This window comes from Bacillus sp. OV322, from assembly GCF_900112495.1.
In the GTDB taxonomy this organism is placed as follows: domain Bacteria; phylum Bacillota; class Bacilli; order Bacillales; family DSM-1321; genus Peribacillus.
The window spans coordinates 1-57671 of record NZ_FOMA01000008.1; the positions used below are offsets into that span (position 1 = coordinate 1).

General features: G+C 43.2%; 57 protein-coding genes and 1 riboswitch (1 of these 58 running past the window's edge). Of the genes, 48 read left to right on the forward strand and 9 right to left on the reverse strand.

Annotation, left to right across the window (positions count from 1 at the left end):
- Positions 1-614 precede the first annotated feature (614 nt).
- The 16 genes from BM126_RS18440 to BM126_RS18510 all read left to right on the forward strand — a co-directional run bounded on the left by BM126_RS18440 (position 615) and on the right by BM126_RS18510 (position 15418).
- Positions 615-1160, forward strand: coding sequence for a DUF2179 domain-containing protein (locus BM126_RS18440; protein WP_090990901.1), 546 nt, complete (start codon positions 615-617; stop codon positions 1158-1160).
- Positions 1161-1170: 10 nt separating this feature from the next.
- Positions 1171-1353 (forward strand): NETI motif-containing protein, encoded by a 183-nt coding sequence (locus BM126_RS18445; protein WP_371261474.1) that lies wholly within the window; start codon positions 1171-1173, stop codon positions 1351-1353.
- 78 nt (positions 1354-1431) lie between these two features.
- A riboswitch (purine riboswitch) is annotated at positions 1432-1534 on the forward strand.
- A gap of 133 nt (positions 1535-1667) precedes the next feature.
- On the forward strand, positions 1668-2156 hold the full coding sequence (gene purE, locus BM126_RS18450) for a 5-(carboxyamino)imidazole ribonucleotide mutase (RefSeq protein WP_090991036.1): 489 nt from the start codon (positions 1668-1670) through the stop codon (positions 2154-2156).
- Positions 2140-3300 (forward strand): 5-(carboxyamino)imidazole ribonucleotide synthase, encoded by a 1161-nt coding sequence (gene purK, locus BM126_RS18455; protein ID WP_090990903.1) that lies wholly within the window; start codon positions 2140-2142, stop codon positions 3298-3300. The genes purE and purK overlap by 17 nt, the downstream gene beginning before the upstream one ends.
- Positions 3297-4589 carry an adenylosuccinate lyase gene (purB, locus tag BM126_RS18460; RefSeq protein WP_090990904.1) on the forward strand — a complete coding sequence of 431 codons (1293 nt, stop codon included), beginning with the start codon at positions 3297-3299 and terminating at the stop codon, positions 4587-4589. Before purK ends, purB begins: the two co-directional genes overlap by 4 nt.
- 91 nt (positions 4590-4680) lie before the next feature.
- Positions 4681-5400 carry a phosphoribosylaminoimidazolesuccinocarboxamide synthase gene (purC, locus tag BM126_RS18465; protein ID WP_090990905.1) on the forward strand — a complete coding sequence of 240 codons (720 nt, stop codon included), beginning with the start codon at positions 4681-4683 and terminating at the stop codon, positions 5398-5400.
- Positions 5393-5647, forward strand: coding sequence for a phosphoribosylformylglycinamidine synthase subunit PurS (gene purS, locus BM126_RS18470; protein ID WP_071352921.1), 255 nt, complete (start codon positions 5393-5395; stop codon positions 5645-5647). Before purC ends, purS begins: the two co-directional genes overlap by 8 nt.
- Positions 5644-6330 (forward strand): phosphoribosylformylglycinamidine synthase subunit PurQ, encoded by a 687-nt coding sequence (gene purQ / locus BM126_RS18475; RefSeq protein ID WP_090990906.1) that lies wholly within the window; start codon positions 5644-5646, stop codon positions 6328-6330. Before purS ends, purQ begins: the two co-directional genes overlap by 4 nt.
- On the forward strand, positions 6314-8536 hold the full coding sequence (purL, locus tag BM126_RS18480; RefSeq protein ID WP_090990907.1) for a phosphoribosylformylglycinamidine synthase subunit PurL: 2223 nt from the start codon (positions 6314-6316) through the stop codon (positions 8534-8536). Before purQ ends, purL begins: the two co-directional genes overlap by 17 nt.
- Positions 8521-9936: an amidophosphoribosyltransferase gene (gene purF, locus BM126_RS18485; protein ID WP_090990908.1), complete on the forward strand. Its 1416-nt coding sequence runs from the start codon at positions 8521-8523 to the stop codon at positions 9934-9936. The genes purL and purF overlap by 16 nt, the downstream gene beginning before the upstream one ends.
- Before the next feature lie 100 nt (positions 9937-10036).
- A complete protein-coding gene (gene purM, locus BM126_RS18490) occupies positions 10037-11065 on the forward strand; it encodes a phosphoribosylformylglycinamidine cyclo-ligase (RefSeq protein ID WP_090990909.1) in 1029 nt (342 codons plus the stop codon).
- A 103-nt stretch (positions 11066-11168) separates the two neighbouring features.
- The gene (gene purN, locus BM126_RS18495; RefSeq protein WP_090990910.1) at positions 11169-11735 is read left to right on the forward strand and encodes a phosphoribosylglycinamide formyltransferase; all 567 of its coding nucleotides are present in this window, start codon (positions 11169-11171) and stop codon (positions 11733-11735) included.
- 19 nt (positions 11736-11754) lie between these two features.
- A complete protein-coding gene (purH, locus tag BM126_RS18500) occupies positions 11755-13293 on the forward strand; it encodes a bifunctional phosphoribosylaminoimidazolecarboxamide formyltransferase/IMP cyclohydrolase (RefSeq protein ID WP_090990911.1) in 1539 nt (512 codons plus the stop codon).
- Between the two features lie 98 nt (positions 13294-13391).
- Positions 13392-13679 carry a hypothetical protein gene (locus BM126_RS22565; protein ID WP_177201501.1) on the forward strand — a complete coding sequence of 96 codons (288 nt, stop codon included), beginning with the start codon at positions 13392-13394 and terminating at the stop codon, positions 13677-13679.
- Positions 13618-14892 carry a phosphoribosylamine--glycine ligase gene (gene purD / locus BM126_RS18505; protein ID WP_090990912.1) on the forward strand — a complete coding sequence of 425 codons (1275 nt, stop codon included), beginning with the start codon at positions 13618-13620 and terminating at the stop codon, positions 14890-14892. The genes BM126_RS22565 and purD overlap by 62 nt, the downstream gene beginning before the upstream one ends.
- Positions 14893-15148: 256 nt before the next feature.
- The gene (locus BM126_RS18510) at positions 15149-15418 is read left to right on the forward strand and encodes an excalibur calcium-binding domain-containing protein (RefSeq protein ID WP_090990913.1); all 270 of its coding nucleotides are present in this window, start codon (positions 15149-15151) and stop codon (positions 15416-15418) included.
- A 34-nt stretch (positions 15419-15452) separates the two neighbouring features.
- On the opposite strand, the gene BM126_RS18515 is transcribed toward BM126_RS18510, so the two are convergent.
- Positions 15453-16073 (reverse strand): NAD(P)-dependent oxidoreductase, encoded by a 621-nt coding sequence (locus tag BM126_RS18515; protein WP_090990914.1) that lies wholly within the window; start codon positions 16071-16073, stop codon positions 15453-15455.
- A gap of 262 nt (positions 16074-16335) precedes the next feature.
- Between BM126_RS18515 and BM126_RS18520 the strand changes: the two genes are divergently transcribed.
- A complete protein-coding gene (locus tag BM126_RS18520; RefSeq protein WP_090990915.1) occupies positions 16336-17178 on the forward strand; it encodes an aldo/keto reductase in 843 nt (280 codons plus the stop codon).
- A 114-nt stretch (positions 17179-17292) separates the two neighbouring features.
- Here the strand turns inward: BM126_RS18520 and BM126_RS18525 are convergent, their stop codons facing one another.
- Positions 17293-17550, reverse strand: coding sequence for a YgaP family membrane protein (locus BM126_RS18525; RefSeq protein WP_090990916.1), 258 nt, complete (start codon positions 17548-17550; stop codon positions 17293-17295).
- 179 nt (positions 17551-17729) lie between these two features.
- On the opposite strand from BM126_RS18525, the gene BM126_RS18530 reads away from it, so the two are divergent.
- The 11 genes from BM126_RS18530 (at position 17730) to gatB (ending at position 33592) form a co-directional block, all read left to right on the forward strand.
- The gene (locus BM126_RS18530; protein ID WP_177201502.1) at positions 17730-19472 is read left to right on the forward strand and encodes an adenine deaminase C-terminal domain-containing protein; all 1743 of its coding nucleotides are present in this window, start codon (positions 17730-17732) and stop codon (positions 19470-19472) included.
- Between the two features lie 72 nt (positions 19473-19544).
- Positions 19545-20582, forward strand: a complete 1038-nt coding sequence (locus tag BM126_RS18535; RefSeq protein WP_090990917.1) for a DUF3048 domain-containing protein — start codon at positions 19545-19547, stop codon at positions 20580-20582.
- Between the two features lie 31 nt (positions 20583-20613).
- Positions 20614-20907 carry a YerC/YecD family TrpR-related protein gene (locus BM126_RS18540; RefSeq protein WP_090990918.1) on the forward strand — a complete coding sequence of 98 codons (294 nt, stop codon included), beginning with the start codon at positions 20614-20616 and terminating at the stop codon, positions 20905-20907.
- 288 nt (positions 20908-21195) lie between these two features.
- Positions 21196-21879, forward strand: a complete 684-nt coding sequence (locus BM126_RS18545; protein WP_090990919.1) for a heptaprenylglyceryl phosphate synthase — start codon at positions 21196-21198, stop codon at positions 21877-21879.
- Between the two features lie 173 nt (positions 21880-22052).
- Complete coding sequence (gene pcrA, locus BM126_RS18550; protein ID WP_090990920.1) at positions 22053-24293, forward strand: DNA helicase PcrA; 2241 nt, start codon at positions 22053-22055, stop codon at positions 24291-24293.
- Between the two features lie 102 nt (positions 24294-24395).
- A complete protein-coding gene (ligA, locus tag BM126_RS18555) occupies positions 24396-26402 on the forward strand; it encodes an NAD-dependent DNA ligase LigA (RefSeq protein WP_090990921.1) in 2007 nt (668 codons plus the stop codon).
- A gap of 13 nt (positions 26403-26415) precedes the next feature.
- Positions 26416-27585 (forward strand): CamS family sex pheromone protein, encoded by a 1170-nt coding sequence (locus BM126_RS18560; protein WP_090990922.1) that lies wholly within the window; start codon positions 26416-26418, stop codon positions 27583-27585.
- 276 nt (positions 27586-27861) lie between these two features.
- Entirely contained in the window at positions 27862-29409 is a 1548-nt protein-coding gene (gene pruA, locus BM126_RS18565; RefSeq protein ID WP_090990923.1) for an L-glutamate gamma-semialdehyde dehydrogenase, read from the forward strand.
- A 978-nt stretch (positions 29410-30387) separates the two neighbouring features.
- Entirely contained in the window at positions 30388-30678 is a 291-nt protein-coding gene (gene gatC / locus BM126_RS18575) for an Asp-tRNA(Asn)/Glu-tRNA(Gln) amidotransferase subunit GatC (protein WP_071352931.1), read from the forward strand.
- 13 nt (positions 30679-30691) lie between these two features.
- The gene (gene gatA / locus BM126_RS18580; RefSeq protein WP_090990925.1) at positions 30692-32149 is read left to right on the forward strand and encodes an Asp-tRNA(Asn)/Glu-tRNA(Gln) amidotransferase subunit GatA; all 1458 of its coding nucleotides are present in this window, start codon (positions 30692-30694) and stop codon (positions 32147-32149) included.
- 12 nt (positions 32150-32161) lie between these two features.
- Entirely contained in the window at positions 32162-33592 is a 1431-nt protein-coding gene (gene gatB / locus BM126_RS18585) for an Asp-tRNA(Asn)/Glu-tRNA(Gln) amidotransferase subunit GatB (protein WP_090990926.1), read from the forward strand.
- A gap of 59 nt (positions 33593-33651) precedes the next feature.
- Here gatB and BM126_RS18590 read toward each other — a convergent pair whose 3' ends face one another.
- Genes BM126_RS18590 through BM126_RS18600 form a run of 3 tightly spaced genes read right to left on the reverse strand, consistent with a single transcriptional unit; the run spans position 33652 to position 36880 of the window.
- A complete protein-coding gene (locus BM126_RS18590; protein WP_090990927.1) occupies positions 33652-34515 on the reverse strand; it encodes a carbohydrate ABC transporter permease in 864 nt (287 codons plus the stop codon).
- Positions 34512-35537, reverse strand: coding sequence for a carbohydrate ABC transporter permease (locus BM126_RS18595; protein WP_256213182.1), 1026 nt, complete (start codon positions 35535-35537; stop codon positions 34512-34514). The genes BM126_RS18590 and BM126_RS18595 overlap by 4 nt, the downstream gene beginning before the upstream one ends.
- Positions 35538-35596: 59 nt before the next feature.
- Positions 35597-36880, reverse strand: coding sequence for an ABC transporter substrate-binding protein (locus tag BM126_RS18600; protein WP_090991039.1), 1284 nt, complete (start codon positions 36878-36880; stop codon positions 35597-35599).
- 345 nt (positions 36881-37225) lie between these two features.
- On the opposite strand from BM126_RS18600, the gene BM126_RS18605 reads away from it, so the two are divergent.
- The 7 genes from BM126_RS18605 (at position 37226) to BM126_RS18635 (ending at position 42336) form a co-directional block, all read left to right on the forward strand.
- Complete coding sequence (locus BM126_RS18605; RefSeq protein WP_071352899.1) at positions 37226-38140, forward strand: diacylglycerol kinase; 915 nt, start codon at positions 37226-37228, stop codon at positions 38138-38140.
- A gap of 432 nt (positions 38141-38572) precedes the next feature.
- Complete coding sequence (locus BM126_RS18610; protein WP_090990928.1) at positions 38573-38896, forward strand: PadR family transcriptional regulator; 324 nt, start codon at positions 38573-38575, stop codon at positions 38894-38896.
- A complete protein-coding gene (locus tag BM126_RS18615; RefSeq protein ID WP_090990929.1) occupies positions 38889-39449 on the forward strand; it encodes an HAAS signaling domain-containing protein in 561 nt (186 codons plus the stop codon). The genes BM126_RS18610 and BM126_RS18615 overlap by 8 nt, the downstream gene beginning before the upstream one ends.
- Positions 39442-40242 (forward strand): DUF4097 family beta strand repeat-containing protein, encoded by an 801-nt coding sequence (locus tag BM126_RS18620; protein WP_177201503.1) that lies wholly within the window; start codon positions 39442-39444, stop codon positions 40240-40242. The genes BM126_RS18615 and BM126_RS18620 overlap by 8 nt, the downstream gene beginning before the upstream one ends.
- Before the next feature lie 50 nt (positions 40243-40292).
- Positions 40293-40883, forward strand: a complete 591-nt coding sequence (locus tag BM126_RS18625) for a TVP38/TMEM64 family protein (protein WP_090990931.1) — start codon at positions 40293-40295, stop codon at positions 40881-40883.
- A 169-nt stretch (positions 40884-41052) separates the two neighbouring features.
- Positions 41053-41610: a GNAT family N-acetyltransferase gene (locus BM126_RS18630; RefSeq protein WP_090990932.1), complete on the forward strand. Its 558-nt coding sequence runs from the start codon at positions 41053-41055 to the stop codon at positions 41608-41610.
- Positions 41611-41622: 12 nt separating this feature from the next.
- Positions 41623-42336 (forward strand): alpha/beta fold hydrolase, encoded by a 714-nt coding sequence (locus BM126_RS18635; protein ID WP_090990933.1) that lies wholly within the window; start codon positions 41623-41625, stop codon positions 42334-42336.
- A gap of 55 nt (positions 42337-42391) precedes the next feature.
- Here BM126_RS18635 and BM126_RS18640 read toward each other — a convergent pair whose 3' ends face one another.
- The gene (locus tag BM126_RS18640; RefSeq protein ID WP_090990934.1) at positions 42392-42607 is read right to left on the reverse strand and encodes a hypothetical protein; all 216 of its coding nucleotides are present in this window, start codon (positions 42605-42607) and stop codon (positions 42392-42394) included.
- Between the two features lie 247 nt (positions 42608-42854).
- On the opposite strand from BM126_RS18640, the gene rlmD reads away from it, so the two are divergent.
- The 4 genes from rlmD (at position 42855) to BM126_RS18660 (ending at position 47378) form a co-directional block, all read left to right on the forward strand.
- A complete protein-coding gene (gene rlmD / locus BM126_RS18645; RefSeq protein WP_090990935.1) occupies positions 42855-44234 on the forward strand; it encodes a 23S rRNA (uracil(1939)-C(5))-methyltransferase RlmD in 1380 nt (459 codons plus the stop codon).
- Between the two features lie 199 nt (positions 44235-44433).
- Positions 44434-44973 (forward strand): sigma-70 family RNA polymerase sigma factor, encoded by a 540-nt coding sequence (locus BM126_RS18650; protein ID WP_090990936.1) that lies wholly within the window; start codon positions 44434-44436, stop codon positions 44971-44973.
- A complete protein-coding gene (locus tag BM126_RS18655; RefSeq protein WP_177201504.1) occupies positions 44966-46384 on the forward strand; it encodes a DUF4179 domain-containing protein in 1419 nt (472 codons plus the stop codon). Before BM126_RS18650 ends, BM126_RS18655 begins: the two co-directional genes overlap by 8 nt.
- Positions 46385-46808: 424 nt before the next feature.
- Complete coding sequence (locus BM126_RS18660) at positions 46809-47378, forward strand: histidine phosphatase family protein (protein ID WP_090990938.1); 570 nt, start codon at positions 46809-46811, stop codon at positions 47376-47378.
- 237 nt (positions 47379-47615) lie between these two features.
- Here the strand turns inward: BM126_RS18660 and BM126_RS18665 are convergent, their stop codons facing one another.
- Entirely contained in the window at positions 47616-48053 is a 438-nt protein-coding gene (locus BM126_RS18665; protein ID WP_090990939.1) for a VOC family protein, read from the reverse strand.
- 430 nt (positions 48054-48483) lie between these two features.
- Positions 48484-49446: a helix-turn-helix transcriptional regulator gene (locus tag BM126_RS18675; protein WP_090990941.1), complete on the reverse strand. Its 963-nt coding sequence runs from the start codon at positions 49444-49446 to the stop codon at positions 48484-48486.
- A 106-nt stretch (positions 49447-49552) separates the two neighbouring features.
- On the opposite strand from BM126_RS18675, the gene BM126_RS18680 reads away from it, so the two are divergent.
- From BM126_RS18680 to BM126_RS18695, 5 genes are all read left to right on the forward strand, one after another.
- Positions 49553-50035 carry a GyrI-like domain-containing protein gene (locus BM126_RS18680; RefSeq protein ID WP_090990942.1) on the forward strand — a complete coding sequence of 161 codons (483 nt, stop codon included), beginning with the start codon at positions 49553-49555 and terminating at the stop codon, positions 50033-50035.
- A gap of 15 nt (positions 50036-50050) precedes the next feature.
- The gene (locus BM126_RS18685) at positions 50051-50515 is read left to right on the forward strand and encodes a phage tail protein (protein WP_090990943.1); all 465 of its coding nucleotides are present in this window, start codon (positions 50051-50053) and stop codon (positions 50513-50515) included.
- A 398-nt stretch (positions 50516-50913) separates the two neighbouring features.
- Positions 50914-51786 carry a Cof-type HAD-IIB family hydrolase gene (locus tag BM126_RS18690; RefSeq protein WP_090990944.1) on the forward strand — a complete coding sequence of 291 codons (873 nt, stop codon included), beginning with the start codon at positions 50914-50916 and terminating at the stop codon, positions 51784-51786.
- An 864-nt stretch (positions 51787-52650) separates the two neighbouring features.
- Positions 52651-53070 carry a PAS domain-containing protein gene (locus BM126_RS22030; protein WP_141770105.1) on the forward strand — a complete coding sequence of 140 codons (420 nt, stop codon included), beginning with the start codon at positions 52651-52653 and terminating at the stop codon, positions 53068-53070.
- On the forward strand, positions 53067-53537 hold the full coding sequence (locus BM126_RS18695; protein WP_256213188.1) for a GGDEF domain-containing protein: 471 nt from the start codon (positions 53067-53069) through the stop codon (positions 53535-53537). The genes BM126_RS22030 and BM126_RS18695 overlap by 4 nt, the downstream gene beginning before the upstream one ends.
- Before the next feature lie 25 nt (positions 53538-53562).
- Here BM126_RS18695 and BM126_RS22570 read toward each other — a convergent pair whose 3' ends face one another.
- Entirely contained in the window at positions 53563-53730 is a 168-nt protein-coding gene (locus BM126_RS22570) for a hypothetical protein (RefSeq protein ID WP_177201506.1), read from the reverse strand.
- A gap of 385 nt (positions 53731-54115) precedes the next feature.
- Between BM126_RS22570 and BM126_RS18700 the strand changes: the two genes are divergently transcribed.
- The 4 genes from BM126_RS18700 to BM126_RS18715 all read left to right on the forward strand — a co-directional run.
- Positions 54116-55468, forward strand: a complete 1353-nt coding sequence (locus BM126_RS18700; protein ID WP_090990946.1) for an MFS transporter — start codon at positions 54116-54118, stop codon at positions 55466-55468.
- Between the two features lie 2 nt (positions 55469-55470).
- Positions 55471-56244, forward strand: a complete 774-nt coding sequence (locus BM126_RS18705) for a sugar phosphate isomerase/epimerase family protein (protein ID WP_090990947.1) — start codon at positions 55471-55473, stop codon at positions 56242-56244.
- Positions 56245-56385: 141 nt separating this feature from the next.
- Complete coding sequence (locus tag BM126_RS18710) at positions 56386-57186, forward strand: HAD-IIA family hydrolase (RefSeq protein WP_090990948.1); 801 nt, start codon at positions 56386-56388, stop codon at positions 57184-57186.
- Between the two features lie 35 nt (positions 57187-57221).
- Positions 57222-57671 carry the 5' portion of an MgtC/SapB family protein gene (locus BM126_RS18715; RefSeq protein ID WP_371261473.1) on the forward strand. It continues 252 nt past the right edge of the window, so only the first 450 of its 702 coding nucleotides appear in the window; it begins with the start codon at positions 57222-57224; the stop codon falls past the right edge of the window.

Below are 57671 nucleotides of genomic sequence, written 5' to 3' on the forward strand. Positions count from 1 at the left end.
AGTCAAGTAAGCCCAAACCTGAATGGGGAGAACCAAGGAGGTCGAGGAAGCGAAGGAGTGAGCACCGGAGTGTACGGTGTACACGAGGAGCGGAAGGACTGAAGCTGACGAAGAGATCCGCCAGTTATTGCCGTACAGAAGCTCGAACACGGAAGTTAAGCTCGCGCCCGGATGAAGGTGAAGGACAGTGGACAAGGAAGTTCTGCAAATCCGCAACGTCCTGTGCAAGTCCATGCAGAGCAGGGACCACCAAAGCAAACGAAAGGTCAGCAGAATCCGTCCGGGTTAGATGTTTATCCTGATTCGCTCGAATAGACTGCAATTTGGCTCGAATGGAAGATGATTTGGCTCTAAACAGAGCAGATTTCGCTCGAATGACAGCCTATTTGGATTTATTATCCAAATAACTGGGAATTCTCACGTCTCAAATCTAAGCTTTTTGCCAATAAGGCAAAATTTTAGGCCTGAAAACTATGAATCCATATGAAACTCCCCAACAATCTTCCATTTGTAAGGAATTACCTTCCTGTTTAGCATGTGTTTTGACTGCAATGGGGTATATAATACATGAAGGCACAGCATAATTAACTACATATTGCATCGGAGTGACGGATATGCTTGAGAACGGTATTATCATGATTGGCATCATACTGGCCATTAATATTGTTTATGTTTCTTTTAATACGATTCGGATGATTCTAACCTTGAAAGGCCAAAAGTATTTGGCCGCATTCATCAGCATGATTGAGGTCATTATATATGTGATAGGCCTGAGGCTTGTGCTGGATAACCTCGATCAGATACAGAATTTGATTGCATATGCTGCGGGCTATGGAATCGGAGTGCTGGCAGGGATGAAGATTGAAGAAAAGCTGGCATTGGGGTATATTACTGTAAATGTCATTTCAACGGAACAGGATAAAAATCTGCCTAAGCTGCTCCGTGAAAAAGGTTTCGGGGTTACAAACTGGGAGGCTCAGGGACTTGAGGGGAACCGTATGGCTCTTCAGATTCTAACACCAAGAAAATATGAGCTGAAGGTGTATACCGTCATTAAGCAGATTGACCCTAAAGCATTTATTATTACTTATGAACCTAAAACGATACACGGTGGCTTTTGGGTGAAATCCGTGAAGAAAGGAAAGCTGTTTGGTGAGTAAAAAAAGTAAAATGGTTTTTGAAGTGCAGGAAGGCGAGAGTATTGATGATTGCCTGTATAGGATGAAAGAGGAAGGCTATATGCCGGTTAAGCGGACAGAAAAGCCGATCTTTGAAGAAAAAAAGATCGATGGGCTGGTAAAATATGAGCCTGTAAAGAGGAAAATCGTATTTGAAGCAAAGCTGGTTGACTAAACACGAACGATTTTAATTTATATTAAGATAATATTCGATAATTGCTTGACAGTGAAACATGGTGAGCGTTACTATGGTGATAGTGAAAATGAAATCTCTCATATAATACTTGGGGATATGGCCCAAAAGTTTCTACCCAATAACCGTAAATTATTGGACTATGAGAGAAAGTAGATGAACTTCCAGGATGTAATGTCTTGTTTCTTAATGTTGGACAGACTGCGTTCCGGACAGACTGCTTTCTCTTTATGAGGAAGGTCTGTCCGGTTTTTTTATTTGAGATAATAGAAAACCGGCAAGCTGGAGGAGAGTATATGAAACCATCTGTTGGCGTTATCATGGGAAGCATTTCGGATTGGGAAACAATGAAATATGCGTGCGAGGCATTAGATCAGCTAGAGGTGCCGTATGAAAAAAGGGTTGTATCAGCCCATAGGACACCGGATGTTATGTTCGAATATGCAGAAAGCGCAAGGGATAGGGATATTAAAGTGATTATAGCGGGTGCCGGGGGAGCTGCCCACCTCCCAGGCATGGTTGCTTCAAAAACTACATTGCCCGTCATCGGGGTTCCGGTGCAGTCTAAAGCACTGAAAGGCATTGATTCTTTGCTGTCGATTGTCCAGATGCCTGGCGGGATTCCGGTCGCGTCCGTTGCCATTGGAAAAGCAGGCGCCACAAATGCCGGGCTGCTTGCCTCACAGATGCTTGCCATCGAGGATAAGGAGCTTGCCCAAAGGCTTCAGTCCATGCGTGATGAAATCAGGGATAAGGTACTTTTGAGCAATGAACAGCTTAAATGAGAAAGTGATCCTTCCGGGGCAGACGGTAGGCATTATCGGCGGAGGGCAACTGGGAAGAATGATGGCACTGTATGCAAAGTCAGCCGGCCTGAACATTGCCGTTATCGATCCAGCTGAAAATGGACCATTAGCACAAGTGGCAGATGTTGAAATTATTGGGGCATATGATGACATGCTGGCACTTGAACAGCTAGCTGAAGCGAGTGACGTGATTACCTATGAATTTGAAAATATCAGCTCAGAAGCGCTGGATTGGCTGAAGGGGCATACATATCTTCCTCAAGGCTCCGAGCTGCTAAGAATGACACAGGACCGCATCACGGAAAAGAAAGCGATACGTGAGGCAGGGGCGATGCTTGCTCCATATTTTGAAATTAATGAGCTTCAAGATGTTTATGATAAGATAGACGAGCTGGGCTATCCAAGCGTGCTTAAAACATCACGGGGCGGCTATGACGGAAAAGGGCAGCTTGTCATCCGGAAACAGGAAGAAATCGCAATGGCTGCCCCTTTGCTGAAGCATGGAGCTTGTGTACTGGAGGCATGGGTGCCATATAAAAAAGAGATTTCTGTGATTGTGGCAAGGAAAGAAAATGGCGAAATGAGTTATTTTCCTGTTGCGGAAAACCTTCATGTTGAAAACATTTTGCATCAAACCATTGTACCGGCGCGCATTAGCGCTGAAGCGGAGAAAAAGGCGCTGGAGATGGCCGGAAAACTGGCCGAATCTGCCGGACTTGTCGGTTCGCTTGCTGTAGAAATGTTTCTGACAGAAGACGATAGCATTCTCATCAATGAGCTTGCACCGCGGCCGCATAATTCCGGGCATTATACGATAGAGGCCTGCGAAACTTCACAGTTTGAGCAGCATATACGTGCGATATGCAACTGGCCTCTTGGAAGTACTGAATTAATGAAGCCGGCCGTGATGGTGAATATACTTGGACAGCATATCGATCCGATTATGAAGGCGATTCCTGGCCTGAAGGATTGGAACATACATCTTTATGGAAAAAAAGAAGCCAAGCACAACCGGAAAATGGGGCATGTTACCCTGCTGCGGGAGTCTATCGAAGCAGCTCTTTCCGAGATACGCGAAAGCGGCATTTGGCCAAGAGAAAGAGAAACGGAGGACCAATCATGATTGAACGTTATACACGCCCGGAAATGGGTGCGATCTGGACAGAGGATAACCGCTTTAAAGCATGGCTTGAAGTGGAGATTCTGGCATGTGAGGCATGGTCAGAGCTTGGAGTGATACCAAAGGAAGATGTCAAGCTTCTGCGCGAGAATGCTTCTTTTGATGCAAAAAGGATACAGGAAATTGAAGAAGAAACCCGCCATGATGTGGTTGCTTTTACAAGAGCAGTTTCAGAAACATTGGGAGATGAGCGCAAATGGGTGCATTATGGACTTACCTCTACGGATGTTGTCGACACAGCCCTTTCTTATGTCCTGAAGCAAGCAAATGAAATTCTTGAGAAAGACCTTGACCGTTTTGTGGAAATTTTGAAAAACAAAGCCCGTGAACATAAGCATACCGTGATGATGGGGCGTACTCACGGAGTTCATGCCGAGCCTACTACCTTTGGACTTAAGCTTGCTCTTTGGTACGAAGAAATGAAGCGGAATGTAAATCGTTTCAAGGAAGCAAGGAAGAATATCGAGTTCGGCAAAATTTCCGGAGCTGTCGGAACGTACGCCAATATTGATCCTTTTGTTGAGCAATATGTATGCGAAAAGCTTGGCCTTGAGGCTGCACCGATTTCGACGCAAACTCTGCAGCGGGACCGCCATGCGCATTATCTCAGCACAATTGCTTTGATTGCTACATCAATCGAGAAGTTTGCAACAGAAATACGCGGCCTTCAGAAAAGTGAGACACGAGAGGTCGAGGAATTTTTTGCAAAAGGCCAAAAAGGGTCTTCTGCTATGCCACATAAGCGAAATCCGATCGGTTCGGAAAATATGACAGGTATGGCACGCGTCATCCGAGGTTATATGATGACGGCGTATGAAAATGTTGCCCTTTGGCACGAGCGTGATATTTCACATTCTTCAGCAGAACGGATCATTTTACCTGACGCAACCATCGCCTTGAATTATATGCTGAACAGGTTTGGAAATATTGTGAAAAACCTGACCGTATTCCCTGAGAATATGAAGCGGAACATGGACCGCACACTTGGCTTAATCTATTCACAGCGTGTGCTGCTTGCGCTGATTGACAAAGGCCTTGTTCGCGAAGAAGCGTATGATACGGTCCAGCCGCATGCCATGGCTTCCTGGGAAGAGCAAGTCCCTTTCCGCTCATTGCTTGAAAAGGATGATAAAATCACCAGCCTGTTAACGAAGGAAGAGCTCGATGACTGCTTTGACTATCATTACCACCTGAAATATGCAGATGTGATCTTTGACCGTCTGGGATTATGATAATTCCCCTGCTGCCGTCTGGCGGCAGGGACTTCCTTAACAATCGTTTTGAAAATAAAATTGCCAATATTCCGTAAATGGGGGCCTTGAAATGGAAAAGCGCGAATTGCTGTACGAAGGTAAAGCCAAGAGAATTTATGGAACAGACGATGAAAATATAGTATGGGTTTCGTATAAGAATTCTGCTACAGCTTTTAATGGTGTGAAGAAGGAAGAAATAGAAGGCAAAGGCAGGCTCAATAATGAGATTTCCAGTCTGATATTTTCAAGACTTCATGAAGCAGGGATTCCGTCTCATTTTATAAAAAAAACATCCGACAGCGAACAGCTGGTAAAAAAGGTTGCCATCATCCCGCTTGAAGTTGTGGTCCGGAATACAGCAGCAGGGACTTTGTCTAAACGCCTTGGACTTTTAGAGGGCACACCGTTAAAGAAAACATTGGTGGAATTTTATTATAAAGATGACGAGCTGGGCGATCCGCTATTAACAGAAGATCATATTAGGGAGCTTGATCTTGCTTCTAAGGAAGAATTGCTGCAGTTAAAGGAACAAGCACTCAAGGTGAATACCTTTTTATCAAGCTTTTTTAAAGAACTGGGTGTGAATCTGATTGATTTCAAACTTGAATTCGGCAAGACAGGGGACAATGAAATCCTGCTGGCTGATGAAATATCTCCAGATACATGCCGTTTATGGGATTCTGAAACAAATGAAAAGCTCGATAAAGATGTATTCCGCAGAGACCTTGGAAGCCTCACAGATGCATATGAAAAAATTTTAGCAAAGCTTGGAGGGCGTCAGCATGTATAAAGTTAAAGTCTATATCACATTAAGGGAAAGTGTACTGGATCCTCAGGGAACAGCAGTAATGCATTCACTGCACAGCTTAACGTATGAAGAGGTGAAAGATGTGCGCATCGGGAAATACATGGAGCTTATGATCGAGAAAAGCGAAAATGATGTGGACCAGCTTGTAAGAGATATGTGTGAAAGGCTTCTGGCGAATACAGTCATTGAAGATTACCGCTGCGAAATCGAGGAGGTCGTATCACAGTGAAATTCGCCGTCATTGTTTTTCCTGGGTCCAATTGTGATATAGACATGCTGCATGCCATCAGGGATGAGCTTGGAGAAGAAGCAGAATATGTGTGGCATACTGCTGACAGTTTAGATGAATATGACGCCGTTCTTTTGCCAGGGGGCTTTTCATATGGAGATTATCTGCGTTCAGGTGCCATTGCACGCTTTTCAAGGATCATGATTGAAGTCATAAAAGCAGCAGAAGCAGGAAAGCCGGTTCTGGGGGTCTGCAACGGATTCCAAATTCTCCTTGAGGCTGGCCTTTTACCTGGAGCCATGCTGCGAAATAGTGATCTGAAATTTATCTGCCGCCCTGCCAGCCTTAAGGTTGCAAACGCCGGAACATTATTCACAACAGGTTATTCAGAGGGTGAAGTTATTACAATTCCCATTGCACATGGCGAAGGCAATTATTATTGTGATCAAGAAACCCTGCAATCACTGACAGAGAATAATCAAATCGTATTCACGTACAATGGAGAAAATCCAAATGGAAGCCTCGGGAACATTGCCGGGATTGTGAATGTTGGAGGAAATGTACTCGGAATGATGCCGCATCCGGAGCGTGCTGTGGACAGCTTGCTTGGAAGTGCCGATGGAATTAAAATATTTCAGTCTATCGTGAGAAACTGGAGGGAATCATATGCAGTTAATGCTTGAGCCAAGTCCGGAAATGATCAAGGATAAACGGATTTATGCAGAAATGGGACTTAGTGATGAAGAATTTGCAATGGTTGAAAACATCCTCGGCCGAACACCGAACTATACGGAAACTGGATTGTTTTCAGTAATGTGGTCTGAGCATTGCTCGTACAAGAACTCAAAACCCGTGCTGAAAAAATTCCCGGTAACAGGCGAAAAAGTGCTCCAGGGTCCAGGTGAAGGAGCCGGGATTGTGGATATTGGCGATAATCAGGCAGTAGTCTTTAAGATTGAGAGCCATAACCATCCTTCAGCAATCGAACCCTACCAGGGAGCAGCAACAGGTGTTGGCGGGATCATCCGTGATGTATTTTCCATGGGAGCACGTCCTATCGCTCTATTAAACTCGCTTCGTTTCGGAGAGCTTGATAATCCCCGTGTGAAGTATCTATTTAAAGAGGTTGTGGCCGGCATTGCAGGATACGGAAACTGCATCGGCATTCCGACGGTTGGGGGAGAAATCCAGTTTGATCCGTGCTATGCAGGTAATCCCCTGGTCAATGCGATGTGCGTCGGATTGATCAATCATGATGAAATCCAGAAGGGCCAGGCCCGCGGAACGGGAAATACGGTTATGTATGTTGGAGCTAAAACAGGGCGTGATGGCATTCATGGAGCAACATTTGCTTCCGAAGAGCTTACAGATGCATCTGAGGAGAAGCGGCCTGCTGTACAGGTTGGGGATCCGTTCATGGAAAAGCTTTTGCTCGAAGCATGCCTTGAACTGATTAGATCAGATGCTCTCGTTGGGATCCAGGATATGGGCGCTGCAGGACTTGCAAGCTCATCAGCTGAAATGGCAAGTAAAGCGGGTTCCGGAATCGAGATGAATCTAGACCTTGTGCCACAGCGCGAAACAGGGATGACCGCTTATGAAATGATGCTTTCAGAGTCACAGGAGAGAATGCTGATCGTCGTAAAAAAAGGGCGCGAGCAGGAAATTATTGAGCTGTTCCAAAAGTACGATCTGGAAGCTGTTGCAGTAGGGAAAGTAACGGATGATAAAATGCTAAGGCTTTACCACAATGGTTCAATTGCGGCAAATGTGCCTGCTGATGCTTTGGCAGAGGAAGCGCCGGTATATCATAAACCCTCCCTGGAACCAGAATACTTCCGTGAGTTTCAGGAAATGGAAATGCCTGTTCCGCAGGTGGATGATTATAAAGAAACCCTTAAAGGCCTGCTTAAGCAGCCGACGATTGCCAGCAAGGAATGGGTGTATGACCAGTATGATTATATGGTCAGGACCTCTACGGTAGTTCCCCCTGGTTCTGACGCAGCGGTTGTCCGAATCAGGGATACCAATAAGGCGCTTGCTATGACAACCGATTGTAATTCCAGATATATCTACCTGGATCCTGAAGCAGGCGGAAGGATTGCAGTTTCTGAAGCAGCACGGAATATTGTCTGTTCCGGTGCAGAACCCCTGGCGATTACGGATTGTCTTAACTTCGGAAATCCTGAGAAGCCGGAGATTTTTTGGCAGATTGAAAAAGCAGCAGATGGAATGAGCGAGGCATGCCGCACACTGGGCACCCCGGTGATTGGCGGAAATGTATCTTTATATAACGAAACAAATGGGATGGCGATTTACCCGACCCCGGTTATCGGCATGGTTGGCCTGGTAAAGGATCTTACCCATATCACTACTCAACACTTTAAAAATGACGGTGACCTCATTTACGTAATCGGACAGGCAGAAAACGAATTCGGCGGCAGCGAGCTTCAAAAAATGATCCATGGGAAAATTTTTGGAACAGCACCGGCACTTGATCTGGACCTTGAGAAAAAGCGCCAAAATCAGCTGCTGAATGCCATCCGGGGTGGACTTGTTTCTTCTGCACATGACCTTGCAGAGGGCGGATTGGCAGTTGCACTTGCTGAATCACTGTTTGGAGGGACCGGTCTAGGGGCAAGCGTGGTGTTAAAAGGAAATACGGTTTGTGAATTATTCAGTGAAACACAATCCCGCTTCCTTATTTCCGTAAGACCGGAAAATAAAGAGTCATTTGAAGCAGGCATAAAAGATGCGATTCATATCGGTGAAGTGAATGGTTCAGGTTTCCTCAGGATTATGGACAGCGAAAACAATACAATTGTTGATGGAGATATAGAAGAACTGTTTTCAGCTTGGAGAGGAGCGATACCATGCTTGCTGAATTAAAAGGATTAAATGAAGAGTGCGGATTGTTCGGGGTCTGGGGACATGAAGATGCAGCGCAGATTACGTATTACGGCCTTCACAGCCTGCAGCACCGCGGCCAGGAAGGTGCAGGAATTGTCTTAACAGATGGCGGGCGCCTCAGCGGCATTAAGGGAGAAGGACTTGTTACCGAGGTGTTTACAGCTGACAAGATGCAAAGTCTTTCCGGCAAAGCGGCAATCGGCCATGTGAGATATGCAACATCTGGCGGCGGAGGATATGAAAATGTACAGCCGCTGCTGTTTAATTCCCAGAGCGGGGGAATGGCCCTGGCCCATAACGGAAACTTGGTTAATGCCGTCCAGCTTAAAGCGCAGCTTGAAGCACAGGGAAGCATCTTCCAGACTACTTCTGACACCGAGGTTCTTGCGCACTTGATAAAAAAAGGCGGCTTTTCCGACTTCAAGAGCCGGGTGAAAAATGCCCTTTCCATGTTAAAAGGCGCCTATGCATTCCTTATTATGGATGAAAACCAGATGCTTGTCGCACTTGACCCGCATGGACTGCGCCCGCTTTCATTAGGAAAGCTTGGAGATGCGTATGTGGTGGCTTCAGAAACATGTGCCCTTGATATTGTAGGAGCGGAGTTTATCAGGGATATCCAGCCTGGAGAGCTTCTTGTAATTGATGATTCCGGTATTGCTGCAGAGCGTTTTTCGCTTTCAACACAGCGCTCGATGTGTACGATGGAATATATCTATTTTTCGCGGCCGGATAGCAATATTGATGGTATCAATGTTCATACAGCGAGAAAAAATTTAGGCAAACAGCTTGCTTTAGAAGCCTTTATCGAAGCAGATGTAGTAACAGGTGTACCGGACTCCAGCATATCAGTGGCTATTGGGTATGCCGAAGCAACAGGAATTCCTTATGAGCTTGGCCTGATCAAAAACCGTTATGTCGGCAGGACCTTCATCCAGCCTTCACAGTCACTCCGTGAACAGGGTGTGAAGATGAAGCTTTCAGCCGTCCGGGGAGTGGTTGAGGGCAAGCGGGTGGTTATGGTGGATGATTCCATCGTGCGCGGGACGACCAGCAAAAGAATTGTCGCTCTTTTGAAGGAAGCCGGAGCAAAGGAAGTTCATGTTTTGATCAGCTCGCCGCCAATAAAAAATCCATGTTATTACGGAATCGATACTTCCACAACAGAGGAATTGATTGCCTCTGAAAATTCAGTTGAAGAAATCCGCAAAATTATCGGTGCGGACACACTTACTTTTTTAAGCGTGGAAAGAACGGTCGCTGGAATCGGAAGGCCTTTTGAAGGAGAGCTCCACGGACAGTGCATGGCTTGCTTCACGGGTAAATATCCGACTGAAATATTCGAAGAAACCAAGCTCCAGCTTAGCCAAAAGTGTTAATCAAACGTTTGATTAAATTTGTTTCAGGCAAGCAATGGCGAGGGTTCTGCCATCTTCACGGTTGATGGCGGAGGTTTCAATAGAGAGGACTGAAATATAAATGGCCAATGCGTACAAAGATGCAGGTGTGGATATTGAAGCGGGCTACGAGGCTGTGGAACGCATGAAAAAGCACGTTCAGCGGACACTGCGCCCTGAGGTTCTGAATGGCTTGGGCGGTTTTGGCGGAATGTTTGACCTATCGTCATTAGGCTTAAAGGAGCCAGTTCTTGTTTCAGGAACGGATGGTGTTGGTACGAAGCTTAAGCTGGCATTTATGCTTGATAAGCATGATTCAATTGGCATCGACTGTGTGGCAATGTGTGTGAATGATATTGTTGTGCAGGGTGCAGAACCCCTTTATTTCATGGATTATATTGCATGCGGAAAAGCGAAGCCGGAAGTAATTGAAAGCATTGTTAAAGGCGTGGCAGAGGGCTGCAGGGATGCCGGCTGTGCGCTGATTGGCGGAGAAACGGCTGAGATGCCTGGAATGTATCAGGATGATGAATACGATTTGGCAGGCTTTACGGTAGGAGCCTGCGAGAAGTCCGGACTTGTAAACGGGAACAGCATGAAAGCGGGAGATGTGCTGATCGGCCTTGCTTCAAGCGGCATCCACAGCAACGGCTATTCACTAGTCCGCAAGATTCTTCTTGAAGATGAAAAGCTTGATTTACACAGCTACTTCGAAGAATTCGGCACAACACTTGGAGAAGAATTGCTGACTCCAACGAAAATTTACGTTAAACCTCTATTATCCGCTATGAAAAAATATCAGATAAAAGGTATGGCCCATATCACTGGCGGCGGATTTATTGAAAACATCCCACGGATGATGCCTGAAAACCTGGGCGCGGACATTCAAAAGAATTCGTGGGCTATTCCTGCTATTTTCAGCTTTCTTGAAAAAAGGGGCAAGCTGAACCAAGCTGAAATGTTCAATATTTTTAACATGGGTATCGGAATGGTACTCGCTGTGAGTGAAAACGTTGCAGCAGATCTTATCAGCCATTTTGAAGAATGCGGAGAAAAAGCATATGTGATCGGAAAAGTGACAGATGATAAGGGAGTTTCGTTTAAGGAGTAAGTGCTGATAGATGGATAGTACCGTCACCCGGGCGTGCTTTAAATAGATGCTTTTGGATGTGGCGGTTTTCCGTTTTGGACATGTTTTTTTAAAGGGGGAGACTATGAAAAAAATTGCTGTTTTCGCTTCAGGGAGCGGAAGCAACTTTCAGGCTATTATGGACGAAATTAAAGCAGGCGGTTTAAAGGCTGAAATCTCTTTGCTGGTTTGTGACCGTCCAGGCGCACTAGTCCTTGAAAGAGCTTCAGGCGAAGGAGTTAACGTTTTTTGTTTTTCGCCAAAAGAATATGAAAGCAAGGAAATGTTTGAACTGGAAATTTTATCGGCGCTTTCGGAGCACGAAGCGGAATACATTGTTCTTGCCGGATATATGCGCCTGATCGGCCATACTCTGCTGCAAAAATTCCCGCAGAAAATCATAAATATCCATCCATCCTATTTGCCGGCTTTCCCCGGGAAGGATGCCATAGGGCAAGCATTTGATGCAGGAGTGAAGGAAACCGGTGTAACTGTTCATTATGTGGATGAAGGCATGGATACCGGGCCGGCCATTGCCCAAAGAAGGGTTCCCATTTTACCGGGAGATACAAAGGAAGCTCTGCAAAAAAGAATCCAAGCTGTGGAGCACGAACTGTATCCGCAAGTGTTAAACAAGATATTGCATACATAAGACATTATACGGAGGGATCATGATGACTAAACGCGCATTGCTAAGTGTTTCTGATAAAACAGGAATCATTGAATTTGCTAAAGGATTAAAGGAAGCGGGCTTTGAACTTATTTCTACTGGAGGTACGAAAAAGGCTCTTGTGGATCATGGAATCGAAGTAACTGGAATTAGCGAGGTGACTGGCTTTCCTGAAATTCTGGACGGAAGAGTAAAGACCCTTCACCCGAACGTTCACGGCGGTTTATTGGCAAGGCCGAATGATGCCTCCCACAAAGCACAGCTCGAGGAGAATCGGATCCAGCCAATTTCATTGGTTTGCGTAAATCTTTATCCTTTCCAGCAGACGATTGCAAAAGAGAATGTAACGGCAGAGGATGCCATTGAAAATATTGATATCGGCGGACCAACCATGCTTCGCTCGGCTGCAAAAAACCATGAGTTTGTTACAGTGGTCGTCGATCATGCTGATTATGATACAGTGCTTGCGCAGATTAAAGATGAAGGAGATGTTTCGTTCAGCTTCAAAAGAAAGCTTGCCGCAAAGGTCTTCCGACATACAGCTGCATATGATGCCGTAATATCCGAGTACATGACAGAGCTTGCTGAAGAAGAAAACCCGGAGAGCCTTACGGTTACTTATAACCTGAAGCAATCTTTAAGATATGGAGAGAATCCGCACCAAAAAGCTGCTTTTTACAGCAAGCCATCAGGAGCATCCTTTTCCGTTGCCCATGCACAGCAGCTTCACGGAAAAGAGCTTTCCTATAATAACATCAATGACGCCGATGCAGCGCTTCAGATCGTGAAGGAATTCAGTGAGCCCGCAGCTGTGGCTGTCAAGCACATGAATCCATGCGGTGTGGGAACAGGTTCCAGTATTTCAGAGGCATTTGCTAAAGCATATGAAGCAGATCCTACTTCAATTTTTGGCGGGATCATCGCTCTAAACCGGGAAGTGGATAAAGAAACGGCAGAAAAACTGCGTGAAATCTTCCTGGAAATTATTATTGCACCATCCTTCTCTGAAGAAGCATTCGAGGTGCTGACTGGTAAGAAGAACATCCGTCTTCTGACGGTTTCCTTTGAAGGCGATAATAGGCTTGAGAAAAAGCTATCTTCTGTACAAGGCGGTTTGCTGGTGCAGGATAGCGATGCCTATGGATTTGAAGATGCGGAAATTTCAGTGCCTACTAAACGGGAACCAACAGAAAAGGAATGGGAAGCCCTGAAGCTTGGCTGGAAAATCGTAAAGCATGTTAAATCGAATGCCATTGTGGTTTGTGATGACAAAATGACGCTTGGTGTCGGTGCCGGACAAATGAACAGAGTCGGATCGGCTAAAATTGCCCTGGATCAGGCGGGAGAAAAAGCCAAAGGAAGCGCAATGGCTTCTGATGCTTTCTTCCCAATGGATGATACTGTAGAAGCTGCCCATCAAGCAGGTGTTACAGCCATCATTCAGCCGGGCGGCTCTGTCCGCGATGAGGATTCTATCAAAAAAGCGGATGAATATGGAATTGCCATGGTCTTCACGGGAGTTCGCCACTTTAAACATTAAGCACCCTTTATGAGGTTTTGCAGTGATTCGCTCTAATTGACGCCAATTTGGCTCTAATGAAGCGGAATCTGGCTCTAATCACCGGGTATTTGGCTCGAATGAAGCAGGAATTGGATACTATTATCCAATTAAATGGAAACAAAAGGGATGTATATATAAATGCAGAAGGCAGTTTTCGTAAAATTTGCCGCATGGAACAAGGGGTTGATTTCCGCTCTAGGATGCTCGCTTTCCGTGGGGCGGGCGGTGAGCCTCCTCGATGCCCCGCAGAAATTATTAAAAAAGAAATCAGCCTTACAAATACCAATAAAGAGGTGAGCAGGCATGAATGTATTAGTTATTGGCCGCGGCGGCAGGGAGCATGCAATCGCGAGAAAGCTTTATGATAGTGAAAAAGTGGATACGGTGTATGCTGCTCCTGGCAATCCGGGTATGGAAGATGTTGCGGCCTTGGCTGACATTGATGAATCCGATCATGAGGAGCTAATTGCTTTTGCAAAATCCCGCCATGTTGATCTTACCTTTATTGGAGCGGAAACTCCTTTATTGAACGGACTTGCAGATGATTTTATGGCGGCTGGCCTTAAGGTATTCGGGCCTGAAAAGGCTGCTGCAGAAATAGAAGGAAGCAAGTCCTTTGCTAAGGATCTGATGGAGAAATACGGAATTCCGACGGCAGAGTATGGCACTTTTTCAGATCTATCGGGAGCACAGGCATACCTCGAGAAAAAGGGGACCCCTATTGTAATTAAAGCGGATGGCCTTGCTGCTGGTAAGGGGGTTGTGGTAGCCAATTCCATGAAGGAAGCCAATGATGCGCTTAGGGACATGCTGATTGATTCGAAATTCGGGACAGCTTCAACAAGAGTGGTTATCGAAGAGTTTTTGGATGGAGAGGAATTTTCTCTGATGGCTTTTGTGAACGGAGAAAAGGTGTATCCTATGGAGATTGCACAGGACCATAAGCGGGCCTATAACGGTGACGAAGGCCCGAATACAGGGGGCATGGGCGCGTACTCCCCAGTACCCCATATTTCTGCAGAAACTGTGGCGCAAGCCGTTGAAACAGTGCTGAAGCCCGCCGCAGCTGCGCTTGTAAAAGAGGGGCGTTCCTTTACCGGCGTGCTGTATGCCGGCTTGATTTCGACAAAAAGAGGAACAAAAGTGATTGAATTCAATGCACGTTTCGGTGATCCGGAAACACAGGTGGTCCTGCCGCGACTCAAAAATGACTTTGCGGAAACACTTGAAGCAGTGCTTGATGGCCGTGATTATGAACTGAGTTGGGATTCAGATGCAGTCATCGGAGTGGTAGCAGCTGCCAAGGGTTATCCCGGAGATTATGAAAAAGGCGCTGTGATTGAGGGAATTGACAATCTTTCTTCAGACCTTCATATATATCATGCCGGAACTGGAAAAAACAGCTCTGGGCAGGTGATCACAGCAGGAGGACGTGTTCTTTTGGTTGCTGCCAAAGGCGCAAATCTTTCGGCAGCGCAGGATAAGGTATATAAAGAAATGGACCGCGTAAAAAGTGAAGGGCTTTATTGGAGAAAGGACATTGGACATAAAGCGCTGAAGGCCGAAGCGTTAAAATAGCAAAAGCCGCCTCTTATAGGGGCGGCTTTTATAGTGGAATAAAAGACACATGACAGATCTGAAGGCCGCACGAACAGCGCCTGTAAATAAAAACAGATACATAGAGAAATAGAGGACAATTTTGTTCGGAGAGCGGCAGAAAATCTATTTTTCAATAGCAATCTGAAAAAAGGAATTATATACCAATAGAAAACCTGTATCAAATGTTTTATGATATGTAAGGTTTAAAGTAATTAATTGGAAAGGATGGATGGTTATGAAGAAATTATCCGTTATTTTACTGTCATTTGGTTTGGTGTTTGGTTTTTCATTCAGTGCAGGGGACAATGCTAAAGCGAGTACAAAAATCATCAGCTACAAAAATTGTACAGCATTAAACAAGGTATATAAAGGCGGAGTGGCAAAATCGTCAAAGGTTAAAAACAAGGGCGGAAAAACGCACTACAAGCCGTACGTATCAAGCGCCCTTTACAGTAAAAACAGCCATAGCGACAGAGACAAAGATGGAATTGCATGTGAAAGATAAGAGCTGAAAGGCTCTTTTTTTTGTTCTCTGGGGCTTAATAACAAATCCCTGCACGCAGCTTCATGAATTCCGTGCTTTTTAGCTGAGACAGGGCAAAATCGGCCGTATCTTGGACCGATATTTCTGTTCCTCCCTCAGGCAGCATATCCCTTTCCGTACGATAGCTTCCTGTCCTTATCCCATCAGGCAGATAGGTAGGGCAGACGATCGTCCACTCAAGTCCGCTATCTTTAAGGAAAGTGTAAACCTTATGGTGTTCAATTGCTGCAGCGGCAGACCTTCGTCTTGATTCACTAGACTGGTAGCGAAGCTTATCAGGCTCAAGCCTGCTTTGGAGGATCCCTGCGGTGCCGATGGTAATCAGCCTTGTAATTCCCTCTTTTTTCATTGCATCGCATATAAGCGGTATACTATCTGAAAGTGTTGTGGTTTTATCTGTGTTCAATGAGCTGATCACGGCATCACAGCCGTGTAAGGCAGCTTGTATATCCTTAATTTGCAGCACATTTCCTTCTAGAACGGCTAGTTTTTCATCTGAAATCTCAATTTTTTCAGGAGAGCGGACCAATGCTGTTACATGATGACCTTCCTGAAGGGCATATGTGACTAAATGGCTGCCGACTCGCCCTGTTGCCCCTAATATTAGCAGATTCAAAAATCATCACCTCATAAGATAATTTACGGTAAAAAGGGTATTGCGATAATAATGAAAATGTATCATATTGCCTTAATGTATTCTAGTTTGAGTGCAGGCTTTTCAGGCACTAAAATGTGCCTGAAGAACTTTTTGGTGCCTATATTACAAAAAAGTGCGTACTTTTCTTCCGGAAGCATATCCTCCATACTAGTTTTGCAGGATATTATGAATAACCAGTGCGCTCAAAGAGGCACTTATAAATATAGGGAGGTTTTATTAAATGGCTAGTTCATTACAAGATCGCGTTACACTGAATAATGGAACAAAAATGCCTTGGTTCGGCCTTGGTGTGTTTAAGGTGGAAGAAGGGCCAGAACTTGTTGAAGCGGTTAAAACAGCAATCAAGCACGGCTACCGCAGCATTGATACAGCGGCTATTTATGGAAATGAAGAGGGAGTAGGACAAGGAATCAGGGAAGGCATGAAAGAAGCCGGCATTACCCGTGAGGAACTGTTCGTGACATCTAAGGTTTGGAATTCAGATTTAGGCTCCGAAGCAGCTATAGAGGCTTATGAGCTAAGCTTAAAGAAGCTGGGTCTTGAATACCTGGATTTATATCTGATTCATTGGCCCGTTGAAGGAAAATATAAAGACGCCTGGAGAGGCCTGGAGAAGCTTTATCAGGACGGAAAAGTGAAGGCTATTGGCGTGAGCAACTTCCAGGTGCATCACTTGAAAGATTTATTGAAGGACGCGCAAGTCAAGCCTGTGGTCAATCAAGTCGAACTTCACCCGCGTTTAACTCAAGAAGAGGTACGGGCGTATTGTAAAGAACAAGGCATTCAAGTGGAGGCATGGTCTCCGTTAATGCAAGGGCAGCTGCTTGATCATCCTGTGCTTGCTGAAATTGCCAGTAAGCATAATAAAACAATTGCTCAAGTTATTCTGCGCTGGGATCTGCAGCATGAAGTCATCACAATCCCTAAGTCTGTGAAAGAGCAGAGGATTACCGGAAATGCACAGGTATTTGACTTCCAGCTGACTGAAGACGAAATGGTAAAAATAGATGAATTGAATCAAAATAAGCGTGTCGGTCCTGACCCGGACCATATTGATTTCTAAATCTTAAATAGAGGCTGTGCCATTGGTCAGATTCATGACTAGCGGCGCAGCCTCTTTTTCTAGTTTTAAGCGCGGATTATCTGGTATCTCTGCTGCCCTGATGTTTGGGTGAATTCACTTATGCATTTCCTGCTTGATGGCATCTGGCATGACAGCATCCGCAAGGTCCCGGTTTCTTTCCATGGCATCTGTTATCGGGCAATAACGTGTGGCACCGCTGGCTACTTTCATGGAGGCAAGCATGGCAGTCAGCACGTAAGATTGCTTCCAGGGTTTCCTGACGAGTTTGGCTGTTGACCATGTGAGCAGGGTTAGTCCGCATGCCATTCTTACAAAGCCATTCATTATACTAATATTTTGTTTATCGTTCATATCTTATTGTCCTCCCTTCATAAAGTTTTAACATTAAATTGCTAAACTTTAATGTGTTAATATACCGAATATGGTACTATTAAGGAAAATTGGGTTGCATTTTCCTTTTGTCCGGGTCATAAAAAACCCCTTTGCTAATACAATGAAATGTATATCCCGATTCAACGGAGGGATTAGAATTGCTGGAACAGCGCTACAGATGGAAAAATATGCAGCTGCGCGAGCATATTGACGTGCTGGATGGCATGAAGGCTCCGCATATCTTATTGAAAAATACTACTTATTTAAATCAGTATCTTCGTAAATGGATGAAAGCGAATATCTGGATCTATGAAGACCGGATCATTTACGTAGGCGAAAAGCTTCCTGACGATATCACGGGCTGTGAGGTGCTGGATTGCAAGGGCCAGGTTCTGGTTCCGGGTTACATTGAACCTCATTCCCATCCATTTCAGTTATATAATCCCCAGACGTATGCCCGCTATTCGTCATACTGCGGGACAACCACATTGATCAATGACAACCTTTTGCTCTTTTTGCAATTAGATAAAAAGAAAGCGTTTACTTTATTAGGAGAGCTCCGTAATATACCGTCTTCCATGTACTGGTGGTGCCGCTTTGATTCACAGACTGAGCTCAGGAATGATGAGAAGGTTTTTACTCATGAAGATATCAAGTCCTGGCTTGAGCATGATGCGGTCCTTCAGGGCGGAGAACTGACTGGCTGGCCATCCCTGCTTGCAGGGGATGATATGATGCTGCACTGGATTCAGGAAGCGAGGAGAATGAGGAAACAGATTGAAGGGCATTTTCCCGGCGCTTCAGAGAAAACGCTTGCAAAAATGATGCTGTTCGGTGCTGGCTGCGATCATGAAGCCATGACTGGTAAAGACGTAATGACACGGTTGATGCAGGGATATACCGTTTCGCTCAGGTATTCATCCATTCGTCCGGATCTCCCTGTGCTGCTCGATGAAATTCTGGAAATGGGCATATCCCATTTCGACAGGTTCTTTTTTACAACAGACGGGTCTCCGCCATCCTTCTGTGAAAATGGACTGATTGATGTGATGATTAAAATGGCGATCGACCGGGGAATACCGGTAATTGATGCTTATAACATGGCGACTATTAACATAGCGAGGTATTATAACATTGAATACCTGCATGGAAGCATTGCGACCGGCCGGGTGGCAAACATCAATTTTTTATCTGACGAGAAAAATCCAGTTCCTGTTTCGGTGCTCGCCAAAGGCAAGTGGGTGAAAAAAGACGGCGTAAACCTGGAAGCAGATACTGATATAGATTGGACAGAATATGATTTTGAGCCGCTAAAGCTTGACTGGAAGATGGATTTCGATGATCTCGAATTTTCCATGCCGTTTGGGATTGAAATGGTGAATGACGTGATTACGAAGCCCTATTCCATCTCCTCCGACGTATCATATGGAGAGCTGTCCTTTGATCACGATGAGTGTTTTTTCTCCATGCTGGACAGGGGCGGCAAGTGGCGCATCAATACAATTGTAAAGGGATTTGCAGACAGGCTGTGCGGGATTGTAAGCTCTTATTCCAACACGGGTGATATTGTGGCGATTGGCAAACGGAAGGAAGACATCATCCTTGCCTTTAACAGAATGAAAGAAATAGGCGGGGGCATAGTACTTGCTGAAAATGGAAAAATTATCTTCGAACTTCCCCTGAAACTAAAGGGATTGATGTCAGACAAACCGGTAGAGAAGCTTATAGAGGAAGAAAAGGAATTAAAGCAGCTATTGAAGGAGAGAGGATATCCCTTTTCCGACCCGATTTATACGATGCAGTTCTTCTCATCCACCCACCTGCCTTATATACGGGTGACTCAAAATGGAGTCTACGATGTTATGAAGAAAACTATACTCTTTCCTTCTATAATGCGTTAAAATATAAAAGAAGAAGTTTTTCAATCTCGAGGGGAATAGCCTGAAAATTTAGTCAGGGAGTGTGCGGTCACCATGCGTAAAACTTTTTCAATCCTGATGTCTTCGTTTCTTCTGGTGGCTGGCTGCAGCCATAAACATGATGACAAACCCAAACAGGAACCTCGGTCAACGGATAGCACTAAAACTAAAGATACAGATATAAAGCAAGGTTCATATAAGTACCCTTTAACGGGTATAGGCACGAAAGATCCTGCGGACAGCAGGGCAGTTGCCATCATGATTAACAATCATCCGAAGGCAAGGCCGCAAACAGGGCTTTCCAAAGCAGATGTTGTGTATGAAATGCTTGCTGAAGCAGGTATAACAAGATTTTTGGCTGTATATCAAAGTGAAATGCCAGAGCAGGCAGGTCCGGTCCGCAGTGCGCGGGATTACTTTGTAAAATTGGCCAAAGGCTTCAATAGTATTTATATAGCACATGGTTATAGCCCTGATGCCAAAAAGCTTCTCAAAAGCGGTTATATTGATAATCTGAACGGGATCCAGTATGATGGCACATTGTTCAAGCGATCTTCAGACCGGAAAGCTCCGCATAATTCCTATATTACCTTCAGCAGCATTGAAAAGGGAGCAAAGATGAAATCGTTTGATTTAACAGGTGCACCCAGGGCCTTTTCCTTTTTGAGCGCTAAGCAGCTGAAGGAATTGCGGGGAGACCCGGCAGGAACGGTTTCCGTTTCATATGGTTCCGCATCATTCGATGATACGTATACGTATGATAGTGCCAAAGGAAGATATAAACGGTATACAAACAATCAGCAATCGGTGGAATATAAAACTGGTGCATCCATTCTGCTTGACAATATTTTAGTGATTGAAGCGCATCACAAGATCATTGACAGCTACGGGCGCCGTGATATTAACTTTACTTCTGGCGGCAAAGGATATCTCTTTCAAAAAGGGAAAGTGAACAAAGTAAAGTGGAAGAATGTACACGGGGAAATCGTTCCTTTCAGGAATGGCAAAGAGGCAGGCTTCGTCCCCGGAAAAACGTGGGTGAATATCATCCCGGATCATCCCGGGCTTGCTGGCAGCCTATCCTATAAGTAATAGGGAATCAGACATTTAAAGGAGATACACTATGCAAATAGAGAAATTAAGAGGAAAAGAACTTGACCAGCTTTTTAAAGCGGTTTTGACTTTAAAAGATTTGGATGAATGCTATCGGTTTTTTGATGATTTGTGCACGGTGAATGAAATTCAGTCACTTGCACAGCGTCTTGAGGTTGCACGCATGCTTCAAGAAGGAAAAACCTATCATAAAATCGAAACGGAGACTGGCGCAAGCACAGCTACGATTTCACGGGTTAAGCGCTGCTTAAACTACGGAAACGATGCCTATACAATGGCACTTGACCGAATTGTGGAAGACTGAGTTACCGAACGCTTATAAAATCAGCACAGACAGCCGGATTATCTATTCCGGCTTTTTGTTTTTTAGGGGATACTGGGCAGGTTCTTGATGGCTCAGAGCCTGCAGGATGCAGAGAATTTGGCCTGCTAGCTATGAGTCCGGGCCTTTTATTCTTGCTCGCATATACATGCCTGGACAGGACATGGGCTTTTCGTATTTGTTTCAGAAATTTTTTGCAAATACATCTCTTTTTTATTGAAAAATCTTAATGCTATAATGGTTTAATGGGAATTAGAATGGAGGATAACGATGTACGATTTTCGCGAGTGGAAGCATGTGTTCAAACTCGATCCAGATAAGGAAATAAGTGATGAGGCGCTGGAGGCGATCTGCGAATCCGGAACAGACGCCATCATGGTGGGGGGGTCTGACGGCATCACCCTTGAAAAAGTATTGGATTTAATGGCAAGGGTGCGCAGATATACCGTTCCATGTGTCCTGGAGATTTCTGATGCAGAGACGGTAACGCCAGGATTTGATCTGTACTTTATTCCCTCTGTCTTAAACAGCACAGATCCGGATTGGATTATGAATCTGCATCATAAAGCTGTGAAGGAATACGGGGAAATCATGAACTGGGACGAAATATTTGTAGAAGGATACTGCATTCTTAATCCTGACAGCAAGGCAGCGCTTTTAACAAAGGCTGATGCAAACAAGGATGCCGAGGATGTCGGAGCCTATGCGATGATGGCCGAAAAAATGTTTCATCTTCCTATTTTTTATCTGGAGTACAGCGGAATGTACGGAGATCCTCTTGTCGCAGAAAAAGCAAAAAGCAATTTGGAGGAAGCTGTCTTTTTTTATGGGGGCGGCATTGCTTCAGCAGAGCAGGCTAAGGAAATGGCAGCTCATGCAGATGTCATTGTAGTTGGAAATATCATTTATGATAACCTGGCAGCAGCACTTGAAACAGTAAAAGCTGTTAAATAGAGTTTGAAGGTTCTGATTCATCCTGATACGCCTGGCATTGTGAGGCCAATAACAAGCATAGAGATAAGGCAAAAAGCCTTTCTGCTTTTGTGCGCCTTTTTGCCGGGAGTGGACAAGGGGTTTGGATTTTTTATATACTAGGAACAAATGTTCGAAAAAAAGGCGGTGTTTTCATGCAGTTTTTATCTGAGAAATTAGTAAATGGTTTAAATGAACAGCAGCAAAAGGCAGTGAAAGCAACGGATGGCCCCCTTTTGATCATGGCCGGCGCAGGGAGCGGAAAAACCAGGGTGCTGACACACCGGATTGCTTATTTAATGGTGGAAAAAGAAGTGGCGCCATGGAATATTCTTGCGATCACTTTTACAAATAAAGCAGCAAGGGAAATGAAGGAGAGAATCCGGGCAATATTGGGAGGAGCGGCAGATGAAATCTGGGTATCCACCTTTCACTCGATGTGTGTGCGAATTTTAAGGCGCGACATTGACCGGATCGGCTTTAACCGTAATTTTTCAATCCTCGATACAACTGATCAGCAATCGGTGATTAAACAGATTCTTAAAGATAAGAATATGGATACGAAAAAATATGACTATCGGGCAATTCTCGGCAGCATCAGTTCAGCAAAAAATGAACTTGTCAGCCCTGAGGAATTTGCAAAAACAGCAGGCGATTACTATAGCCAGGTGACTGCTGATGTTTATACAGAGTATCAAAAAAGGCTCCGTAAGAACCAGGCACTCGACTTTGATGATTTGATCATGATGACGATCCTGCTGTTTCAGCGTGTCCCTGAGGTGCTTGAATATTATCAGCGCAAATTCCAGTATATTCATGTGGATGAGTACCAGGATACAAACCGGGCACAATATATGCTTGTAAAGCAGATGGCATCCCGATTCAGGAACATCTGTGTTGTCGGTGATTCCGATCAGTCCATTTACCGGTGGCGGGGTGCTGATATAGCCAACATCCTGTCTTTTGAAAAGGACTACCCGAACGCAACGGTTATTTTCCTTGAGCAGAACTACCGGTCGACGAAAAGAATTCTTTCCGCAGCCAACGGTGTCATTGGAAATAACAGCAACCGGAAGCCGAAGAATCTTTGGACTGAAAACTCTGAAGGAAATAAGATTTTTTATCTCCGTGCAGACAGCGAGCAGGGAGAAGCACAGTTTGTAGCCGGAAAGATTAATGAAATATCCAGGGATTCTGGCAGAAAGCTCTCTGACTTCGCCATATTGTACCGCACAAATGCACAGTCACGTGTCATGGAGGAAGTGCTGCTGAAATCTAATATCCAGTACAGCATCGTGGGCGGCATCAAGTTCTATGACCGCAAAGAAATCAAGGATATTTTAGCTTATTTGCGCCTGATTGCGAATCCGGATGATGATATCAGCCTGCGCAGGGTGATTAATGTGCCGAAACGGGGAGTGGGCTCTACCTCACTGGATAAAATTGCCGACTATGCTGCAAGCCAGGACCTTTCCATGTTTGGGGCGCTGGAGGAGATTGAGCATATCGGTCTCAGCCCGAAAATCATGAATGCGGCAAGGGAGTTCCGAGATCTTGTCAAAGGCTACAGCAACATGCAGGAATACCTTTCTGTTACAGAGCTGGTGGAAGAGGTCATCGGCAAGTCAGGATACCGTGAAATGCTTGAGGCTGAAAAAACAATCGAATCTCAAAGCAGGCTGGAAAACATTGATGAATTTCTTTCTGTAACAAAGAACTTTGAGGAAAAAAATGATGATAAGTCACTAGTTGGATTCCTGACTGATCTTGCTCTAGTAGCAGATATTGATTCCCTGGATGATACAGATGAAGCGCAGGAGACAGTCACATTAATGACGCTGCACTCTGCAAAGGGACTTGAGTTTCCTGTAGTGTTCCTATTGGGGCTTGAGGAAGGCGTGTTTCCTCACAGCCGTTCACTCATGGATGAAGAAGAAATGGAAGAAGAGCGGCGGCTTGCTTACGTGGGCATTACGCGTGCAGAAACCGAGCTTTACATCACGAATGCCCAAATGAGGACACTATACGGACGGACAAACATGAATCCTGTTTCCCGGTTCATTAGTGAAATTCCGGAAGACCTGCTTGAAGACCTGATGCCGAAGCCTAAGGCCAAAAGGTTCAGCAGCCAAAGCAGCTATTCTTCAAAACCTGTTCAATCAGGCGGCACCCAGCGTACCCCATCATTTGGGCGGGCGGTATCGGCACCTTCTAAAACCGGAGGAGATGAAATCGGCTGGAAGGTCGGCGACAAGGCTTCGCATAAAAAATGGGGAACCGGAACGGTCGTCAGTGTGAAAGGTGAAGGCGAAGGGAAGGAACTTGATATTGCATTCCCGAGCCCTACCGGCATCAAACGCTTATTGGCCAAGTTTGCACCAATTGAAAAAGCATAAATGCGGGCATTCTCCCGCATTCTAAAATAAAATAGAAGCTGTGCAGACTGACTGGAGGGTCTGTCAGTCTGAATAGATCTGTAAAAAGAAAGGGCTGGATTTATGGACATAAAAGCTGCGCAAAAAATTGTCACAGACCTGCAGAATCTGCTGAATCAGTACAGTTATGAATATTATGTAATGGACAAGCCCTCTGTGCCGGATTCAGAGTATGACAAGCTTTTAAGAGAGCTCATTGGATATGAAGAGCAATTTCCAGAGCTGCGCACTCCTGATTCTCCGACACAGCGTGTGGGCGGAGCGATTTTGGATATGTTTGAAAAGGTCGAGCACAGCAGTCCGATGCTCAGTCTTGCAAATGCCTTCAACGAAGATGATTTGAGGGACTTTGACAGAAAAGTACGCCAGGCAGTGGGAGAAGACTATTCCTATGTCTGTGAATTGAAGATTGATGGTTTGGCCGTGACCCTGCAGTATGAAGATGGCTACTTCACCCGCGGGGCGACCCGGGGCGACGGGACAGTCGGTGAGGATATCACGGAAAATCTGAAGACTATAAAAACCATTCCTCTTAAACTTAAGGAAGCAGTTACACTCGAGGTCCGCGGTGAAGCGTTCATGCCGAAAAAATCTTTTGAATCCCTGAACAAGGGAAAAGAAGAGCGCGGCGAGGAGCCATTCGCAAATCCGCGAAATGCGGCTGCAGGGTCCCTCAGGCAGCTTGATCCCAAACTTGCGGCGAAAAGAAAGCTTGATATTTTTCTATATGCCATTGCAGATCTTGGCGAAACGGGTGTGAAGTCTCACAGCGAAGGCTTGGATCTTCTGGACAGGCTTGGCTTTAAAACCAACCATGAACGGAAAAAATGCGCAGGCATTGAGGAAGTACTTGAGTATATCTCGGGATGGGGAGAAAAGCGCCCGAATCTGGCCTATGACATCGACGGAATCGTAGTAAAGGTGGATTCCCTTGATCAGCAAGAGGAGCTGGGAAGAACGGCAAAAAGCCCTCGCTGGTCCATAGCGTATAAATTCCCTGCCGAGGAAGTCATAACCACACTCAGGGATATTGAGCTTAATGTCGGCAGGACAGGGGTCGTTACCCCAACTGCCATACTGGATCCTGTGCGCGTTGCAGGCACGACCGTACAGCGGGCCACTCTTCATAATGAAGACTTAATCCGCGAAAAGGATATTAAAATCGGCGATAAAGTAGTTGTCAAAAAGGCCGGCGATATCATACCAGAGGTCGTGAATGTCCTTGCTGAGCAGAGAACAGGCGAAGAGAAAGATTTCTTTATGCCTACGCATTGCCCTGAGTGCGATAGCGAGCTTGTGAGGCTGGAGGGGGAAGTGGCCCTTCGCTGCATTAATCCGAAATGCCCGGCACAAATCCGTGAAGGGCTGATCCACTTTGTATCCAGGAATGCGATGAATATTGACGGACTTGGAGAAAAGGTAATCAGCCAATTGTTCGGTGAGCATCTGATAAAGGATGTTGCCGATATTTATAAATTGACAGAAGAACAGCTTCTGGGACTGGAACGGATGGGAGAAAAATCGGCTTCAAATCTGCTGCAGGCCATACAGGCATCTAAAAGCAATTCGCTTGAGCGTCTGCTGTTTGGCCTGGGGATCCGCCATGTCGGATCGAAAGCGGCGAAAACACTTGCCCAGGAGCTTGGAAGCATGGAAGCCTTAAGCAAGGCAACAGCTGAGGAATTGACTTCCATCAATGAAATAGGAGGGAAAATGGCTGATTCAGTTGTATCTTATTTCGAGATGGAAGAGGTGCAGGAACTGCTGAAGGAGCTGGAAGCAGCAGGAGTTAATTTTGAATATAAAGGGCCGAGACCGGTCTCTCCAGAAGAATCTGACTCTATATTTGCTGGCAAAACCATCGTGCTCACTGGTAAACTGAGTATACTGACAAGAGGCGAGGCCCAGGAGAAGCTTGAGGCACTGGGAGCCAAGGTATCAGGAAGCGTCAGCAAAAAAACGGATCTCCTGATTGCGGGAGAAGATGCAGGCTCCAAGCTTGCCAAAGCTGAAAGTTTAGGAATTGACGTTTGGGACGAGGAACGGCTGATTGAAGAATTAAATAAGTAAGAGGGTGTAAGCCATGAAGAAAATTCCCTTTCTCGTGCTGATTATAATGCTGTTTCTCGCGGGGTGTGCCCCGAAATTCGACAAGCAGCAGGAAGTGGTGAAGGATTCATCAAAATCAAAGGAAAAAGCGATTATTCCAAAGTACAAGATTTCTGATGAATACTACCGCACGATACTGCCATTTGAACCGGCAAAAGCGAGAGGACTTGTAGTTTCCAATTTAAATACCCGCTATGACATTAAAGAGTTCGAAACAGGGCTCATGAGAATAGCGCAGAATAATTTTGATCCGAATAAGTATCTTTTCCAGGAAGGGCAGTCCCTGGATTCACATACCGTGAATCTTTGGCTGAACCGCAAATTCACTAAGGCACAGGCTAAGGAAAATGGCATAAAGGCCAGCGATAATATTGGCTTGAATCCATTGGATCCGGGTAAAGGCAATATTGATACCCGAAATAAGAAATATCCGATATACCTGGCCCACATTCTTGAGCAGGATTATCTGCTTAAGGATTCAAAGAATAAGGTGAGCCTTGGCGGAGTTGTGATTGGCCTTGCCCTCAATTCTGTACACTATTATCAAAAAGAAGAGTACGGCGCTACCTACAATACAAAAGTTCCTCAGGCGGAGGTTGTTTCACATGGTAAACAAATCGCCCAGCAGGTATTACAGCGCCTTAGAAAGATGGACAAGCTGAAAAACATTCCAATTACGATTGCTTTATTTGAGCAAAAACAGAAATCTTCTGTGATTCCGGGGAATTTCATTTATTACACAAATGTAGATGCAGGAAGCGGTCAGGTGGATAAATGGGAAAAGGTGAATGAAAAGTATTATCTCCTTCCCTCTGATACTGCAAATACAGATCACAGAGATGACAATGTGGCATTCCTGAACTTTAAACAGGATGTAGAAAAGTATTTCCCTAACTTCAATGGAGTAATGGGAAGGGCTTTTTATGAAGAAGATCAAATGAAGTCTTTAAATATTGATATTCCGATTCAATTTTACGGGAGCTCAGAAGCAGTGGGCTTCACCCAATATGTAACAGGACTCGTTATGGAGCGATTTCCTGCGTATGTTTCCGTCCAGGTGTCCATTACATCTGTAAATGGACCGGAAGCACTTATTGTGCGCAAAGCGAATCAGGACCAGCCAACCGTCCATATTTATGATTAATAGACTTTAGGAAATCCCGGTACTCCTGTGCCGGGGTTTTTTGCGTGAATTTGCCTCAGGCTTGAGCGTAAGAAACAGGGTATAACAGTCTGTGCAAAGCAGGCGGCAGAAGCGAAAATTACCTGGCAATATGAACAGACATGGATGTAAAAAGAAGAGATTAAAAGATTTTTAGAGAATTCTTTCAGAAATACTATATGAAGATGTTTGAAGAGTTTGAACTTATCAGTTAAAATGATAGATGGTGTTAAAGAATTATACATAGGAGGGATTATCTTGGTACAGGCATACAAGCATGAACCATTTACTGACTTTTCTCAAGACTCCAATAAAAGTGGGTTCCTTGAAGGATTAAAAACCGTTAAGGAATACCTTGGCAAAGACTATGACCTATTAATCGGAGGAGAAAGAATCTCCACTGAAGATAAAATTGTTTCTTACAATCCTGCTAATAAAGACGAAGTAATTGGAAGCGTTTCAAAAGCGAGCCGCGACTTGGCTGAAAAGGCAATGGAGGCTGCTGATGAAGCATTTAAATCATGGCGCAAGGTGAAGCCGGAGGTAAGAGCTGATGTTCTTTTTAAAGCAGCTGCCATCATCCGCCGCCGTAAGCACGAGTTCTCAGCTCTTATGACGAAGGAAGCAGGAAAGCCTTGGCATGAAGCAGATGCAGATACTGCTGAAGCAATTGATTTCCTTGAATTTTATGCGCGCCAGATGCTGAAATTGAAAAATGGACTTCCTGTTCAAAGCCGTCCGGACGAGTTTAACCGTTTTGATTATATACCGCTTGGTGTCGGCATTATCATTTCTCCATGGAACTTCCCATTTGCAATCATGGCTGGAACGACTGTTGCTGCCATCGTTGCCGGAAACACGGTACTATTAAAGCCGGCTTCAACAACACCGATTGTTGCAGCGAAGTTTGTAGAAGTAATGGAAGAAGCAGGCCTTCCTAAGGGCGTCCTGAACTTCGTGCCGGGAAGCGGTGCAGAAGTTGGGGACTACCTGGTAGACCATCCGCGCACACGCTTTGTTTCCTTCACAGGATCACGTGAAGTCGGCATCCGCATTTTTGAGCGTGCTTCTAAGGTAAACGAAGGCCAAATCTGGCTTAAGCGCGTGATCGCTGAAATGGGCGGCAAAGATACAATTGTCGTTGACAAAGAAGCAGATCTTGAATTGGCAGCGCAGTCTATCGTGAAATCGGCATTCGGCTTCTCTGGACAAAAGTGTTCAGCATGTTCCCGTGCTGTTATCGTAGAAGATGTGTATGACCAAGTCTTAAACCGTGCTGTAGAATTAACGAAGGAATTGACTGTCGGAAATCCGGAAGACCAGTCACACTTCATGGGGCCGGTAATTGACCAGGCTGCTTATAATAAAATTCTTGAATACATTGAAATCGGAAAAGGAGAAGGCAGGCTATTAGCCGGCGGAGAAGGCGACGACTCTAAAGGATACTTCGTCCAGCCGACAATCATTGCAGACCTGGATCCGAAAGCTCGCTTGATGCAGGAAGAAATCTTTGGTCCTGTAGTGGCATTCGCTAAAGCAAAGGATTTCGACCATGCTATCGAAATTGCCAACAATACAGATTACGGTTTGACAGGTGCAGTTATCACAAGCAACCGAGAAAACATGGAAAAAGCGCGCGAGGATTTCCATGTTGGAAACCTATACTTTAACCGCGGCTGTACAGGAGCTATTGTCGGATACCAGCCATTCGGCGGATTCAACATGTCAGGTACAGATTCCAAAGCAGGCGGCCCGGATTACATCGCCCTTCACATGCAAGGGAAAACAACATCAGAAGCCTATTAATCTCTTCCGTTCATGGAAGGGCTCGGACTGTAGACAAACCCGAAAAAGCGGGTTTGCCTGCAGTCTTTTTTGTTTTGAACTATTTTCGTAAACTTTGCTGCTATGGAACAAGGTGGCTGATTTCCGCTCCAGGATGCTCGCTTTCCGCGGGGCGGCCGGTGAGCCTCCCTCGGCTGCGCCTGCGGGGTCTCACCTATTCCGCTAATCCCGCAGGAGTCTCGCACCTTACGCTCCAATCAACCTGACTTAACACTAGGGCGCCTCACAGAACATAAAAAAACATACCAAGAAATCCAACTTTAGTTATCCACTTTATAAAATGTTGGATTATAAGGGAGTGTACCTTTGTGTTCTCTCCAAACATTTTCAATAAGAGTGTCAATATCAAGTCTATCATTTAATTTACCTACCAATTTCAACAAAAAGAAAGAAAGTACTCAAGCTATCTGTAATTATTCCTTTGCTCCTCTTATCTGCAAAAGCGGGAAAAAAGATAGATTATGGCTGAATGTAAGAAATGGAGGTAAGGTTTTAGTGCAGAGTGAAGTGGTAAACTGCCATATTTCCCGGCTGCATTACAAAAAGAGACTATTTCCCGGACAATATTCACAATTTCCTTCTGTTATTTTGACTTTTTTCTTAAAAACTGTTGTTTTTTAATGAACTGTTGAAGGCGATTCATGCGGAATTATACATGCCCATATTATAAAACCGTTCATTACTGAAAATGAAAGCGGAAGCATGGTGAAGATCTGTTTTCCTATACTATCTATTGTTGCTTTAATGTAAGATAGTCTGATATGATTTAAAAGAATGTTCAAACAGATAAAAATCAGGCTTTTGCAGAACCATTATGAATGATCATCGGCCCTTTTCGTTAAGAGCCGATTTTTTCAATCAGGGGGTGTGAAGCCTTCCCTTTATTGGGGCATCAGCACGGTTAAGGTGCTGTTTTTATTAATTTCCGGAGGTGGAAAGATGTCACGGATTACGATGGATCAGGTCAAGCATGTGGCACATCTGGCAAGGCTCGCTATTTCTGAGGAGGAAGCTGTTCAATTTCAGAAGCAGCTTGATACTATGATTTCTTTTGCAGAGCAGCTAAATGAGCTGGATACAGAAAATGTTGAACCAACTTCACATGTGCTGAAAATGTCCAATGTCATGAGAGAGGATATTGCGAAAGAAGGCTTGCCGATTGATAAGGTGCTGAAAAATGCACCAGACAGCAAGGATGGACACATAAGGGTTCCGTCCATTATGGATTAAGGAGGGGAAAAGGATGTCATTGTTTCAGCATGGTGTTCCAGAGCTTTACAAGCTTTTACATAGGAAAGAAATTAAAGCCTCTGAACTTGTGAATGAATCTTTTGAAAGAATCGGGCAGGTGGATGGTCAGATTAAGGCCTTTTTAACACTTGATGAAGAAAATGCCCGCAGCAAGGCGAAGGAAATAGATGAAAGAATTGAGACAGGAAAAGATCATGGCAACCTTTTCGGCTTGCCGATCGGGATTAAAGACAATATTGTGACAGAAAACCTGCGCACTACGAGCGGAAGCAGAATCCTTGAAAACTTTAATCCGATATATGATTCCACAGTCGTTCAAAAACTGAAAAAAGCGGAAACGATCACGATTGGAAAGCTGAATATGGACGAGTTTGCGATGGGCTCCTCCAATGAAAACTCCGCATTCCAGGTTACCCGCAATCCATGGAATACGGATTATGTCCCGGGTGGCTCTTCAGGCGGGTCTGCAGCATCAGTAGCAGCAGGTGAAGTCCTATTTTCCTTAGGATCAGATACGGGCGGCTCGATTCGCCAGCCTGCAGCCTACTGCGGAGTTGTTGGCTTAAAGCCTACATACGGAAGAGTGTCGCGTTTCGGCCTAGTGGCTTTTGCTTCCTCACTTGACCAAATTGGTCCTGTTACAAGGACGGTTGAGGATAATGCCTATTTGCTTGAAGCCATTTCAGGCATCGACCACATGGATTCAACCTCTGCGAATGTGGATGTGCCAAGTTTCTCTTCTTCTTTGACTGGAGATATCAGGGGGCTGAAGATCGCCGTTCCTAAGGAATATTTGGGTGAGGGTGTTGGAGAAGAAGCGAGAAATTCCGTTTTAGCAGCTCTTAAGGTATTAGAGGGCCTTGGCGCCGAGTGGGAGGAAGTGTCGCTGCCGCATTCTAAATATGCGCTGTCCGCTTATTATCTGCTTTCCTCATCTGAGGCATCAGCCAACCTGTCCCGTTTTGACGGCGTCAGATACGGCTACAGGACAGATGGAGCACAGAACCTGCTTGACATGTACAAGCAGACACGTTCTGAAGGCTTTGGAGATGAGGTGAAGCGCCGGATCATGCTTGGAACCTTCTCCCTAAGCTCGGGGTACTATGATGCGTATTATAAAAAGGCCCAAAAAGTGCGCACACTGATTAAAAAAGATTTTGAAGATGTATTTGAAAAATATGATGTGATTGTCGGGCCGACCACTCCGACACCGGCCTTTAAGATCGGCGAAAAGACGGATGATCCATTAACCATGTATGCTAATGATATTTTGACCATCCCTGTGAACCTGGCGGGAGTTCCTGCCATTTCCGTACCGTGCGGCTTTGCCGGCGGACTGCCTCTTGGGCTTCAGATTATCGGAAAGCACTTTGATGAAAGTACGGTGTACCAAGTAGCGCATGCCTTTGAACAGGCAGGAGACTTTTATAAAAAATTACCGCAATTGTAAGGGGTGAACGTGATGAAATTTGAAACAGTGATTGGCCTTGAAGTACATGTAGAGCTTAAAACAGATTCAAAAATTTTCTCGGACAGCCCAAACCACTTTGGTGCTGCACCGAACACTAATACAAGCGTGATTGACTTAGGCTATCCGGGCGTGCTTCCAGTCATCAATAAAAAAGCTGTGAACTTTTCAATGAAGGCTGCAATGGCTTTAAACTGTGAAATTGCCGAAGAAACGAAATTCGACCGTAAAAACTACTTTTATCCGGACAATCCGAAAGCATATCAGATTTCCCAATTTGATAAGCCGATCGGCGAGCATGGCTGGATCGAAATTGAAGCTGGCGGAAAGAAAAAGAAAATCGGCATCACAAGGATCCATATGGAAGAAGATGCAGGTAAGCTGACACATACTGGTGACGGTTATTCGCTTTGTGATTATAACCGCCAGGGGACGCCGCTGGTTGAAATTGTATCTGAGCCTGATATTTCGACACCGGAAGAAGCGTATGCTTATCTGGAAAAACTTAAATCCATCATCCAGTATACTGGAGTGTCTGACTGCAAAATGGAGGAAGGCTCCCTGCGCTGTGATGCTAATATCTCTCTTCGCCCTGTTGGCCAGCTTGAGCTTGGCACCAAAACAGAGCTTAAAAACTTAAACTCCTTCAGCTTCGTCCGTAAAGGGCTGGAGTATGAGGAAAAGCGCCAGGAAGAGATCTTATCATCCGGAGGATCGATTGAACAGGAAACACGCCGGTTTGATGAAAGCACGGGCAAAACCCTGTTAATGCGTGTGAAGGAAGGATCAGATGATTACCGGTACTTCCCGGAGCCTGATCTATTGTCCATCTTTATTGATGAAGAGTGGAAAAATAGGATCCGCTCTGAAATTCCTGAGCTCCCAGATCAGCGGAAAAAACGCTATACAGAGGAATTTGGATTGTCTGCATATGATGCGGCAGTTTTGACCGTAACAAAGGAAACGGCAGACTTTTTTGAAGAAACTGTAGCGCTCGGAACTGATCCGAAGCTTGCTTCCAACTGGATCATGGGCGAACTATCCGCATATTTGAATGCAGAAGGAAAAGAGCTGCATGAAGCCGCACTGACTTCTGAATCGCTTGCAGGCTTAATCAAGCTGATTGAAAATGGCACAATTTCTACGAAGATTGCCAAGCAGGTCTTCAAGGAATTGGCCGAAAAAGGCGGAAACGCAGAAGAAATCGTAAAGGAAAAGGGACTTGTCCAGATTTCTGATGAAGGGGCCCTCCGCAAGATCGTCGGTGAGGCGCTCGACAGCAATCCGCAATCGATTGAAGACTTCAAGAATGGCAAAAACAAAGCAATCGGCTTCCTTGTCGGCCAAATCATGAAAGCGACTAAAGGACAGGCGAATCCGCCGTTAGTGAATAAGATTCTTGTTGAGGAAATCAATAAGCGATAAAAGCAGTAAAAAAGCTGTCATGAAAGGTTTGATTTCCTTCATGACAGCTTTTTTTGCACTTATCCTTTTGTCCCGGATGATATATTTGAGCCTTCGATGAAGTGACGCTGAAAGATAAAGAAAAGAATTAGCGTCGGAATCAGAACCATTACTGACATCGACATTAAGTAGTGCCACTGTACCTGCATGCTGCCCTTGAAGGTCTGAAGACCAAGCTGCAGGGTGTACAGCTTTTCATCGCTTAGATACAAGAGCGGCCCTAACAGGTCATTCCAGGAGCCGTTAAAGGAGAATACAGCTACCGTGATCAGTGCAGGCTTTGTCAGCGGCAGCATAATGTGCCACCAGATTTTAAAGTGGCTGGCACCGTCCATGATCGCCGCCTCGATGAACTCGTCCGGTATGGTCATCATGAATTGGCGAAGCAGGAAGATGAAAAACGCACTGCCTAGAAAAGCAGGAACAATTAAAGGCAGATAGGTATTTACCCAGCCGATTTTTGAGAACATGATATACTGAGGGACCATTGTCACAAAACCCGGAATCAGCATAGTAGAAAGAACAAGTGTAAATAGAATATTTCTGCCTTTAAAACGGATTTTTGCAAATCCGTATGCAACAAAGGAGTTCACAAGTACGCTGCCAATTGTAGACACTACAGAGATGAACAGTGTATTCAGCCCCCATCTTGTAAAAGGAGCTGAATTCCAGGCTTTGGCATAATTCGAGAAATGGAAGGCTTTCGGAATGAAAGACGGCGGGTTCTGCATAATTTCAGCTGGCGACTTCAGGGAAGTAGAAACCATCCACCAAAGAGGCGTCAGCAAAACAAGGCTCCCAAGCACAAGTAACGTAAAAACAAGTGCATTCCTTGTATTTCTCCGGAATTTATTTGTTTTGTAAAACTTCACTTCTGTATTCATTTATTTTCACCTCCATCATAATGCACCCACTTTTTACTGAACTTCATGTTGAAGAAGGTGAGAACCATGATAATAACGAATAAGAACCAGGCCATAGAGGATGCGTAGCCCATATCGAATACTTCAAAGGCATTGTTCCACATATGCAGATTAAAGAACAGCAGGGAGTTGGATGGCCCTCCGTCTCCATTCTGTGTCATCACATAGGCCTCCTGGAAAATTTGGAAAGCGCCAATTGTGCTTGTTATCAGATCAAAGAAGATAATCGGCGATAACATAGGCAGTGTGATGCGGAAGAACTTCTGAAAACTGTTTGCACCGTCCAGATCGGCTGCTTCATAGAGGGAAGGAGAGATGCTTTGCAAACGTGCAAGGTACAGAAGCATGCCTCCTCCAACACTCCAAAGCTTCATCATGATAAGGGCAGGCTTTGTCCATGCCGGGTCGAACAGCCAGGATGGTCCTTCGATGCCGAACCAGCCAAGGAATGTGTTCACAAGGCCTGAAGATGGGCTTAACAGCTGCATCCACAAAAAGTAAACGGCCACGCCTGAAAGGATCGCAGGCAGATAAAAGATGGTACGGAATATCTTCATGCCTGGTATTCTCTGGTTCATTAATACAGCGACAAAGATGGCACCTGCGGTTGTGAGCGGAACGGAAAATAGGACAAAATAGCAGGTATTCCATAAGGACGTCCAAAACAGGTCATCCATTGTGAACATTCTTTTATAGTTTGTGAGTCCGATAAAGTTCATCTTTGAGGTAATGTTGTAATCTGTGAAGCTCGCATAAAGTGAAAACAGGAGCGGGCCGGCCGTCAAAAATAGCAGGCCGATAAGCCATGGAGAGATGAATATGTATCCAATCAGGTTGTCAGATTTGCGGGTGCTGGATCTTGATTTTTTAAAAAGCAATATGTTTGGCTTTGTTTGTTTTCCTTCATTACCGGCACCAGTTTTCTTCTTCTGGGCTGATTCAATGGCGCCGGCTTCATTTTTAAGTGTTGCTTCTCGCATCATGCCAGACCTCTTTTCATTAGAAAGAAGAGAAGCCAAGATGGCCTCTCATTCTATCGTTCTTATTTTTTTTGCTGCTTTACATCTTTTTCTGCTTTTTCAAGTGCCTTCTTCGCCGATTTCTTGCCATGGATGGCTGCGTCTATCTGCGGGTCGATTCTTGACTGGTAATCCGGATAATGAATCGGTACAGGATGAAGCCTGGTATCCTTCAGATTATCCACAGCCTGCTGATAAACCATTTTTTCCTTGCCGCTAAAACCTTTAATCACGTTTTTGGCAGCCTGCATGTTGGCGATATTATCATAGTTTTTCTTTGCCCAGTATTCCTGTGCCTTTACGCCAGCCATGTATTTTATGAAGGCTGCTGCTTCTTTTGGATGCTTGGCGCCTTTAGGGATTTCCAGTACAAATCCGCCGCCTTCATTCCAGTGCCTGCTGCTGCTGTCATAGGCAGGCATAGGAGCTACACCAAAGTCCATGTTTGTTTTAGAATCGCGGATCTGCGTATAGAATGTGGCAACATCTGTCCACATGGAAACCTTGCCGGATATGAATGGGTTGGATTGGCCGCTGCCGAAGTCTGCTTCATATTTCTGCAGGTTTTTATCTCCAAGGCGTTTTCTCCAATCGGCGATCCATTTCAGTGTTTCTATCTTTCTTGGAGTCGTAATCTCAAGCTTGTCACCTTCTATAAAGCCTTTTCCGTTGTCTGCATTGGCCATCCAGCTTCCTGCACCAAAGCTTCCCCATGTCGGATAAAAGCCGATGCGCTCATAGCTGCTGCCTTTTTTTACATCGAGTTTCTTAGCATAATCTTCAAGCTCTTTCCATGTGGAAGGAGGGCGGTTAGGGTCGAGTCCCGCTTCTTTGAAATCTTTTTTATTGTAGAAAAGCAAACGTGTATCTGTTGTAAAGGGAACGCCGTAGAATTTCCCTTTGTATTCAACGGTCTTCCAGAGGTTCGGGTACAACTCATTTTTGATGCTTTCATTTATGTATGGAGACAGGTCCTCAGATTGCTTATTTTGTGCCCGGTGGGAAACACTGTTTATGTCATTGACGATAACATCTGCGGGATTTCCCGCTGCGACTGCTGCCAGGTTCTTTGTCCAAATATCTCCCCATGGCACATATGTATGTTTAACTTCAATTTTATCTTGTGATTGATTGAAATCCTTCACAATTTTCTCAATTACCGGTTTTCTTGTTTCAGAGCCCCAGAAAGTCTGGAAGCTTACAACCACTTTTCCGTCCTTTGTTTTATCAGATGCACCGCCCGATCCGCCTGAGCATGCAGAGAGCATCAAGCAGGCAGCGACTGACATCAGCAAAACCCATTTCATTCTTCTCACAATATGTACCTCCATTTAGTTGTTATTTCAAGAAAGTATTCCAACCTTGCATTTACCACAAATAACAACAAATGAAACCTGCTAAATTTATCCGGCAGGTTTTTTTGTGGAATCTGTTAGTGGCTCCGCACCCATAAATCATTGCTTGAACTGGAGTTATGGAGTGAAATGCAGTATAATTTTTAGCGGGAATGCTGATTGAAAAAAAGCGGATATGAGCGGATAAGAAAAGATAGGCGCCAGGATGGACTGGCTGCCAGCGGGACATTGCATTTTTAGATATGAATCGTTACCATAAAAAGACAAAGTCTTGATTTTGAAAATAGGATGATGGAAATGAAAAGAGCAAGATTGATTTATAATCCGACTTCAGGCAGGGAAGCAATCAAGAAGCATCTGCCGCAAGTATTGGCAAAGCTTGAAATGGCAGGCTATGAAGCCTCCTGCCACGCCACGACGTGTGAGGGTGATGCCACGAATGCTGCACGGATTGCCATTGAGCGGGGCTATGATACGGTAATTGCAGCAGGCGGTGACGGCACGATTTATGAGGTTGTTAATGGGCTAGCCGATGCTGAGGTTCGTCCTAATCTTGGAATCATTCCGGTTGGGACAACCAATGACTTTGCGCGCGCCATCCATGTGCCAAGGTCCATTGAAAATGCTGTGGATATTATTGCAGCTGGCCATACCATGCCAATAGATATCGGGAAAATGAACGAAAAATACTTTATAAATATTGCCGGCGGAGGGCGCCTGACTGAGCTCACTTATGAAGTGCCAAGCAAGCTGAAGACCATGATCGGGCAGCTTGCATACTACTTAAAGGGTATTGAGATGCTGCCATCCATCAAGCCGACAGAAGTTAGCATTGAATATGACGGAAAAATCTTCGAAGGCGAAATCATGCTGTTTTTAGTGGCGAATACGAATTCAGTCGGCGGTTTTGAAAGACTTGCCCCGGATGCATCACTGAATGACGGAATGTTTACCATGCTGATTCTTAAGAAAACGAACCTGGCTGATTTCATCAGGATCGCTTCATTGGCCATTCGAGGCGAGCATGTGAATGACCGGAATGTCATCTATGCCAAAGCCAACAGAATCAAGGTCATTACTAAGGACAAAATGCAGCTGAATCTGGATGGGGAATTCGGCGGGCTTGCACCTGCAGAATTTGTGAACCAGTACCGCCATTTCAATGTGTTTGTGCCTAAAGGCAAACTTGCTGATGATCCGGCTAATCAATAATGCTGAATGAAAACAAATACCCCCTGAGATAGCAGTCTCAGGGGGTATTTTATATTTAGGCTGCCTTTGGTGTCTCGCCTTCCCGCTAATCTAAGCAGGAGTCTCGCACATTGCACTCCAATCGGCCCCATTTAATAATGAGATCACCTCTCAGAACTCATTAAAAAACAACAATGTTTAAGAAAAGAGCCTATATTTATTAAAATTGCGCCAAAAAATGAAGGCAGGGAAGCATAAATGGGCTAGGCACGAGAAAAACACTTAGAGCCTGTCTCATGCCGTTTACTTTATAGTTAGAATAAATATAAAAAAAATATAAACCAGTACCTTGCAATAAACAATAGCGGGTGGTATATTATGAATTAAAGGTACATATCATGGAACAGTACCATACAATGTATAGTAGTAAAAAGGTGATAAGGGGTGTGAAAGGTGAACGTACAATTTAAAAAAGGCGTCTTGGAGTTATGCGTGCTCGTGCTTTTAGATAAAAAAGACCGCTACGGATATGAGCTTGTGCAAAAAATATCCGATCAGATAGAAATTTCTGAGGGCTCTGTGTATCCCTTGCTTAGAAGGCTAACAAAGGAAGAGTATTTCACGACATATTTGCAGGAATCGAGCGAGGGCCCTTCACGTAAGTACTACAAGCTTACAGATAAAGGGCGTAATTACTTGAAAGAGCTGATAGCAGAGTGGAATGAGTTTACAAATGGAGTCAATACATTAATTAAAGAAGGTGTGAGCCATGAATAAAGAACAATATCTGCATCAATTGGATATGGCCCTGAAGCGTCTTCCTGCTCATGAGAGAAAGGATATCCTTTGGGATTATGAAGAACACTTCGCAAACGGGATTGAGGAAGGCAAAAGTGAGGAGCGGATTTCAGCTTCACTAGGGTCTCCCCAGCAAAACGCCAAGGAGCTGCTTGCTTCTTATCATATAGGAAAGGCCGAAAAGAAGGTTACAACCGGAAATATCCTGCGGGCGACATGGGCTGCACTCGGGCTTGGGTTTTTCAATATTGTGTTTATCCTGGGGCCTGTGATTGGAATAGCTGGTGCAATGGCCGCAGGATGGATTTCAGGAGCAGCTTTTATCCTTAGCCCTCTTATGGTCCTTGTGGGTTCAGCGATTTACCGTGGTACCTTCGAATGGTATGATTTGTTCTTTTCTATAGGATTATGCGGAGCCGGGCTCTTCATTTTAATTGGCATGTACTACGCAACATATGCATTGGTCCGCGGGCTGATCCGTTATCTGAAATTCAATGCTTCTGTTGTGAAAGGCGGTCTGAATCGTGGGTAAAATAAAAAAACTAAGTATACTGGCAGCTCTTCTTTTGATCATTGGAATTGCAGGGGCACTTTTAACGTATCAATCAGGAAAAGAAGTACGGATTTCGCAAAACAAAACAGCAGCAGATTCAAACTACAAAAACGTGGTCATTGATACTGACAATGCAGGTGTGGAAATTCAGCCTATTTCTTCAGGACCGGCAAAAGCAGTACTGAGCGGCAAAAGCTCCGATCAAAAGCAGCTGGACTTTACCATAAAAAAAGAAGGCTCTACACTGAAAATTAAAGTAAAAGAAAAGCAGAGAAAGTTCTATAATTTTGATTTTTCCTTTACTTCTTTAAAGCTGAAGGTGTATATTCCGCAAAAGCAGTACAGATCACTGACCGTTCATAATGATAATGGACTTATTAAGGCAAAAGATATGAAAACGGACAGCCTGACATTAATTGTAAATAACGGCTATGTCGACCTGAAGAATATTCAATCAAAACACTCATCCATTTCTGCAGATAATGGCAGGATGTTTTTAGATAAGGTAACTGGCGATGTGAAGGCAGCGGCAAATAACGGGGAAATCAAGATGATTGCTAGTGACCTTGAACGCAATATCACACTTGACTGCGATAATGGCAAAGTTTCTATCAAAACAGAAAAAGAGCCCCGGAATGCAGCCTTCCACGTTAGAGCCGATAACGGTAAAATCAACATCCTTGATAAGTATCAGCATGATGCAGTACTTGGCAGCGGAAAATATAAAATCAGGCTTACAACGAATAATGGAAGTATTGAAGTGAAACGGTAATTTTCATAGAATTAAAAGACTGCGGGATATGCCTGCAGTTTCTTTGTATAATGGATCTGATGCCAAGGCAGAAAGGAAGACAAATGGATAAAGATATATTGCTGTTTTTGCAGGAAGGAACGTTGTTGTCAGGAGTGTTCAGCTTTTTGCTGATGATGGTCCTTGCCTTTATTCCCGCTATGCCAATACCAGCTGCAGCAGGTGCAATTGGAGCTGTTTTCGGATTCTGGCCTGCCTTTCTGATCAGCTGGGGCGGAGCGGTTTTTGGCGCACTTTTGATGTTTATACTGTCACGTTTCCTATTCCGCAATAAAGCATATGGGTTGATTAAAAAATATAAGAAAGCAGATGCCCTACTTCATTTTATCGAGAATAATGCCTTTCTTTCTCTTTTGATTGTAAGGCTCTTGCCCATATTTCCTTCAGCTGTGATTAATCTCGGAGCGGCACTTTCCGGAATAAAAACGAGAACCTTTCTTCTTGCTGCTTTGCTTGGCAAGCTGCCGGCCATGCTGACATTTACCCTTGCAGGAAATCAGCTCGAAAAAGGAAATTGGCCGATACTAGTTCTTGTTGGCCTTTATATACTTGTCATACTTTTGGCCGCGGCCAGAATTCGGAAAGTGATTGGCGAGCGCTAAAATATTATAATGTAATAAAGATTCGAAGAAGGGCAGCTCTGCAGAAGATGCAGGGCTGTTTCTTTATATAAAAGGATTACAGCAAATTTAATCAAACGTTTGATTAAATTTTTTTCTCCTATTTTAACTATGGTAAAGTAGAGAAAACGTATAAAAGGGAGAGAAGGACATGCAAGTCAGACAAGCGAGAATAGAAGATGCAGCACAGGCTGCAGAACTGATCCACCTGGCCATCAAGGACATTGCCGAGGCACTGACAGGGGAAACGGAGGAAGAGAAAATAAGAAAAGTGCTGCGTGATTATTTCTGCCAGGAAGTAAATAGGCTGAGCTACCGCAATACGCTTGTGGCAGAAATGGAGGGAAGGGCCGCCGGCATTATTATCTCCTATTATGGAAGTGATGCAAGTGAGCTCGATGCCCCGATTATCGCTCATTTACACTCATCAGGAAGCACAAATGGTGCTGTTGAAAAGGAAGCGGAAGATGAAGATTATTATATTGATACATTGAGTGTAAACCCTGCGCATTGGGGGAAAAGGGTAGGAACATGCCTTGTGGCGGAATCGGAAAAGCTAGCTAAGGAAAAAGGCTATAAAACCATATCCTTAAACGTGGAAGAGGACAATATAAGAGCGCGGAAGCTATATAGCAGACTCGGCTACACTACTTCAAAGGTTATAACAATCAATCATCACAGTTATGAATATATGGTAAAAACTCTTTAAGGAGGCAAAAGGATGCTTGAGGGCTGGGTGAGAAACGGAGACGTACGGATTCATTATTTAGATAACACAGGTTCATCCAATGAAAACATCCCGCTAGTGATGGTTCCCGGCTTGGCTGAAACAGGAGAGGATTACAGTGATATTCTTGAGGCGCTGCTGCCGAGACGGGTCATTGTGATCACCATGAGAGGCAGGGGCCAAAGCGATACGCCTCATCATGGTTATACGCTTCGTGACCATGCAGAGGATATCAGCAGTGTGATCAATCATGTGGATATCGGCAAATTTGTGCTGTTTGGCTATGGGGCCGGAGTCATCTACAGCCTTCGCTATGCTGCAGATCATATGAGGCAGATCAGCGGCATTATTATCGGAGATTATCCTGCAGTATCTTTGGATTTTCAGGAGGGGTGGAGCGAGTTTTTCGCTAAAATCCCAGGCCGTCACGGAAATGTGCTTGACCGGATGACGATGGAAACATTAAAGGAAATTGAAAAGGATTCCGAGGAGGTCAGCTTTCTTGAGGATCTGAAAAATATGGCCTTCCCCGTATTGATTCTGCGCAGCAGCAGCGGCAAAGCAGGACTTACTGAGGAAGGGGCAAAAGAATACCTGGCAGCGGTGCCGGATGGTAGGATCCGTATTCTGGATGAAGATGGGGAAGAACCTGTTGCAGAGGAGTTTGTCAAAACATTGGATGATTTTTTCCAGGAAATAGAGCGCTGACTGCAACAAAAAAAATACGGTTTCCGGCCGTATTTTTTCATGGCATGATCGCGTTTTAGCTTAACCCGTTCGTTTCAGACCAGCTGGCATAACTGCCGGTTCCGTCACAGCCTGGACAGTCTAATACACTGTTATAGTAATACTCATTCGGTGCATAGGCGCTAAAGCCTTTTCCACGGCAATCCGGGCACCAGCCTTTGGATTCCATTTCCGAGATAAATTTCGCCTGACGGGCAGCATTCCATGAAGCAATCGCACTGAATAATCCCATTCTGTTCACCTCAACTGTCTTTTTTCTTATTTTGTTTCAAAAATAAGCAATTTATACAAGCTGGGACTAAGGAATGGCTGAAAAAATGGCTTATTATTATCCTATGAAAAAATAAGGCAGCATGTGAGGGAATTAAAGCAGATTTTGTTTTAAAACAGGTAATTATGATAAACTATTTGAAGCTAGACAAACACTTGCTGGAGCACAGAAAAGGTGCTTTGCATTTCAATAGAAAAGGACGTATAACATGAAAAAAACAGCACCAGTTGCTAAAAATGAAACAATAGATGCAGTATTTGAAGATCTGACGCATGACGGAGCAGGCGTAGCCAAGATCGATGGCTATCCGGTATTTGTTCCAAATGCACTTCCCGGAGAAAAAGCAAAAATCAAGATTATCAAGGTGAACAAGGGCTACGCGTTCGGCAGGCTTCTTGAGCTGTATGAAGAAAGTCCATTCCGCGTCCATATTTCCGCTTCGGAAAACCATAAATACGGAGGCAGCCAGCTTCAGCACATCAGCTATGAAGGCCAGCTGAAGTTCAAGGAAAACCAGGTGAAGCAGGTCCTCACCCGGATCGGCAAGCTTGAGGATGTCAGCATTCACCCCATCTTAGGCATGGAGCATCCCTGGCATTACCGAAACAAAGCCCAGGTGCCGGTCGGCGAAAAAGACGGGGAGCTGATAGCAGGCTTCTACAAACCCCGCACACATGAAATCGTGGATACGGATGAAAGCCTGATCCAGGATTCTATCATTAACGAGGCTGTCCAGACTGTAAAGGAAATCTGCAGTGAACTCGGAATTCCGGCCTATGACGAACAAACCCACAGAGGGGTTCTCAGACATATTATGGCCCGGTACGGCAAAGAAACAGGCGAGCTTATGGTCGTGATTATCACGAGAACATCAGAGCTTCTCCAAAGAAATAAAATCGTCGAAGAAATCATCAAGCGCCTGCCAAAGGTAAAATCCATCGTCCATAACATCAACTCCAAAAAAACAAACGTCATTCTAGGCGAGAAAACAAAGGTGCTGTGGGGCAGTGAGGTTATTTACGATTACATTGGGGACGTGAAATTCGCTATATCTGCACGCTCCTTTTACCAGGTGAACCCGGACCAGACAAGAGTTCTTTACAGCAAGGCCCTGGAATATGCAGGTCTTACAGGGGAAGAATCTGTCATTGACGCCTATTGCGGTATCGGCACCATCTCTCTTTTCCTTGCCCAAAAAGCGAAGAAAGTCTTCGGTGTGGAAATCGTGCCGGAAGCCATCTCTGATGCAAAAAGAAACGCAGAGCTAAATGGCATCACAAACGCTGAATTCGCAGTCGGCGAAGCAGAAGAGGTTATCCCAGCATGGTACGAAGAAGGCAACACAGCAGATGTCCTTGTCGTAGATCCGCCGCGCAAGGGCTGTGATGAGGCACTCCTGAACACAATCATACAAATGAAGCCAAAAAAAGTCGTCTACGTCTCCTGCAACCCGGCCACACTCGCACGCGACCTGCGCATCCTGGAAGACGGTGGGTACAAAACAATAGAAGTACAGCCTGTGGATATGTTTCCGCAGACAACGCATGTGGAGTGTGTAGCGCAACTCATTTTAAAAGAAGGCAATTAACACTTAAGTGAGTTGACTTCTCATGTTTCTTGCAATGGATTACAAAATTAAAATAAACAGAAACCAAAAATGGTTTCTGTTTATTTTTTTGATTTTAAGAGTTTATTTACATGTTATGCTTTTCCCTGTAAAAAACTTTTGATTTTTGAAACTTTTCTTGATTATAGATTCCACTAATTAGTAAAGGGGGTTAGAAAGGATGGGAATTGAAAGCCACCGGCTAGTTAAAAAAGCTGTAAAAGGTAATAAGATCGCTTTTGAAAAGTTGGTCCAACAGCACTATGAAAGAATCTATCGGACTGCATATCTTTATGTACATAACGAAGAAGATGCGTTGGATGTTGTTCAGGAGGCAACCTATCAGGCCTTTACATCTATTCATTCGTTAAAAAATCCGGAGTATTTTTCGACCTGGTTTACCAGGATTGTCATTCGTTGTTCAGGTCGTATTCTAAAGAGAAAGAACAATGTTGTTCCGCTGAGTGAGGAAATATTATCGAATTTGCCGGGTCAAGCAAATGTAAACATTGAGGAATCCTTACAACTGCAAAATGCAATTAAGCTGTTAAAAGAGAATTACCGTACAGCCATTATTCTTTTTTACTATTACGATTACTCGATTAAAACGATTAGCAGCATCATGGAGATTCCCGAAGGTACTGTGAAAACTTATTTACGCCGTGGGAAAGAGGAGTTAAAAAAGTACTATAAAAATGAGGAGGACAAATGCCATGGATAATAAAGAAATAAAAATTGCAATTGATCAAATAGCCGTTCCAAAAGATAAAGTATTTGATGCAATTAATAAAGGTTTAAATAAAACTGAACATGGCGGAAAGGAAAGAAAGAAGAAATTTCTTGCTGCAGCCGCAACTGCAGCTGCTCTTTTAGGAATAACGATGGCCTCAGGATTTGTTAACCCTACAATGAATAAAGTATTGGCCAATACCCCCTTATTAGGCGGGATTTTTCACGAATTTCATGATTTACAGGGTGTCGAGTTGGCTAATCAGGGTGCGGTAACTGAATTTAACAAATCATTGACGAAAAATGGTGTGACTGTAAAACTCACAAGTGCCTACTTTGATGGCAGTATAGTTTCCATTACGGGATTTGTAGATGAAGATGTTGAAAAAGGCCATAACGAAAAAGGGGAAGTAAGTTTTGATGTGAATTTTGAACACAATAAAAAAGGGGATCGTGACCCCTGGCTAAAGTCAAATGAAGTAAAGAAAGTGAAAAACGGATATAACTTTCAATGGAAAATGGATTATCCGTATAAATCATTTAAAGAAAATTTTACTCTCCCTATTACTATTCATAATATCAACGGGATAAAAGGTGAATGGAATTTTGACATCCCTATTCAACAGAAAAAAAACAGTACACTTGCTATTAACCAGGAGCAGGAGTACCCGGAAGAAAATATTAAAATTCGTATAAAAGAAATTCTTAGCGCAAAAGCATCCTCTTCGCTTATCTATGAGACGGTGCAGAAATATAAGAGTGATGATATTCATATCTATAAAGCAATTGATGAAAAAGGAAAGGTATACAGGTTTGGGAATGGAACAACAATAGAGCAAACTAAACAACAAGATGGATATCATAGAACAATTCGTACTGATATGACCAAGCTGAATTCAACTATTACTTCACTTACTTTTTATCAGACAATAAATCTTGCTGATCCCAAAATAGAACAGTTCTTGGATAAAAAATCCTTTACTATGAGGAGCAAAAGACTTGGTTTAGGCCTGCAGGTAAATGATATCACCCAAAAGGGAAGTAAACTCGTAATCGACTATCAATTCACTGGGCTGCCAAAGCGATTAAGCAAAAACCAGCTTGATTTGTTTGAAAATAACTTGCAGTATGAGTTGCTGTTGGTGGATAAGGATTATATTGGGGAAATTGATCCTAAGAATCCAGTGCCGCCTGAAAATCATAGCATCCGTCTGAATAAGGTTAAAACAATTAATAAAAAGACAGCACACTTTCAATCTACATTCGATTTAAAAGGGAAAGAGAAAATAATGAACTTTAAGCTGAATAATACAATCTTGCAGTTCGATTTTTCAAGTTTTGTCCCAGCTAAGGAATTACAACCGATCCTGTTGAACGCTCACTGGAAAAAGAATAAACAGTAAAGCTATATGGAGGAAACTGTTAGTTTTCTAAGACGATAATAAGCTTCAACAGTTCCATCTGAATAAATTTCTATTAAATATTAATTTATGAAGCATTATAGGGTTAAAAGAAGGAGCAAAAGAAGTTTTATAAAGAGTTAAGAAGATGAAATCAATCCGATTTCATCTTTTTTTATTGGTATAATACCTAATTTTCTCATTGCTCTATTTACTTCATCTGCTTATTTTTAATTTGTTCAGTCAGAGTGTACTCAAAGGAACATAAAATATCAGAAACTAAAAACATTTATAAGAAAACTTGATGCATATATTGCAGCAGATTCAGACGTTAAAATGAAATTCAGCACTTAATTCATTCCTGCTTTTTCTGGTTTACCAAATGGATTATAATTAATGAAAAAGTAAAATACTGGAGTTTTAATAGATGGATACTGAGATTTATTTTGTTAGACACGCTCATTCTGTTTTTTCATTAGATAACGAAGAGAATAGGGAGTTATCTGAAAAAGGTTGGGCAGATGCACATAAAATCACTGGCATATTGATAAAAGAGAATATTGAACATATTATTTCTAGTTCTTATGTAAGGGCTAAACAAACTGTAGAAGGTTTATCAAAACATATACATAAAGAAATTGAAGTTGATTCCCGTTTTAGAGAGAGGGATTTAGCAGCAAGAGATTATCATTTCGAAAGACCAATGGAAGCAATGAAGTATGTGTTTGAGAATCCCGGATTTAAATATCCCCATGGTGAATCAAACCATGAAGTTCAGCAACGTGGTATCTATGGTTTAAGAGATGCCGTTTCTAAATATCATGGAAAGAAAGTAGCAATAGGAATACACGGCAATATTATGACGTGTATATTGAATTACTTTGATAAAAAATTTGATTTTGATTTTTGGAACATGACAACCAAACCCGATATATACAAACTAACAATTGATAAACATTTTAATTTGGTTGGGTTTGAAAGACTGTGGAAAGATTGATAGAGTGCTAAAATTAGCCATGATAGCACTCCTTTTAAATGTGAGTTAGACACAGTTAAATATCTATAATACACCGAAAGTAAAAATCCCCATTTTACTAGGCGGGAAAAAAAGAAGTAGCAGGTTCCCGAAAAAGAAAACCTGAAATTGCTTCAATTGTTAGGATGGTACACAAGTAATGATGTGCCGTCCTAACGATAAAGAACTGCAGCCACAGTGTTTTTTTTGAAATCCATTTTACTGAATTTTTTCCGCCAGCTCTAAAATAATTCCTTCTGGGCCGCGAACGCAGCATAACTTATAAGTGTTTTCATAGTTTTGTAGCTCTCCAATAAGTTCTGCGCCTTTCTTTTTCAATTTGGCGATAACAGCTTCAATATCTTCTACCGCAAAAGCAATATGCCGGATTCCCAAGGTGTTCATAAAAGAGGGCTGGATGCCATTTTCATCTGAAGGATTATGGAATTTAACCAGCTCCAGCGTTGCCTCTCCGTCAGGTGTCCCCAGCATGACAACTGTTTCCCTAACACCAGGAAGCCCGACGATTCGTTCTACCAATTCGCCTTCCATGTCTGTTTCCCCCAGCACATCAAGTCCAAGTTCAAGAAAAAACGCTTTAGCTGCTGAGAGATCATTTACGGTTATTCCCACATGATCAATTCTATGGATCTTCATATTCATACCTCCAATGTTTTCGCAGGTGCTTAAATGTTTATTCTCGATGCTATAATGGTTTTCCTCTTTATCCAACCAAAGCGAATTGTCCTTTTGTGTTCAGGAATGTTCCGGCACAAACAGCTTAATATTCTGCGTGGGAGAGGAGAGATATCTTCCGTCACACCAGGCAAGTTGGCAGTGTGGGTTTTGGCTGGGGATGTTTGGGGCTTTCCTTTAATTCATGGAGAATGGAAATGCCAAGGCTTGGCGCAAAAAGTGCTGCTAAGGAATCTGCTTCTTCTCCTTCAAAGGTGATATTAGGTGTAAGCTCGCTTCCCGGTACAATTGCCGAGCGGTGATCTGGAGAGAAATGGGGTTGGCTTAACTCTGCTTTTCGGATTCTTTGGCAGACCGCAAATCGGCAAGAAACACAGGGATACTGTCCCTTTCATTGCCCGTATAAGTCTAATCTGTCTTTAATGCCCTTCAAAACTTCTTCCGGGACTTCCCTCACTTTGACATCTCTGCCCAGGAAAAGCAGCCAGCTGGTGATTTCAGCCACTTCTTCGGAATTTTTCACATCTACAAAAGTCTTTAGTAGAGCTGAGGTCTGGTAAGGGTTTGTATAAGAAATTGAAATTTTTAAAGGATGGTATTTTTTAAACTGGGCAATCGCTTTTGGTCCAAGTTCAAGAACAAGGTTAATTGCTTCTGCCTGCTTGCTTAGTTTCTCCAGTATTTTTTTCTTGCTTCCTCCTTTTTTCACCGGGTAAAGTTTAACATCGGTGAGGAGATCGACAGGAATGATCTTCTTTTTTTCTTCTTTTAAGTCAAAGCATTCAATCAGCCAAACGCTTTTTTCTCGGTAAAGGTGCAGGAGATAAACCTGATAGGACTTTGTTTCCTTCTCTTCTTGGATGGTAATCAATAAATGACTGTCCTTAAGAAGGGTTTGGATAAGTGTTTCAAGCATGGGATGGGGAAGGTCTGACAGATCGAGCAGGTCGGGATTATGGGGATTGGTCCCTTCAAAAAGCAGAATCTGATTCAAAAGAACAAGGTCTTCCTGCTGGTTTTCTGAAATAAGTCCCAGTAATTTTTCAGTTAAGGACTGACGGCTTTTTAAATAGGGGAGCTGCTGGTTTCTGGTTGCCATAAAGGCAATAAAAAGCGCTTTTACCTCATGATTGGTAAAGCGGACATCGGGCAGGACAGAGTTATGCATGACAAAATAACCCCCATCCCTTCCTACTTCAGCGACAAGCGGCATGCCCATGGCCTCGATTTCTCTGATATCTCTAATCGCTGTCGAACGGGAGATGTTAAATTCCCGCATGATTTCAGAAATGGTAAAGTGGGCGCGGTTGTTAATATACCGCATGATGACATTGATCCGCTCAACTTTTTTCATTGGCACTCCTAAATGGTATCATTTTTTGACATGATTTAAGGATATGATATATCTATCAAGCGAAGAATTCAACTCATTGAAAAAATGTAGAAAAGAGGATATAACAATGGCAAATTATACGCTGGAAGAAAAAGAAGGCTTTACCGTAATCGGTCTTGGAACAGAGCTGAAGAGCGACTACACGGACTATGCAGGCATTAACAAGGAAAAGGCAGACTTTTGGCAGGCCGTGAGCCAAGATGGAAGACTTGATACGTTAAAATCCATGGCTGCAAATGACTTAGTTTTTGCTGTAAACGAAGCGGTCAATAACAAAATGATGCATTATGCCGGCGTCATGACAGAAGAAACAGCACCCGACGAAGCGCGAGTGATTCAATTTCCTAGAGGAGAATATATAGTGGTGAAAGGGGAAGGGAAGACGCCAGATGATCTGAATAACAAGCTGGCTGCGGTTGCCTTTGGACAGGTCCTGCCAGAAGCAGCCAATGTGGCCTATGTTGGCGGGCCGAATACTACAGTTGAGATGGAGCGGCGCAACGGCATAATTATTGGTGAAATGTGGATTCCTGTTGTCAGGAAATCATAAAAAGGAGGAGTGAAAATGTCCTGTATCGTTGATTTTAAAAGTGTATCTCTGGCTGGCCTTGAATCTTCGCCTGCAGCAGAAGCTCTTGCCGGTTTGCGCGCAAATGAAGCCCGTTACTTCATGAACAAATACAAACACGAATTTACCGTTGTGCCAGCGAGTGAAAGCCAGGAGACACTTGATTATGTGAATATGATTTTAAAGGAAGAACGTGCCCTGGAGTTTGCGGCCAAACCGTTGCAAACATCAAGGTTTCAAGTGGAAAACATCCGATTTGCCTACGTTTTTTATGAAGATGGTCTCTCAGTCAACGTTATGTATACGGTTGATAATCCTAAGAAGCGGGCAGTGGGCTTTAAGCTTTCTGAAGGGATGGAGATCCCAAAGGAACTGGAAGGCAGGTTTAAGTTTGCCAGGCAAAAGTCCAAACTCGCTGGAACAATCAGGGGCTCGTTTTTTGTAATTAAAGGAGAGTATTAAGGGAGCGCTTGGTATACTCCTATTCTATAAACTTGTTTTATAAGATAAGAAATTCATTGCAGTCTGCACCCTACGCATTGAGCACTGTGCGCTGAAGAAGCGGAGAGAACTGCAATTTCTCAAGTACGATAATGAATATTAGCAGTTCTGTAGTGAACTATACCCCGGATAGAGGACACTGATAAAAAAGTGCCCCTAATCGGGGTTTTGTGTTTCAATAGATTAAATCAATATTGGCGGAGTGTAATCAGTAAAAATATTTTTTAGCCGCATAGTCGCTTTTTAAACTGTCCGTAAACGGGGGCATAAATCACAGAATGCTAAGCACTTCCATTTTATTAACCAATTGAAAGAGTTATAATTGAAAGGTCGTAATTGCAGTGGAAGGGGAAATATCAATGAAATTATTTGCACTTGATATGGATGGGACTACTTTATCTTCTAAAAATGAAATTAGTCCTGAAAATATAGAAGCTATAAAAAAGGCACAAGGCCTCGGACATAAAGTAATGGTCTTGTCCGGCAGGGCGCCTGAGTCAATCAGCAGCGTTTTAGAAAAATATGAGTTAGATCTTCCGATTGGCGGCAGTAATGGAACGGCTGTTTTTGCGGATGGTAAATTGTTAGAGTTAACTTCTTTAACGGATATCCATGATGAAATAATTACGGAAGAAGTTCAGAGGGAAGCTGTTCCTTTTAAAATTTATACGAATAAGGGAATTTATTTTCATAGTGAATGGACAGCCCGGTTAGATCAAGTTCTATCCTCGGGAGCTGTGCCGCCTGAGCATTTTGAAGATGAGAACTTTGGAAAAATGACTAGAATCCCAGAGGAATCTGAAGGAATGTTTAGTGACATTCAGACCTTATTACAGGATGAGGAATTAAGCATACAGAAGTTTTTTATTTTAGTATTGGATCCGGTTCAGAAAGAACGATTATTAACGGCGATGAAATCTATTGAAGGCGTCTATGTCACCACTTCTTCTCCTTTTAATATTGAAGTTATGAATATCAACGGCAACAAGGGGAATGGCTTAAAAGTTATGGCCAAGTACTTCAATATACCATTAGAAGAAACGGTTGCTATCGGAGATCAATACAATGACATTCCGATGTTACAAGCTGCCGGATTTTCGATTGCGATGGGTAATGCACAGGAAGACATCAAAAGGGTGAGCGACTATATCACGTTAACCAATGATGAAAACGGGGTTGCACATGCAATCGAACTTGTATTGAATTCAAATACAGCAATGGTCAACAGCTAAACGTTTAATAAAAGAACCAAAAAGGTATCAGGGCGGCCCCTCGATACCTTTTCTTTTTCGAAATCTGCAAAGAGGAGAAGCGCTCTTTTATATCTGTTAAACGACTTTGTTGATTTTTAATATAAGGTCCCTTTAATATTCACTTAGTCAACTAAAGCCCTCGTTAGTTTAAGTGAAAAACAGTAACGTTGCCTCGTTAGTCAAAAACATACTCGATCTCTAGAAACTAAATATTTGCCTTAACTAACTTAAATTCATTGTCAAAATCGGCATGTATTCTATACCCTCCAAATAAACCACCATCCTTATATTCACTCTCCTTTTTAATACAATAAATTTAAACTCCTAATTACACTATCCTGCCCCTTTTATAGTAAAAGAGAAGCTACCTCATTTGACAACTGATTTAATATATAAGCAGCCGTTAGTTGACCGTAAGCTTTTCCATTTAAACAATCTCAACTAATCCAGGGGTGTTTGTTGTACAAACATTCGGAATAAATGCGGCTTTAGTAAAGATCCGTTTGAGATAACATAAAGTAAAAATATTACTTTTTTAATGGAATTTGTTACCACTACAATGGTAATATAACTATTGGCCCGTTTTTATTGGATAAGGGCACATTGACTGAAAGAGATAGTTTCTTGATTAATAATGAAGTTAAAGAGACTATGGGGATAAATGGTCTCTTTTATTATTGATAATTTACTGAGATCAGATTTAACAAAATGGTTCTTACAAGATGATTTAAGTATAAATAGAGAAAATATAAAGTTATAAAGAAGGATAACACCATGATATTTTGTTACGGATTCATCATTGCAAGTCTTTTATGGACAATACTATTCTTTTTTCATAAAACCATGAAAAGAAAGAAAACAGAGCTTAGTTTCACTCATGAGAGCTTTGTGCACATTGTTGAAAATACGAACGATTTTATTTACTATGCCCAAGTTTACCCGGAAGTTAAGTTCAAGTATCTTAGTCCCTCTGCAGAAAACTTTTTTGGCAAAGGTTCAATCGCTGGAGCATTAGTTAGTGCGGATGTGGCCTTTATGGATATTCATCCTGATGATTATCATATTTTAATTAAAAAGATAAAAGGTGAATTAGATTATAGCAGTGGTATTATTCAACGATGGAAAGATAGTGAAGGAAGGTACCGCTGGTTTGAAGAATATGCTACACCCATTTTTGAAAATGGGAAACTGGCGGCTCTTCAAGGAGTATGCGAAATATTGATGATAAAATGGAATTACAGGCGGAACTTGAATATAGAATGAATCATGATGCCTTAACAGATTTATTCAATCGGGGCTTTTTCGAAACTCAAATGAGAAAATATGATGAGGAAATCAATTCTCCTGCAGGTCTTATAATATGTGATTTAAACGAATTGAAAACCGTTAATGATTTATATGGACATAAAGAAGGGGATCTTTTAATAAGGACATCAGCTGATATATTAAAAGAATTTTCCAAGAGTGAGCGGATTATTGCTGCAAGGATTGGCGGAGATGAATTTGCCTTGCTAATAGCAGACAAGTCCCTGGAAGAGGTCGAAAGCTTGGCAGAGTCGTTACATAAGAGATTTAATACCTGCTATATTGAATCGATAGCCAGAAATGTTAAGATGGCTATTGGTTATGCATACAGTACTGTTTCATTTAATAAAATGGACTCTCTTTTTATAGAGGCCGACAAGTTTATGTACCAAGATAAAAACCAGAAAAAGATTCTAGGCGGCTGAAGAGAGTTTACATACTATTGAAAATCTAAAGTTTATCTGCTTCAGGTCTGGAGTGGATAATTGAAATATTCTGCACGGCCAGCTTACCCTCTATGTTTTCAACGACTTTTTGTTGAGTCTCCCATCTTTTGTTAGAGATGGAAATTCCCCCTGAAGCATGCCAGTAGATACAAATCCAAGAAATATTAATCATAAAAAATAAAATAGAGTGGAATTCCTGATAATCCGGGATTCCGCTCTATTGCTATCCAAGAATTTGAACCTTCGCTGCCATTCCTTTTTCATTATCGTTATTTAACGTGCAGTAATCCAGGAAGAATTAATTGAGCAAGGAATATTATGCAGTTGGCATCTTTTAATAAAAAAACAAATTTGAAATTCAGTCAAAAATAGATGTTGACAGACTAATTAGAATATTATATAAATAATTTATAAATAGTATTAATTTGTGTAACCATATGGCCGGAGATGAAGAGAAGCCATAGTCAGAAAAACATGGATTTCATGTTTCTTTTGACTATGGCTTCTTTTTTCTACTCATGGTTTATGAGAAAAACATGAGAGAGGGGAGAAATTTTATGAGTTTTGAGCAATTCGATTCGCCAAAATTAAAGCGCTTCCAAAGGAAGGTTACGCTGCTGTCAGCAGCAGGAACATTCCTGGATGGTTTTGATCTCACGGTCATTGCTGTTGCCATGCCGTTAATTTTAAGTCAGTGGGGGTTTGGACCCGGCGTGCAAGCCATGATTACCTCTTCAGCTGTTATTGGCTCATTAATCGGGGCGTTATGGCTTGGAAACTTGACCGATAAGTTTGGTCGGAAAGCGATGTATGTGGTTGACTTATTAGCATTTGTTGTATTTGCAGCATTAACTGCCTTTGCGCAAGCTCCTTGGCAGCTGATTTTATTTCGGTTCTTATTAGGGATTGGGATCGGGGCGGATTATCCGATTTCGGCCACTCTTGTGTCGGAGTTCAGTCCTACTAAAGAGCGAGGAAAATACAGCACCTCTTTAGGAGCCATGTGGTTTGTCGGGGCCGTTTTTGCTTATATTGTTGGAATCCTGTTATTGCCGCTTGGAGATAATGCATGGAGATATATGCTTTTAGTCGGGGCTGTATTTGCTCTAATCGTTTTCTTCTTCAGAGTTACACTGCCGGAATCCCCTAGATGGTTAGCGTCAAGAGGCCGTGAAAAAGAAGCGGAAGAAATTATGCTGAAGATTACCGGCGAAAAGGTGGTCATTCCACCAAGTACCAAGCCAAAACAAAAATTAGCGGTTGTCTTCTCTAAGACATTTTTCCGCCGCACCTTCTTTGTTTGTGGATTTTGGTTTTGTTATGCGGTAGCCTATTATGGCATCTCCATGTATACGCCGTCAATCTTAAAACCGTTTACCAATGGTTCGCAATTATTAGTATATCTGGGTTCAGGAACGGTTAGTGTATTAGGCCTTTTAGGGTCCATTATAGGATTAAATCTTGTTGAAAGAATTGGAAGAAGGCCGCTCATTATCACTTCATTTACAGGGTTGTCAATTGCTTTAATCATTTTAGCTCTCAATCCGGCTCCAAGTCTGCAATTCTTAGTTATTCTTTTTAGCTTGGCAGTTTTATTCGCAAATATGGGCGGGGGAATCCTGAACTTTGTTTATCCTACTGAATTATTTCCGACCGAAATCCGTGCAAGTGCTTCCGGGCTGGCTACAGGCATCAGCCGGATTGGTTCCATCATGGGAATACTAGTATTTCCAAATTTAGTTGCCTCCTGGGGAAATAGCAAGGCGCTATGGTTCTTTGCCGTTATTAGTTTACTAGGGCTCATCATTTCTGCTATTCTGGCACCGGAAACAAAAGGTAAAAATCTAGAGGAACTAAACGCAGATATACCAGTTAATGCTAACAATAACGAAAACACAGTGGGAGTGTAATCATGGAAACATGGCTTAGTCTTTGGTCTATTGGACAGTTGGGTACTATTGACGAATTTAAGGAGATTAAAATTGGGGGATTTGACGGGGTTGAAATCTGGGCTGAACAACTGAGAGCAAAGGAATACTTGGAGTATGCCCATCAATCCAATTTAAAAGTAGGAGTTCATTTGCCATTTCACGATTTGAATTTGGCAACTCCTGATCATGCAGTATCAGAAAGAACCATTCAAGTGTTAACTGAATGGATTGAAACGGTGACGAAATATGGAGCTAAGCATGCGACTTTTCATGGCGGCTATGCTTGGTCATCTGAAGAACGGGATGAATCCGTAGTGAGAGTAAATGAGAGAATTTTAAGGCTAAAAAAAGCAGCGGATGAGAATGGTATTGAATTGCTGCTGGAAAATCTGATTCCGGACAGATTAAACTATTGTCATCACATTGCCTCGAATATGGATGAATGGATTCAATTGGTGAATTCTGCTAATATCAAAGCTTGCCTGGATATTGGTCATTTGGCTGTAATGGGAACCAGTTTGGAAGAAGCCATTAATAGACTGGGTGATTCATTAGGAGCCGTGCATTTATCTGATAATGACGCGAAATCTGACCTCCACCTGCTTCCAGGAGAGGGGAATAATTTATCAAGCGGACTATTCGAATATTTACGAAATCAGAACTTCAATGGACCTGTGGTTTATGAAATTAATCCTTATAAATATTCCTTAAAAGATATTATCGCCCATCTTTCAAAGGTAAAGGAAAAAGCTTAATTGAATAGCACTTTTAAAAACAAAATACAAACGGGTAGAGAATGAGAGAACACCCCAGCTAGTAAGTACCTTATTAAAGGTTCTTTAGCTGGGGGTTTTTTTATTCATAACATGTATGAAGCACATTTTGGAGGTATCTAGATGGTTAAAGGTTTTATTTTCGATTTAGACGGAACGATTTATTTGGATAATCAAATTATTGACGGAGCGGTAGAAGCGATTGATTATTTACGTAAAGAAGGCCATAAGGTTGTTTTTTTTACAAATAAATCAATATCGACCCGTGAAGAGTATGTTAAGAAGTTAAACAAACTTGGCATCAGTACAATTCTGGATGAGGTCATAAACTCCAACTATATTACAGCAAACTATTTAAAACAGAATATGATAAGTACAGATTCCGTTTATGTCATTGGAGAAGCAGCATTGTTTGAAGAACTGAAGCGGGAAAATATTAGGATGACCGAAGATCCAAAGCTGGCCACCTATGTGGTTTTTGGGTGGGACCGGCAATTTACCTATGAAAAGTTAAATAACGCTTATAAGGCTTGGGCAAGAAATAAAGCTATTATTCTTGCAACAAATCCAGACCGTACATGTCCTACTGCAGACGGTCAGGTTCCTGATTGCGCCGCTATGATTGGAGCGTTCGAAGGGTCGACTGGCCGGCCAATTGATTATATTATGGGAAAGCCATCAAAGCTGGCCGCTGATTTTGTTGTAAATGAAGTATTACAATTACAACCGGAACAATGCTTTATAGTGGGTGATCGTTTGGAGACGGATATACGAATGGGGTATGAAAATAAATTGCAAACCGTGTTGGTATTAACGGGGATTACCACCATTGACATGGTGAAGGATTCGTCCTCTAAGCCTGATTTTATACTGGAGAGCATTAAGGATATCACTGCAATAAAGGAAATTGCTGAAGCGCTTTAGTCCTCATTCTAGGCACAGAAAAGGAGAGGATGAAAATGATTGATATCATGAAAACCTTTGATATGGAAATGCTGGTGAAACTCACGGTATCTGCTGTCTTAGGCTTGGCTATCGGGTTGGAACGTGAATTAAAGAGGAAACCCTTGGGGTTAAAAACAAGCTTGGTGATATCGATTGTCAGCTGCTTGTTAACCATTGTTTCCATACAATCTTCCTATCTTTTTCCGGCTTCTGACTTTGTTAAAATCCAAATGGATCCGTTAAGATTGGCAGCGCAAATCGTGTCCGGTATTGGTTTTTTAGGAGCAGGTGTTATCCTTAGGAAAGAGGATGATACGATATCAGGCTTAACGACTGCCGCCATGGTTTGGGGCGCTGCCGGTATTGGAATAGCCACGGGAGCAGGGTTTTATATAGAAGCCATGGCAGGGGTCGTCTTATTAATCATTAGTGTAGAACTGATTCCTAGTCTTATTAAGATGATC

Bases quoted from the DNA above. Each gene is read 5' to 3' on its own strand.
- BM126_RS18690 (WP_090990944.1), top strand. From the start codon at position 50,914: ATGAAATTATTTGCACTTGATATGGATGGGACTACTTTATCTTCTAAA.
- purK (WP_090990903.1), top strand. From the start codon at position 2,140: ATGAACAGCTTAAATGAGAAAGTGATCCTTCCGGGGCAGACGGTAGGC.
- purE (WP_090991036.1), top strand. From the start codon at position 1,668: ATGAAACCATCTGTTGGCGTTATCATGGGAAGCATTTCGGATTGGGAA.
- purF (WP_090990908.1), top strand. From the start codon at position 8,521: ATGCTTGCTGAATTAAAAGGATTAAATGAAGAGTGCGGATTGTTCGGG.
- rlmD (WP_090990935.1), top strand. From the start codon at position 42,855: ATGAAAAAAACAGCACCAGTTGCTAAAAATGAAACAATAGATGCAGTA.
- BM126_RS18545 (WP_090990919.1), top strand. From the start codon at position 21,196: ATGTACGATTTTCGCGAGTGGAAGCATGTGTTCAAACTCGATCCAGAT.
- pcrA (WP_090990920.1), top strand. From the start codon at position 22,053: ATGCAGTTTTTATCTGAGAAATTAGTAAATGGTTTAAATGAACAGCAG.
- BM126_RS22565 (WP_177201501.1), top strand. From the start codon at position 13,392: ATGAAGCAGGAATTGGATACTATTATCCAATTAAATGGAAACAAAAGG.
- BM126_RS18630 (WP_090990932.1), top strand. From the start codon at position 41,053: ATGCAAGTCAGACAAGCGAGAATAGAAGATGCAGCACAGGCTGCAGAA.
- BM126_RS18595 (WP_256213182.1), bottom strand. From the start codon at position 35,537: ATGATGCGAGAAGCAACACTTAAAAATGAAGCCGGCGCCATTGAATCA.
- BM126_RS18605 (WP_071352899.1), top strand. From the start codon at position 37,226: ATGAAAAGAGCAAGATTGATTTATAATCCGACTTCAGGCAGGGAAGCA.
- BM126_RS18625 (WP_090990931.1), top strand. From the start codon at position 40,293: ATGGATCTGATGCCAAGGCAGAAAGGAAGACAAATGGATAAAGATATA.
- BM126_RS18650 (WP_090990936.1), top strand. From the start codon at position 44,434: ATGGGAATTGAAAGCCACCGGCTAGTTAAAAAAGCTGTAAAAGGTAAT.
- purB (WP_090990904.1), top strand. From the start codon at position 3,297: ATGATTGAACGTTATACACGCCCGGAAATGGGTGCGATCTGGACAGAG.
- purD (WP_090990912.1), top strand. From the start codon at position 13,618: ATGAATGTATTAGTTATTGGCCGCGGCGGCAGGGAGCATGCAATCGCG.
- BM126_RS18640 (WP_090990934.1), bottom strand. From the start codon at position 42,607: ATGGGATTATTCAGTGCGATTGCTTCATGGAATGCTGCCCGTCAGGCG.
- BM126_RS18445 (WP_371261474.1), top strand. From the start codon at position 1,171: ATGGTTTTTGAAGTGCAGGAAGGCGAGAGTATTGATGATTGCCTGTAT.
- ligA (WP_090990921.1), top strand. From the start codon at position 24,396: ATGGACATAAAAGCTGCGCAAAAAATTGTCACAGACCTGCAGAATCTG.
- BM126_RS18560 (WP_090990922.1), top strand. From the start codon at position 26,416: ATGAAGAAAATTCCCTTTCTCGTGCTGATTATAATGCTGTTTCTCGCG.
- BM126_RS18535 (WP_090990917.1), top strand. From the start codon at position 19,545: ATGCGTAAAACTTTTTCAATCCTGATGTCTTCGTTTCTTCTGGTGGCT.
- BM126_RS18590 (WP_090990927.1), bottom strand. From the start codon at position 34,515: ATGAATACAGAAGTGAAGTTTTACAAAACAAATAAATTCCGGAGAAAT.
- BM126_RS18510 (WP_090990913.1), top strand. From the start codon at position 15,149: ATGAAGAAATTATCCGTTATTTTACTGTCATTTGGTTTGGTGTTTGGT.
- purC (WP_090990905.1), top strand. From the start codon at position 4,681: ATGGAAAAGCGCGAATTGCTGTACGAAGGTAAAGCCAAGAGAATTTAT.
- BM126_RS18440 (WP_090990901.1), top strand. From the start codon at position 615: ATGCTTGAGAACGGTATTATCATGATTGGCATCATACTGGCCATTAAT.
- gatB (WP_090990926.1), top strand. From the start codon at position 32,162: ATGAAATTTGAAACAGTGATTGGCCTTGAAGTACATGTAGAGCTTAAA.
- BM126_RS18615 (WP_090990929.1), top strand. From the start codon at position 38,889: ATGAATAAAGAACAATATCTGCATCAATTGGATATGGCCCTGAAGCGT.
- BM126_RS18680 (WP_090990942.1), top strand. From the start codon at position 49,553: ATGGCAAATTATACGCTGGAAGAAAAAGAAGGCTTTACCGTAATCGGT.
- BM126_RS18600 (WP_090991039.1), bottom strand. From the start codon at position 36,880: ATGAAATGGGTTTTGCTGATGTCAGTCGCTGCCTGCTTGATGCTCTCT.
- BM126_RS22030 (WP_141770105.1), top strand. From the start codon at position 52,651: ATGAAAAGAAAGAAAACAGAGCTTAGTTTCACTCATGAGAGCTTTGTG.
- BM126_RS18655 (WP_177201504.1), top strand. From the start codon at position 44,966: ATGGATAATAAAGAAATAAAAATTGCAATTGATCAAATAGCCGTTCCA.
- purM (WP_090990909.1), top strand. From the start codon at position 10,037: ATGGCCAATGCGTACAAAGATGCAGGTGTGGATATTGAAGCGGGCTAC.
- BM126_RS18685 (WP_090990943.1), top strand. From the start codon at position 50,051: ATGTCCTGTATCGTTGATTTTAAAAGTGTATCTCTGGCTGGCCTTGAA.
- BM126_RS18635 (WP_090990933.1), top strand. From the start codon at position 41,623: ATGCTTGAGGGCTGGGTGAGAAACGGAGACGTACGGATTCATTATTTA.
- BM126_RS22570 (WP_177201506.1), bottom strand. From the start codon at position 53,730: ATGATTAATATTTCTTGGATTTGTATCTACTGGCATGCTTCAGGGGGA.
- purL (WP_090990907.1), top strand. From the start codon at position 6,314: ATGCAGTTAATGCTTGAGCCAAGTCCGGAAATGATCAAGGATAAACGG.
- BM126_RS18710 (WP_090990948.1), top strand. From the start codon at position 56,386: ATGGTTAAAGGTTTTATTTTCGATTTAGACGGAACGATTTATTTGGAT.
- BM126_RS18540 (WP_090990918.1), top strand. From the start codon at position 20,614: ATGCAAATAGAGAAATTAAGAGGAAAAGAACTTGACCAGCTTTTTAAA.
- purS (WP_071352921.1), top strand. From the start codon at position 5,393: ATGTATAAAGTTAAAGTCTATATCACATTAAGGGAAAGTGTACTGGAT.
- BM126_RS18700 (WP_090990946.1), top strand. From the start codon at position 54,116: ATGAGTTTTGAGCAATTCGATTCGCCAAAATTAAAGCGCTTCCAAAGG.
- BM126_RS18665 (WP_090990939.1), bottom strand. From the start codon at position 48,053: ATGAAGATCCATAGAATTGATCATGTGGGAATAACCGTAAATGATCTC.
- BM126_RS18520 (WP_090990915.1), top strand. From the start codon at position 16,336: ATGGCTAGTTCATTACAAGATCGCGTTACACTGAATAATGGAACAAAA.
- purN (WP_090990910.1), top strand. From the start codon at position 11,169: ATGAAAAAAATTGCTGTTTTCGCTTCAGGGAGCGGAAGCAACTTTCAG.
- BM126_RS18525 (WP_090990916.1), bottom strand. From the start codon at position 17,550: ATGAACGATAAACAAAATATTAGTATAATGAATGGCTTTGTAAGAATG.
- gatC (WP_071352931.1), top strand. From the start codon at position 30,388: ATGTCACGGATTACGATGGATCAGGTCAAGCATGTGGCACATCTGGCA.
- BM126_RS18705 (WP_090990947.1), top strand. From the start codon at position 55,471: ATGGAAACATGGCTTAGTCTTTGGTCTATTGGACAGTTGGGTACTATT.
- BM126_RS18660 (WP_090990938.1), top strand. From the start codon at position 46,809: ATGGATACTGAGATTTATTTTGTTAGACACGCTCATTCTGTTTTTTCA.
- BM126_RS18695 (WP_256213188.1), top strand. From the start codon at position 53,067: ATGAATCATGATGCCTTAACAGATTTATTCAATCGGGGCTTTTTCGAA.
- BM126_RS18675 (WP_090990941.1), bottom strand. From the start codon at position 49,446: ATGAAAAAAGTTGAGCGGATCAATGTCATCATGCGGTATATTAACAAC.
- purH (WP_090990911.1), top strand. From the start codon at position 11,755: ATGATGACTAAACGCGCATTGCTAAGTGTTTCTGATAAAACAGGAATC.
- gatA (WP_090990925.1), top strand. From the start codon at position 30,692: ATGTCATTGTTTCAGCATGGTGTTCCAGAGCTTTACAAGCTTTTACAT.